At 45.3% G+C, this 57256-nt stretch carries 65 protein-coding genes, 3 tRNA genes and 1 other RNA gene; 26 read left to right on the top strand and 43 right to left on the bottom strand.

From position 1 onward, the window contains the following. Positions 1-107: 107 nt before the first annotated feature. Positions 108-1172, bottom strand: coding sequence for an XRE family transcriptional regulator (locus M0P91_RS13320; protein WP_295068380.1), 1065 nt, complete (start codon positions 1170-1172; stop codon positions 108-110). 143 nt (positions 1173-1315) lie between these two features. Here M0P91_RS13320 and M0P91_RS13315 point away from each other — a divergent pair, with 143 nt between their 5' ends. After that, on the top strand, positions 1316-1630 hold the full coding sequence (locus M0P91_RS13315; protein ID WP_013450031.1) for a hypothetical protein: 315 nt from the start codon (positions 1316-1318) through the stop codon (positions 1628-1630). Positions 1631-1662: 32 nt separating this feature from the next. Further along, positions 1663-1794: a hypothetical protein gene (locus tag M0P91_RS13310; RefSeq protein ID WP_295068375.1), complete on the top strand. Its 132-nt coding sequence runs from the start codon at positions 1663-1665 to the stop codon at positions 1792-1794. 37 nt (positions 1795-1831) lie between these two features. Here M0P91_RS13310 and M0P91_RS13305 read toward each other — a convergent pair whose 3' ends face one another. Next, on the bottom strand, positions 1832-2743 hold the full coding sequence (locus M0P91_RS13305) for a hypothetical protein (RefSeq protein WP_295068372.1): 912 nt from the start codon (positions 2741-2743) through the stop codon (positions 1832-1834). Continuing rightward, positions 2740-3312 (bottom strand): hypothetical protein, encoded by a 573-nt coding sequence (locus M0P91_RS13300; RefSeq protein ID WP_295068370.1) that lies wholly within the window; start codon positions 3310-3312, stop codon positions 2740-2742. Before M0P91_RS13300 ends, M0P91_RS13305 begins: the two co-directional genes overlap by 4 nt. Positions 3313-3911: 599 nt before the next feature. Here M0P91_RS13300 and M0P91_RS13295 point away from each other — a divergent pair. Continuing rightward, positions 3912-4652: a DUF3800 domain-containing protein gene (locus M0P91_RS13295; RefSeq protein WP_295068368.1), complete on the top strand. Its 741-nt coding sequence runs from the start codon at positions 3912-3914 to the stop codon at positions 4650-4652. 99 nt (positions 4653-4751) lie between these two features. On the opposite strand, the gene M0P91_RS13290 is transcribed toward M0P91_RS13295, so the two are convergent. The 5 genes from M0P91_RS13290 to M0P91_RS13270 all read right to left on the bottom strand — a co-directional run bounded on the left by M0P91_RS13290 (position 4752) and on the right by M0P91_RS13270 (position 7675). Then, complete coding sequence (locus M0P91_RS13290) at positions 4752-5018, bottom strand: hypothetical protein (RefSeq protein ID WP_295068366.1); 267 nt, start codon at positions 5016-5018, stop codon at positions 4752-4754. Continuing rightward, entirely contained in the window at positions 5015-6007 is a 993-nt protein-coding gene (locus M0P91_RS13285; protein WP_295068364.1) for a hypothetical protein, read from the bottom strand. The genes M0P91_RS13290 and M0P91_RS13285 overlap by 4 nt, the downstream gene beginning before the upstream one ends. A gap of 117 nt (positions 6008-6124) precedes the next feature. Next, positions 6125-6496: a transfer-messenger RNA gene (gene ssrA / locus M0P91_RS13280) on the bottom strand. Between the two features lie 37 nt (positions 6497-6533). Then, positions 6534-7274, bottom strand: a complete 741-nt coding sequence (gene trpA / locus M0P91_RS13275) for a tryptophan synthase subunit alpha (protein ID WP_295068362.1) — start codon at positions 7272-7274, stop codon at positions 6534-6536. Beyond that, on the bottom strand, positions 7271-7675 hold the full coding sequence (locus M0P91_RS13270) for an Hpt domain-containing protein (RefSeq protein ID WP_295068360.1): 405 nt from the start codon (positions 7673-7675) through the stop codon (positions 7271-7273). The genes trpA and M0P91_RS13270 overlap by 4 nt, the downstream gene beginning before the upstream one ends. A gap of 132 nt (positions 7676-7807) precedes the next feature. Between M0P91_RS13270 and panB the strand changes: the two genes are divergently transcribed. From panB to M0P91_RS13235, 7 genes are all read left to right on the top strand, one after another. Continuing rightward, a complete protein-coding gene (panB, locus tag M0P91_RS13265; RefSeq protein ID WP_295068358.1) occupies positions 7808-8596 on the top strand; it encodes a 3-methyl-2-oxobutanoate hydroxymethyltransferase in 789 nt (262 codons plus the stop codon). Then, entirely contained in the window at positions 8577-8786 is a 210-nt protein-coding gene (locus M0P91_RS13260) for a hypothetical protein (protein WP_295068356.1), read from the top strand. Before panB ends, M0P91_RS13260 begins: the two co-directional genes overlap by 20 nt. Beyond that, positions 8786-9808 (top strand): Holliday junction branch migration DNA helicase RuvB, encoded by a 1023-nt coding sequence (gene ruvB, locus M0P91_RS13255; protein ID WP_295068354.1) that lies wholly within the window; start codon positions 8786-8788, stop codon positions 9806-9808. Before M0P91_RS13260 ends, ruvB begins: the two co-directional genes overlap by 1 nt. 5 nt (positions 9809-9813) lie before the next feature. Continuing rightward, a complete protein-coding gene (locus M0P91_RS13250) occupies positions 9814-10854 on the top strand; it encodes an AI-2E family transporter (RefSeq protein WP_295068352.1) in 1041 nt (346 codons plus the stop codon). An 81-nt stretch (positions 10855-10935) separates the two neighbouring features. After that, on the top strand, positions 10936-11319 hold the full coding sequence (locus M0P91_RS13245) for a hypothetical protein (protein ID WP_295068350.1): 384 nt from the start codon (positions 10936-10938) through the stop codon (positions 11317-11319). Between the two features lie 2 nt (positions 11320-11321). Further along, positions 11322-11984, top strand: a complete 663-nt coding sequence (locus M0P91_RS13240) for a response regulator transcription factor (RefSeq protein ID WP_295068348.1) — start codon at positions 11322-11324, stop codon at positions 11982-11984. Beyond that, complete coding sequence (locus M0P91_RS13235) at positions 11981-13207, top strand: ArsS family sensor histidine kinase (protein WP_295068346.1); 1227 nt, start codon at positions 11981-11983, stop codon at positions 13205-13207. The genes M0P91_RS13240 and M0P91_RS13235 overlap by 4 nt, the downstream gene beginning before the upstream one ends. A gap of 42 nt (positions 13208-13249) precedes the next feature. On the opposite strand, the gene lgt is transcribed toward M0P91_RS13235, so the two are convergent. From lgt to hemN, 8 genes are read right to left on the bottom strand one after another with little or no spacing between them, the layout of a single operon-like run. Beyond that, on the bottom strand, positions 13250-14062 hold the full coding sequence (gene lgt, locus M0P91_RS13230; RefSeq protein ID WP_295068344.1) for a prolipoprotein diacylglyceryl transferase: 813 nt from the start codon (positions 14060-14062) through the stop codon (positions 13250-13252). Beyond that, a complete protein-coding gene (locus M0P91_RS13225) occupies positions 14062-14421 on the bottom strand; it encodes a PDDEXK nuclease domain-containing protein (RefSeq protein ID WP_295068342.1) in 360 nt (119 codons plus the stop codon). The genes lgt and M0P91_RS13225 overlap by 1 nt, the downstream gene beginning before the upstream one ends. Then, complete coding sequence (locus M0P91_RS13220; protein WP_295068340.1) at positions 14408-14731, bottom strand: HepT-like ribonuclease domain-containing protein; 324 nt, start codon at positions 14729-14731, stop codon at positions 14408-14410. Before M0P91_RS13220 ends, M0P91_RS13225 begins: the two co-directional genes overlap by 14 nt. Further along, the gene (locus M0P91_RS13215; protein ID WP_295068338.1) at positions 14724-15041 is read right to left on the bottom strand and encodes a nucleotidyltransferase family protein; all 318 of its coding nucleotides are present in this window, start codon (positions 15039-15041) and stop codon (positions 14724-14726) included. The genes M0P91_RS13220 and M0P91_RS13215 overlap by 8 nt, the downstream gene beginning before the upstream one ends. Positions 15042-15088: 47 nt before the next feature. Next, positions 15089-15424, bottom strand: coding sequence for a DsrE family protein (locus M0P91_RS13210; protein ID WP_295068335.1), 336 nt, complete (start codon positions 15422-15424; stop codon positions 15089-15091). After that, on the bottom strand, positions 15417-15914 hold the full coding sequence (locus M0P91_RS13205) for a HugZ family protein (RefSeq protein WP_295068332.1): 498 nt from the start codon (positions 15912-15914) through the stop codon (positions 15417-15419). The genes M0P91_RS13210 and M0P91_RS13205 overlap by 8 nt, the downstream gene beginning before the upstream one ends. Then, positions 15911-17191: a (Fe-S)-binding protein gene (locus M0P91_RS13200; RefSeq protein WP_295068329.1), complete on the bottom strand. Its 1281-nt coding sequence runs from the start codon at positions 17189-17191 to the stop codon at positions 15911-15913. The genes M0P91_RS13205 and M0P91_RS13200 overlap by 4 nt, the downstream gene beginning before the upstream one ends. Before the next feature lie 3 nt (positions 17192-17194). Continuing rightward, entirely contained in the window at positions 17195-18562 is a 1368-nt protein-coding gene (gene hemN, locus M0P91_RS13195; RefSeq protein WP_295068326.1) for an oxygen-independent coproporphyrinogen III oxidase, read from the bottom strand. A gap of 190 nt (positions 18563-18752) precedes the next feature. Here hemN and M0P91_RS13190 point away from each other — a divergent pair, with 190 nt between their 5' ends. Further along, positions 18753-19502: a response regulator gene (locus M0P91_RS13190; RefSeq protein ID WP_295068323.1), complete on the top strand. Its 750-nt coding sequence runs from the start codon at positions 18753-18755 to the stop codon at positions 19500-19502. A 10-nt stretch (positions 19503-19512) separates the two neighbouring features. On the opposite strand, the gene M0P91_RS13185 is transcribed toward M0P91_RS13190, so the two are convergent. Continuing rightward, complete coding sequence (locus M0P91_RS13185; RefSeq protein ID WP_295068320.1) at positions 19513-21789, bottom strand: ATP-binding protein; 2277 nt, start codon at positions 21787-21789, stop codon at positions 19513-19515. 47 nt (positions 21790-21836) lie between these two features. Between M0P91_RS13185 and M0P91_RS13180 the strand changes: the two genes are divergently transcribed. Then, a complete protein-coding gene (locus M0P91_RS13180) occupies positions 21837-22151 on the top strand; it encodes a hypothetical protein (RefSeq protein ID WP_295068318.1) in 315 nt (104 codons plus the stop codon). 145 nt (positions 22152-22296) lie between these two features. Here M0P91_RS13180 and M0P91_RS13175 read toward each other — a convergent pair whose 3' ends face one another. The 6 genes from M0P91_RS13175 to M0P91_RS13150 form a co-directional block, all read right to left on the bottom strand. Beyond that, positions 22297-22797: a peptide deformylase gene (locus M0P91_RS13175; protein ID WP_295068316.1), complete on the bottom strand. Its 501-nt coding sequence runs from the start codon at positions 22795-22797 to the stop codon at positions 22297-22299. 43 nt (positions 22798-22840) lie between these two features. Then, positions 22841-23002: a hypothetical protein gene (locus M0P91_RS13170; protein WP_295068313.1), complete on the bottom strand. Its 162-nt coding sequence runs from the start codon at positions 23000-23002 to the stop codon at positions 22841-22843. Positions 23003-23233: 231 nt separating this feature from the next. Continuing rightward, a complete protein-coding gene (locus M0P91_RS13165) occupies positions 23234-24703 on the bottom strand; it encodes an FAD-dependent oxidoreductase (RefSeq protein ID WP_295068310.1) in 1470 nt (489 codons plus the stop codon). A 149-nt stretch (positions 24704-24852) separates the two neighbouring features. Further along, entirely contained in the window at positions 24853-27486 is a 2634-nt protein-coding gene (gene pepN, locus M0P91_RS13160) for an aminopeptidase N (protein ID WP_295068307.1), read from the bottom strand. Between the two features lie 145 nt (positions 27487-27631). After that, positions 27632-28741, bottom strand: a complete 1110-nt coding sequence (locus tag M0P91_RS13155; protein ID WP_295068304.1) for a methyl-accepting chemotaxis protein — start codon at positions 28739-28741, stop codon at positions 27632-27634. A gap of 9 nt (positions 28742-28750) precedes the next feature. Beyond that, complete coding sequence (locus M0P91_RS13150) at positions 28751-29137, bottom strand: PAS domain-containing protein (RefSeq protein WP_295068301.1); 387 nt, start codon at positions 29135-29137, stop codon at positions 28751-28753. 324 nt (positions 29138-29461) lie between these two features. Between M0P91_RS13150 and M0P91_RS13145 the strand changes: the two genes are divergently transcribed. Beyond that, complete coding sequence (locus M0P91_RS13145) at positions 29462-30223, top strand: alpha/beta family hydrolase (RefSeq protein WP_295068298.1); 762 nt, start codon at positions 29462-29464, stop codon at positions 30221-30223. Between the two features lie 164 nt (positions 30224-30387). Here M0P91_RS13145 and M0P91_RS13140 read toward each other — a convergent pair whose 3' ends face one another. From M0P91_RS13140 to M0P91_RS13130, 3 genes are all read right to left on the bottom strand, one after another. Next, entirely contained in the window at positions 30388-30657 is a 270-nt protein-coding gene (locus tag M0P91_RS13140; protein ID WP_295068295.1) for a type II toxin-antitoxin system RelE/ParE family toxin, read from the bottom strand. After that, entirely contained in the window at positions 30654-30875 is a 222-nt protein-coding gene (locus tag M0P91_RS13135; protein WP_295068292.1) for an addiction module protein, read from the bottom strand. The genes M0P91_RS13140 and M0P91_RS13135 overlap by 4 nt, the downstream gene beginning before the upstream one ends. A gap of 111 nt (positions 30876-30986) precedes the next feature. Next, positions 30987-31063, bottom strand: a tRNA-Met gene (locus M0P91_RS13130). A gap of 221 nt (positions 31064-31284) precedes the next feature. Between M0P91_RS13130 and groES the strand changes: the two genes are divergently transcribed. Together groES and groL are read left to right on the top strand one after the other, a co-directional pair. After that, the gene (gene groES, locus M0P91_RS13125) at positions 31285-31545 is read left to right on the top strand and encodes a co-chaperone GroES (RefSeq protein WP_295068290.1); all 261 of its coding nucleotides are present in this window, start codon (positions 31285-31287) and stop codon (positions 31543-31545) included. Between the two features lie 118 nt (positions 31546-31663). Next, a complete protein-coding gene (gene groL / locus M0P91_RS13120; protein ID WP_295068287.1) occupies positions 31664-33292 on the top strand; it encodes a chaperonin GroEL in 1629 nt (542 codons plus the stop codon). A gap of 186 nt (positions 33293-33478) precedes the next feature. Here groL and M0P91_RS13115 read toward each other — a convergent pair whose 3' ends face one another. From M0P91_RS13115 to M0P91_RS13060, 12 genes are all read right to left on the bottom strand, one after another. Continuing rightward, positions 33479-34993 (bottom strand): diguanylate cyclase, encoded by a 1515-nt coding sequence (locus M0P91_RS13115; protein WP_295068284.1) that lies wholly within the window; start codon positions 34991-34993, stop codon positions 33479-33481. Positions 34994-35269: 276 nt separating this feature from the next. Further along, a complete protein-coding gene (locus M0P91_RS13110; RefSeq protein ID WP_295068281.1) occupies positions 35270-36244 on the bottom strand; it encodes a DUF475 domain-containing protein in 975 nt (324 codons plus the stop codon). A 35-nt stretch (positions 36245-36279) separates the two neighbouring features. Continuing rightward, on the bottom strand, positions 36280-36975 hold the full coding sequence (locus M0P91_RS13105; protein WP_295068278.1) for a 2OG-Fe(II) oxygenase: 696 nt from the start codon (positions 36973-36975) through the stop codon (positions 36280-36282). A gap of 82 nt (positions 36976-37057) precedes the next feature. Beyond that, on the bottom strand, positions 37058-37441 hold the full coding sequence (locus M0P91_RS13100; protein ID WP_295068275.1) for a biopolymer transporter ExbD: 384 nt from the start codon (positions 37439-37441) through the stop codon (positions 37058-37060). Between the two features lie 200 nt (positions 37442-37641). Beyond that, a complete protein-coding gene (gene exbB / locus M0P91_RS13095) occupies positions 37642-38091 on the bottom strand; it encodes a TonB-system energizer ExbB (RefSeq protein ID WP_295068272.1) in 450 nt (149 codons plus the stop codon). Positions 38092-38221: 130 nt separating this feature from the next. Beyond that, entirely contained in the window at positions 38222-39073 is an 852-nt protein-coding gene (locus tag M0P91_RS13090; RefSeq protein ID WP_295068269.1) for a HAMP domain-containing sensor histidine kinase, read from the bottom strand. Then, the gene (locus M0P91_RS13085) at positions 39039-39695 is read right to left on the bottom strand and encodes a response regulator transcription factor (protein WP_295068266.1); all 657 of its coding nucleotides are present in this window, start codon (positions 39693-39695) and stop codon (positions 39039-39041) included. The genes M0P91_RS13090 and M0P91_RS13085 overlap by 35 nt, the downstream gene beginning before the upstream one ends. Further along, positions 39685-40692, bottom strand: coding sequence for a dihydroorotase (gene pyrC, locus M0P91_RS13080; protein ID WP_295068263.1), 1008 nt, complete (start codon positions 40690-40692; stop codon positions 39685-39687). The genes M0P91_RS13085 and pyrC overlap by 11 nt, the downstream gene beginning before the upstream one ends. A gap of 254 nt (positions 40693-40946) precedes the next feature. Next, complete coding sequence (locus M0P91_RS13075; RefSeq protein WP_295068261.1) at positions 40947-42125, bottom strand: ammonium transporter; 1179 nt, start codon at positions 42123-42125, stop codon at positions 40947-40949. A gap of 94 nt (positions 42126-42219) precedes the next feature. Continuing rightward, the gene (locus tag M0P91_RS13070) at positions 42220-42558 is read right to left on the bottom strand and encodes a P-II family nitrogen regulator (RefSeq protein ID WP_295068258.1); all 339 of its coding nucleotides are present in this window, start codon (positions 42556-42558) and stop codon (positions 42220-42222) included. 10 nt (positions 42559-42568) lie between these two features. After that, positions 42569-43909: an ammonium transporter gene (locus M0P91_RS13065; RefSeq protein WP_295068255.1), complete on the bottom strand. Its 1341-nt coding sequence runs from the start codon at positions 43907-43909 to the stop codon at positions 42569-42571. A 368-nt stretch (positions 43910-44277) separates the two neighbouring features. Further along, positions 44278-44616 carry a P-II family nitrogen regulator gene (locus M0P91_RS13060; RefSeq protein ID WP_295068252.1) on the bottom strand — a complete coding sequence of 113 codons (339 nt, stop codon included), beginning with the start codon at positions 44614-44616 and terminating at the stop codon, positions 44278-44280. Between the two features lie 155 nt (positions 44617-44771). Between M0P91_RS13060 and gyrA the strand changes: the two genes are divergently transcribed. From gyrA to M0P91_RS13010, 10 genes are all read left to right on the top strand, one after another. Continuing rightward, entirely contained in the window at positions 44772-47252 is a 2481-nt protein-coding gene (gene gyrA, locus M0P91_RS13055; RefSeq protein WP_295068249.1) for a DNA gyrase subunit A, read from the top strand. Positions 47253-47298: 46 nt separating this feature from the next. After that, positions 47299-47757: an LPP20 family lipoprotein gene (locus M0P91_RS13050; RefSeq protein ID WP_295068246.1), complete on the top strand. Its 459-nt coding sequence runs from the start codon at positions 47299-47301 to the stop codon at positions 47755-47757. Then, positions 47706-48125, top strand: a complete 420-nt coding sequence (locus M0P91_RS13045; RefSeq protein ID WP_295068243.1) for a hypothetical protein — start codon at positions 47706-47708, stop codon at positions 48123-48125. Before M0P91_RS13050 ends, M0P91_RS13045 begins: the two co-directional genes overlap by 52 nt. A gap of 12 nt (positions 48126-48137) precedes the next feature. Then, positions 48138-49289 carry a sigma-54 dependent transcriptional regulator gene (locus tag M0P91_RS13040; protein WP_295068240.1) on the top strand — a complete coding sequence of 384 codons (1152 nt, stop codon included), beginning with the start codon at positions 48138-48140 and terminating at the stop codon, positions 49287-49289. A gap of 113 nt (positions 49290-49402) precedes the next feature. Continuing rightward, a complete protein-coding gene (locus tag M0P91_RS13035; RefSeq protein ID WP_295068235.1) occupies positions 49403-50431 on the top strand; it encodes an aspartate-semialdehyde dehydrogenase in 1029 nt (342 codons plus the stop codon). A gap of 2 nt (positions 50432-50433) precedes the next feature. Further along, the gene (locus M0P91_RS13030) at positions 50434-50961 is read left to right on the top strand and encodes a YqhA family protein (RefSeq protein ID WP_295068232.1); all 528 of its coding nucleotides are present in this window, start codon (positions 50434-50436) and stop codon (positions 50959-50961) included. A 61-nt stretch (positions 50962-51022) separates the two neighbouring features. After that, complete coding sequence (gene hemE / locus M0P91_RS13025) at positions 51023-52066, top strand: uroporphyrinogen decarboxylase (protein ID WP_295068229.1); 1044 nt, start codon at positions 51023-51025, stop codon at positions 52064-52066. A gap of 1 nt (position 52067) precedes the next feature. Continuing rightward, positions 52068-53012, top strand: coding sequence for a radical SAM protein (locus tag M0P91_RS13020; protein ID WP_295068226.1), 945 nt, complete (start codon positions 52068-52070; stop codon positions 53010-53012). Positions 53013-53063: 51 nt separating this feature from the next. Continuing rightward, positions 53064-53138 (top strand) — tRNA-Asn (locus tag M0P91_RS13015). Positions 53139-53163: 25 nt separating this feature from the next. Next, a tRNA-Asn gene (locus tag M0P91_RS13010) sits at positions 53164-53238 on the top strand. Positions 53239-53434: 196 nt separating this feature from the next. Here M0P91_RS13010 and M0P91_RS13005 read toward each other — a convergent pair. From M0P91_RS13005 to M0P91_RS12985, 5 genes are all read right to left on the bottom strand, one after another. After that, entirely contained in the window at positions 53435-54490 is a 1056-nt protein-coding gene (locus tag M0P91_RS13005) for a site-specific integrase (protein ID WP_295068223.1), read from the bottom strand. Beyond that, positions 54423-54749, bottom strand: coding sequence for a helix-turn-helix domain-containing protein (locus M0P91_RS13000; RefSeq protein ID WP_295068220.1), 327 nt, complete (start codon positions 54747-54749; stop codon positions 54423-54425). The genes M0P91_RS13005 and M0P91_RS13000 overlap by 68 nt, the downstream gene beginning before the upstream one ends. A gap of 1 nt (position 54750) precedes the next feature. Further along, on the bottom strand, positions 54751-55836 hold the full coding sequence (locus tag M0P91_RS12995; protein ID WP_295068216.1) for a replication endonuclease: 1086 nt from the start codon (positions 55834-55836) through the stop codon (positions 54751-54753). Positions 55837-55991: 155 nt separating this feature from the next. Continuing rightward, positions 55992-56258 carry a hypothetical protein gene (locus M0P91_RS12990; RefSeq protein ID WP_295068213.1) on the bottom strand — a complete coding sequence of 89 codons (267 nt, stop codon included), beginning with the start codon at positions 56256-56258 and terminating at the stop codon, positions 55992-55994. Further along, the gene (locus M0P91_RS12985) at positions 56255-56644 is read right to left on the bottom strand and encodes a hypothetical protein (RefSeq protein ID WP_295068210.1); all 390 of its coding nucleotides are present in this window, start codon (positions 56642-56644) and stop codon (positions 56255-56257) included. Before M0P91_RS12985 ends, M0P91_RS12990 begins: the two co-directional genes overlap by 4 nt. A gap of 153 nt (positions 56645-56797) precedes the next feature. Between M0P91_RS12985 and M0P91_RS12980 the strand changes: the two genes are divergently transcribed. Then, on the top strand, positions 56798-57145 hold the full coding sequence (locus tag M0P91_RS12980) for a hypothetical protein (RefSeq protein ID WP_295068207.1): 348 nt from the start codon (positions 56798-56800) through the stop codon (positions 57143-57145). The last annotated feature ends 111 nt before the right edge of the window (positions 57146-57256 follow it).

The raw sequence follows: 57256 nt of genomic DNA, 5'->3' as shown, positions 1-57256 counted from the left end.
CTCATCCCAAACCTCTCCGTTCTCTGACATATATATCTTTATTTTATCGAATTGGTGCTTATCTGCTTTTGAGGTGGGTTTTTAGAGGTGCCCTAAAGATATTCGTATCACTGATGAACAGACGCACCGTTGCTCTCTATCATTCGGAGATGGTAAAAATCCATGACGCTCATATTCATCAAATCGGCCGCTTTGGACTCTCCGATATACTCTTCCGCCAATGCATGAAAAATCAGCTGAGTGAAGTGGTGGGACTCTTCTTGCTTGGTAGGATAAGGCTCATTTTTACGCCAACCGCGCTGAGAAAAATCGATCACAACATATTTGTAATAACTCTCTTTGATAATCCCTAAATCATATGCCCGACGTAATGCCGCAGACATCGAAATACCGTACTCCTGTTTCAACAACAACAGCTCTCGATATTCCAACTTGGTTCGAAACGTCCCCAGCTCATCTTGAACTGCTACTTTAGGCACTAATAATGCTCCCGCAAATCGATGACACGCCTTTTCTTCGTTTAATCCCTCATTGAGTCGTCCGTGCATTAACAAATGTCCTAATTCATGCGCCATTGTAAATCGTTGTCGATCTCCCGACCATTTTGAGGATATCACGACTACAGGATGTTTTCCGACATGTGCCATTAGACCATCAAATTTACCATCACCATCATCTTCAACCTGAAACACACGGATTCCATGACTCTCCAGAACGTCGATCAGTTCAGGGATAGGATTCATCCCAAGTTTCCATTCATTACGCACCGCTTCAGCGATTGTTTCGATATCCTCATATGACCCAATCACAGAGGGCAATCCCTCAACCAAAGCAAAAGGGTGTACGGGGGATTTTGGAAACAATGCTTCGAGCTCTAAACGGCGTTCGATTTGATCCAAAATTTTCCCCTCGATGATATCCAACTGTTTTTGAGATATTGAGCTTTTTTTACGATACTCCGGTTTTGAAAGGGTTACACTTTGTTGACGGAAAAAATACCCGCTCTTCACTCCCAAAGCTTGAGATAATTTTAAAAGCATCTGCGAATCGGGGTGAATCTGGTTTTTTTCATATTTTGCTATGGCTGTCTGAGAGACACCCACTTGATCTGCCAATCCACGTAATGACAAGCCGGCGGTTTTACGCGCCCGCGCTATACGCTCTCCAAACATTTTATCACTCCTCCCATGGTTTACAACCATGATGACTATCTTGTAAATTGTAAATCGAAACAACTTCATATCGGCTGAATAGGTTTACATTTTATGTATTTTATTGTATATTTGTAAACCTATTTCACAAATGGAGTTTTTTAATGCTTACTATCAATACAACTGATATATTAAAAGCCATGGTTGCGCCGCTGGTTGAAAACTACTGGTGGGTACTTTTACTGATGATTGTTGGAGGGATCGTTTGGTACATACTCCGTTTTGATCTGACGGATACCTATCGACAGCGAAAACGTCATACCGCCGAAGCGATCAAATGGATCGCTATCCCTGCGATGTTTTTAGTAGGGTATCTCTTCTTGATGGAGTATTACTGGATACTTTCGTTTCTAATCGCCGGAGCAGTAGTTTATATTCTTGATCAAATCGGTTTCATCGATCTAAATTTTTCACGCTGATGACAACAACACATCTTATGAAAGGAGACACCATGGCAAATAAAAAGCAGACATCCTCTAATGTAGCTTCTACAGCATCAAAAGTGCTGAAAAGCCCTTCTGCAAGCAAAGCCTGCAAAACAGTCGCTGCTAGCGCCCTTAGTCAAACAAAAAAAGGGAAGTAATCGCATACTGAGAGGAAATTCTTCTCAGTATACAAGGTCAGTTAACTATATGAGTTAAATCATTTAGCATGTAGCGAGGATTACCTTGACCAACTTGTGTGATGCGAAGGTTGAGTGAAACTGGTTTATGCAAATACTCTCGGTTTAATACATCAGGATCTTTAATTTCCGCACCGATTTTTCCAGTAATGATCCCCTCACTCGTTTTAAATTCAAATGTTCTTCTTGAGGGTAAAATTCCTTGTAACTCTCCCTGAAAAACACCCTCTGTTTCCGTTATATTGTCTTTATCAAGCTTAGACATTGCTCTTTCTATCTGTTCTAAATCTGAAAATCGAAAAGTTTTTTCTTTAAAAGAAAGTGCGCACCAAGCTTTATTTGTTTTCATCACTTCTAAAAACTCTACCGCTTTAACAACAGCTCTCGGATGAATTTCTTCCACAAGCTCAGTCAATAAATCGTCATTTCCGGTAATCGAAGAGTTAAAGAGTTCCTGCATTTTTTCAAGAGCAACTTCAGCCTCAGATGATCCGGGGAAAAGAGAATCTTCATCTGCTTTCGGAATTTCAAATTCGAATCCAAATGATCCAATAGCCGTACCAGTAATCAGCATTTGATTACGCTCTCTATTAGGGATTGGTCCCATATATTTGAGATTATCCGATAATGACGCCGCAATAGCCGAGACAGCTTCAGAAAATGCCCCGGTAGCTTTTGCCGCAAATTCCGCTACGATACCATGGCTTCCCATCACAGGTTGACCACGAAAAGTTATTACAGCACGATGACGAATGCTCTCTTTTTCAATACTTTCGAATATTTTTTTTGCAGATTTAAGGCGCGATTCAAGCCCCATCCGCTCAATGATTCTATTGGAAGGTATATCAGCTAACAACGATTCTAATTGTTTGATTTCAGAAGAAACCATGTCGTACTCTCTATAATTCATACAACACCCCCTTCATTCGATATAGCGTGCAAAAACGCCAAAGCCTCTGCATCTTCAATTGGAGAAAGATCAATCTCTAAAAAACCTTTCCACTGTTCTTGACGAGTATGTGACCACATGCTGTACCAGTATGATATTTGTCTGACATACCAATTGTCGGTAGGATAACCAAGTTCCACTGGATATGCGTCCACCTTGAAAACATCTTTCGTATATTCAGGATTAAATAAACTCATATGATCTCTTGCAAATATTTCCTGCGTCATACCATCAGGCATCATAAAAAATGTCACAACATCAATATCATTGGGATTACGATTTTGTGTAGTTTCGACATTCTCCATAAAACTACCGTCAAGCCATTGAAATCCATCGATCATTCCAAGATTATGTAAAGCCTGACGATATCTCAAAAGACCACTTAATATATTTCTTCGTTCAGGGGTTTCAGAAAATTTATTGACAATATCCATCAACCCAACACGATAGGGAGACCTTTCTGGGCTATGTCCAGGCTGATCAGGTCGTATAGGAGGTATCAAACCTGAAATGTTCCAATCAGGTATCATTCTCTATCTCCCTCCATCTAATATTCTACTCTTAAGCAAGTAGCATACCCAAACTTCAACAATATATCTCATTATATTGCTTTTATCTTCCCCGAAATCAGCTTCGGCAAAAGCATATCTCGTTGAGTTTTGAGATTTCGATTTTTCGTGTGCAAATTATCCAACATTTTTGAAATGACTCTCACGTTATTTTCAAAAATCTTTACAATATCTGCATTTGGGACAAGTATCTTAATTTTTTGAACATCGTCTTTAGTAACAGAATTGAAAATCGATCCATTACCTATAATATCATCTTTATAAAATATGGTTTTCAATTGTAAAAATAAGAAATTTTGGTTTTCATCTGTATCCTTGCGGTTATAGTATCTCTTTGGAAATTATAGCAAACGGGCACTGTCGGGAGAGACAAGAAAAATCGGGGGAAGTATGTCGATATTTTTGTATTTTTTCGACATAGCTATAAACCTATGTCGGTTTTTTCGATTTTTACCCTATTGTATTAACCCTGATATGTATCATGACACATATACCATGATTACAAGCTCCAATAGATATAATCACCATAATAAATATCAATCAAAGGACTTACTGCCAATATGAAAATACTCTTTTTGGATGAGTCCGGTGATCATAACCTCACAAAAATTGACGATCAATATCCCGTATTTGTTTTAGGCGGGGTGATCGTAGATCGTGATAATCTCGAAAATCTCAATGAACGTATAGATCAGTTCAAAAAAGAGATGTTCGGTACAACGGATATTATTCTTCACACTGCCGACATCACACGCAATAAAAATGGCTTTGAACGACTAAAGGAAAAAGCATTTCGTGAGAATTTCTACGAGAAATTGAATCATCTTATCGCTACCCTTGATTTTAAAGTCGTTGCGTGCGTGATCAAGAAAAACGAACATGTTGCCAAATACGATTTTGCCGCTATTGATCCTTATATGCTTGGGCTAAATGTTCTTGTCGAACGGTTTTATATGGAGATTAAATCGGATGAGAAAAAAGGGCTTGTTATCGCTGAAAAGCGGGATCGTACTCTTGATCATGAACTTGAGCTATCATGGTTACAGCTTAAAATCAAAGGAACCCGTTTTCTCAAGGGTGCTGAAATCGAAGATCGCATTTCGGGTGGGCTAATTCTAAAAGATAAAAAAGAGAATCTAAACGGTCTACAACTGGCAGATTTAGTGGTTTCTCCCATCGGTCGACACATCATAGGTAAAAAGACAAACAAAGATTTTGAGATCATTGAAGAAAAATTTCGTAAAGATAAAAATGGAAAAGTTGGAGGACATGGATTAGTTGTATTACCGAAGGATAATTGACCCCCGCTACGCAGTGGTCAATTCTGAAAAGTAGTATACACGAAAATCTATAAATGATTCATAAAAATCTCTCTGTAGATTCTTTCAACTAAAAAAGTACTATGCCCATACTTGCGATTTTGGCATTTTAGAAATCATCGCTTTGGCTTGAATAAGCATCTTTTTTTGTGCTACAATGCTTGGAGCTTGGTTTTCGAGAGCAGACGTTTTTACGACACGGTTCACAATCTCTTGCGCTTTTTTCTCGATTTGCGCTTGATAAAGTGCTTTTGCCGATTGTTTCGGTTTGATAGCGATTTCGCACCCCAAAACTTTTGTCTCATAATCGCTACTTAGAGGCAAATTTTTAGGGATGAGTGGAGTCACTGTTTTATACTTTTTGTCATCATCGACACTGTTTTTTCTGCGATAGACATAGCCATGGAATCATCCTCTTCTTTGACTTTATCCTTATCTAAAGAGTTGTCTTTTTTAATCAACTGATTAATCACTTTTTTGAAAATTTCACGAGCTTCTATCATGCTTCGTGAATAATCACTCATCAACATTCCCGCTTTTAACACTCCTGAAACTTTTTCGATATACCCCGTCTCAACTAAAAGATTTTCACGTAATTTGAGAATGTTATTGATAAAACGTAAGACAATAACTAGTAAAACAATTTTTAAAATGGATGGACTGGCAAAGGCTAAATAATTCGCCATTAACCCATTTATTTTTAATGTATCAATAGATGGCGAGAAAAAAATACTATACAGCAAGCTGATTACCAATAAAGTTGCTATAACACTTGATCCGATTAAAAGTGATATGTATAAAATCATACTCACTTTTAAACTCTTCATCGAATCTGTAATCTGAAAAATTGCCTCAGTAATGGTTGCTTTTTCTTCTTCAATTTCGTCGTCTCTAAGAGATTTTATTCTTTCTATTTCATCATCACTTGCATATAACTCTTTTAATTCATCATCAGTTAACTTTCCTGATTCTTTTAAACGAATAATAATATTTTCAATTTGATCACTTTTCGATTGATAGACTAATACTTGTTCTTTTAAATCATATACATTTTTTGTAAGTTTTTCATTTTCTTCTTGCAAAATGATAAATTCTTGAAATATTTCATCATTTTCTTCTCTACCACCTCGTTTAATCAAAGAATCCATGATTTTTGACTTAGCATTTTTGATTACATCATCATCAACACCTACGACGATTTCGTAGAGAGCATTTTGTCCATGCGATTTTTTTTGAATCTCACGTGTTTCAATGAGCATTGCTTCTTCACCAACTTCAAGTTGTGCTTTTTTAAGAGCATCAGCAGGTGTCTCCCCTCTAAATGTCAATATTCTCATTTCTTCACTTTTTATAATATCTGATTTAGTTATGATAACATAGATGTCAATAAATAAACAAAAGTGTCTATTATTTCTAAAAATAATTTTATTAGGTAGGGAAATAATTTGAAGTTTTGGTGGAGGCGTCCGGGATTGAACCGGAGTCCTAAACCAAGAGAGTAAAGGCGTCTACATGCTTAGTATCGTTGTTTGTGTTTCAAACGCTCTCGCACAATCGAGCAAAGCTACTGCGTCCAATCCTCTAAATTCGTTCCCGTCCGAGGCATTCCGGGAGTATAGCTATCACAGGGGTTATACGCCAAGCCCTTCCGGTTATAGCATAGGAAGGTAGCGCAGTCCTAAATTAAATTAAACTTACGCTACAGCGTAAGCAGGACGGTAATTAGTGTTGTTTGCGTTTAAGCAAGTGTGAGCCGTGTAACGGAGCTGCTCAGTCCGGCGATGCAACCTAAACCTTCTTGATCCAGTCGAAGCCATGTCGCCCCCACGTGATAACCGAAGTCAGGGTGCAATTATAGCACTATTAACTGTTAATCAACGATTTAATATTGCGGGTAATCTCACAACATTTGGAAATTTTCTGAGTATGATTCAGTGTATCGTCCAAAAGGACGTTGACAATGGCAGAACCGACGATCACACCGTCTGCCCCCTGCACCTTTTCTTGTGCCGTTTTTTCATTGACCCCGAATCCGACGTAGACCGGAGTAGTACTGTGGCGCTTGATCATCTCCAAAACCGGAGCCAAATCTTCGCTTTTGCCGCTTCCGGTAATCCCGGCATAGGCGACAAGATAGATAAATTTACGTGCCTCCGCCGTGATCAGCGCGATCCGCTCTTCGCCGTCCGTCGGAGCGACAAAACTGATATTGGCGAGATTTCGGCTCTCAAACAAAGAGTGATACCCTTTTGCCTCTTCGTAGGGGACATCGGGGATAATGAGACCGTTTACCCCGATTTTTTGTGCACGGTCGAGAAGTTTTTCAATCCCATATTGGTAAAACGGATTGAAGTACCCCATCCATAACGTATCGATTGAGGGGGCAATCGCTTCGGAGATTGTAAGGATATCGGCAAACCGGAAACCGTTTTCGAGCGAACGTCCGTTCGCGGCTTCAATCACCGGGCCATCCGCTACCGGATCGGAAAAGGGGACCCCCAGTTCAAGGGTATCAACGCCGTTTTGCCCCAGGGCCAAAGCCAGATCAACAGTAAAATTTTTGTCGGGATATCCTGCTGTAATGTACGCTACAAGTTGCTTCACGCTATCTCCATATCGGGTAAAATTAAAAGGGAAAAATTGATTTTGGCGAGGTCGTTGTCCATCTTGAAATCTTCCTGCCACTGCATGAACATATCGGCAACGCTGATCAGCCATGTTACCGTCTCGGCATTTGCCGGACGCTCACGCTCCCGCAGCTGTTCAAGCGCATCTTCGACAAACGCCGCAAGCCGCACCATCGACTCCAGCTGAAGATAACCGGTCGCCGATTTAATGTTATGGAAAATACGGAACAGCTCTTCGACACTCCGGCGATACCGCTGTGGATGGCCCAAATCGATAATCAGCCCTTCCATAATCTCTACCATCATTGCGTAGTGGTCTAGAAACTCGTCAATAATTTCAAAGTCAAAATTGGCTTCTAACCCGCTCCGTACGCCCATAACAAATTCTCCTGATATCTCAAAATTATACCGCTTTTAATCTGACAAAATGCTCAGGATAGAGACGTACCTAAAAATTTAGGGTAATATACGAACTATAATCCAGAGTCCCCCGACGGGAGAAAAAGAAGAATGAAAAAACTGACCATCAGTACGATCAAAAAACGAAAAAACTCAGAGCCGCTGGTGATGATCACCGCCTATGATGCGCTGTTTTCCCGTTTATTGTCGGAAAGTGCCGATTTGTTATTGGTGGGAGACAGCCTTACCATGAGTTTCGGCGGCAATGGCGACACTCTCGGTGTCACGATGGATCAAATGATCTATCATACCAACGCCGTCTGCAAAGGCGCTCCCGACACGTTCGTCATCACCGACATGCCGTTTGGCACCTATATCGACACCAAAACGGCCCTCCTGAATGCGATCCGCGTCTATCAGGAGAGTCCGGCCGATGCGGTCAAAATCGAGGGGGGGGCTGATAAAGCCCCCATCGTTGAGCATCTGGTGCAAAACGGCCTTGCGGTGTGCGGCCATATCGGATTACTCCCCCAAAGCGTCCGTGCCGAGGGGGGCTACAAGATCAAAGGAAAAAATGAGGAGGAGGCCCTCTCTCTCATCGCGGATGCGCAGGCGATTGAAAAAGCCGGTGCCTTTATCCTCGTCATCGAAGGGGTAATCGCCGAGGTTGCGACCCGCGTCGCCCGAAGCGTCTCCATCCCCGTCATCGGGATCGGTGCCGGTAACGGCGTGGACGGTCAGGTATTGGTCTTCTCCGATATGTTGGGGTTCTATGAACCGTTTGTCCCCAAATTCGTCAAGCAGTATATGAACGGTGCAGCAGCGGTTAAAAATGCGGTTTTTGATTACAAAACTGACGTACAAAGCAGAGGATTTCCGAGTGACGCATACACTTATTAATCTCACGATCCTTGCTTTCCTGCTCCTTTTAACCGGATGTTCAAGTATGAATGCCACGACCTATGCAACCTTGCAGGAGATGGAAAAACAAAAATGCAATCGCATTCTAAGCCCCGATGAACGGCAGCAGTGCATCGCCAGTCACAGCCAGACATACGATCAATTTCAAGCACAAAAGATTTATCACTAATGGAACGTATCATCGAAATCGAAAAATTCACCGCCGAAGAGGTGACTGAGACCTCCCTTCGTCCCAGCGCATGGGATGAGTATATCGGGCAAGAGCAAATCAAAAAAAATCTGGGTGTTTTTATCGAAGCAAGCAGCAAGCGCCGCGAAGCGCTCGACCACGTCCTCTTTTACGGTCCCCCCGGTCTGGGAAAAACGACCCTCGCCCTGATCATCGCCAACGAGATGGGGAGCAATATCAAAGTCACCGCCGCCCCGATGATCGAAAAAAGCGGCGATCTGGCCGCCATCCTCACCAATCTCGAAGAGGGGGATATCCTCTTTATCGATGAAATTCACCGCCTCTCTCCCGCAGTCGAAGAGATTCTCTACCCCTCTATGGAAGATTTTCGTCTCGACATCATTATCGGGAGCGGTCCGGCGGCACAGACGGTGAAAATCGATCTCCCCCGCTTTACCCTAATCGGAGCGACCACCCGTGCCGGAATGCTCTCCAATCCCCTGCGCGACCGGTTCGGGATGAATTTTCGGATGCAGTTTTACACCCCCGAAGAGCTCTGCACCATTGTGACCAAAGCCGCTCTCAAATTGGGAAAAGAGATCGATCCCAAAGCGGCGCATGAAATCGCCAAACGATCCCGAGGCACCCCCCGTATCGCCCTACGGCTGCTTAAGCGGGTACGCGATTTTGCCGATGTCGCCAACGAAGCGACCATTTTGCATGAGCGTTCCCGATACGCCCTCGACCAACTGGGGATCAACGCCCACGGATTCGATGAGATGGACATCCGTCTCCTGAAACTCCTGATGGATGCAAAAGGGAGGGCCATGGGTCTATCCACCATCGCCGCAGCACTCAGCGAAGACGAGGGGACGATCGAAGATGTACTCGAACCCTATCTTCTGGCCAACGGCTATCTGGAACGGACGGCGAGAGGTCGTCTTGCAACCCCTAAAACCTATGAACTGCTCAAATTCGGCGTACCTCAGCACGGCTTATTTGAATCCTATCCCCAAGGATAACACCCATGAAACGCGAATATTTTACGATCGGTTTGCTGCTGGCCGTTTCCTTTGGCATGTACCGGTTGTATGAGCCTTTTTGGATGAGTATTATTGTAGCGTCCCTGCTCGCCGTCTCTACCCATAACATTCATACGGGGTTTTACCGTCTCACCCGCAGCCAGTTTTGGGCATCGGTCCTCTCCACTCTGGCCTTATCGGCCCTTTTCTTTGCTCCGGTCGGCTATTTTTTATTTCATCTCACCGTGATGCTCCAAAATCTTGACCCCTCTTTCTTGCAAAAATTTGAACTCTACCTTCGCGGATGGATCGGACATCTCCCCCCGGCCCTCTCCACGATCGAAGTGAGGATGGAGCACTCGCTAAGCCAGTTCGATCCGAGTGCGATTGCCCAACACTCCCTCGATTACGCCAGCCGACTCGGCGGATTTGCCATGTCTTTTCTCTCCAGTACCGTTTTTATTCTGGTTTTCTATTTTATCGCCCTCTATTACGGTAAAAATATTTTCGACTTCTTCAAAAATTCGGCCCATTTTCCGCAGCAGGAGAGTACCCTGATCCTCTTCGAGATGCGCTCTTCGATGAGCGTCGTCTTTTATTCGATCCTCGCTACGGCCGTTTTTGAAGGGGCCCTTTTTGGTATAGCGATCGAATACATGGGGTATAACGGCCTTTTATTCGGCATCATGTACGGATTTGCTTCCCTCATCCCCGTTGTCGGAGGAGTCATTATGTGGCTCCCCTTCTCCCTCTTTGAACTCTCCCAAGGCAATAGCCATGACGCCCTCTTTATCGCGCTGTATACTACCATCGTCATTTCACTGATTGCCGACACCTTTATCAAACCGGTTATTATCAAAATCATCAATCAAAAACTGATCAAGCCCGAAGAGAAAATCAACGAACTCATCATTTTCTTTGCAATTATTGCCGGGTTGAGTACCTTCGGTTTTTGGGGGATGATTATCGGTCCGGCGATCACCGTCCTTTTCTTGACCCTGATGCGCATTACCGGAAGCGTCACCCATGATCATAACGTCCGTTAATCTTGTTAACAGTCGATTGATCCGCTATTATTCGAATTTCCCTATGATACCACTATCAAAACTACAACAACGGAGAAACCGATGAAAAAATTTCTAAGTATCGCACTGATTCTGGGGGCGACTGCCCTAATGGCATGTCCAAACCAACAAGGGATGATGAACTGCGGAAACGGCCCTATGGGAAATAAAATGGCGGGAAAATGCCAATGCGACACCTCTAAACTTCCGAAACAGTTTGAAAATTTGGGGCTGAACGATGACCAAAAAGGGGAAATCCAAAAACTGCGCGAAGAGGCAAAAGCGTTCCATAACGAACATCACGAAAAAATGATGGCGGTTCTCACTCCGGAGCAACGTACAAAATTTGAAGCCTCTTTGACCAAAACCTGTAAAAAATGCAATCCGAAGGGTGCACCCCTCATGCCCAAAAACGGTATGGGATGCAAAGCGTGCGACACTAAATAAGCATGATTAAAATCCTCCTGATTGAAGACGATCTCGAGATATCGGACCTGTTAGGGCAATATCTCGGCCGCTACCAAATGGAGGTGATCGCCTACCCCCACCCCAAAGCGGCTCTCGCTTCACTGGGGATCGAATCATACGATCTGGTTTTACTCGATCTGACCCTCCCCGATATGGACGGTCTGGAGGTGTGCAAAGAGCTCCGGCAGCGAAGCGATATCCCCATCATCATCTCATCAGCCCGAAGCGATCTGGGGGACAAGGTGATCGCTCTGGAGCTGGGTGCCGACGACTATCTCCCCAAACCCTATGAGCCGCGTGAGCTCGTCGCACGGATACAGAGTCTCCTTCGCCGCACGCGCGGTAAAATGGTTCAAACCTCCGCTGAAACCTTCCGGGTAGAGGAGAACGGCATCACCAAAGAGGGTTCCCTCCTCCCCCTCACCCGCGCCGAGTTTGAACTCCTTGCACTGCTGATTAAACACCGCCGCCAGATCATATCCCGTGACTTTATCGCCAACAACGTCGAATCGATCCAGTGGGAGAGTTCGGAACGGAGCATCGATGTTCTGATCAGCCGAATCCGCCAAAAGATCGAATCCAATCCCCGACATCCGACCATCATCCGCTCCATTCGCGGCATGGGATACCAGTTTACTTTATGATTGCCCGCCGCCATTCCGTTTTTTTCAAACTGCACCTTTTCTTTTTTCTGGCACTGCTCGTTTTGATCTTGCTGTTTCTCTCGGCGTTGCATGAGCAGGAACGGCAGAAGTTCCATCTCCTGACCCACCGTTCGATGGAGCTCTCCCAGATTGTCGAAGAGAGCAAAGCCCGCACCTGTATGGATCAGAACAACGAACTCGAAGCGGCAGGATTTCAGAGTATAGAGGGGAGAACACCCCATTGTGAAGCGATCCGCCTCCCTTCGCCGTTGCGTTCCAAACTGCGTTCGCGCAATATCTCCGTCACGATTTACAAAGATGATCAGGGGTTCATCTACGAACTTGCGGGGGAACACTGCACGATGTACTATCGGGATACTGCCGAGGGGCAAAGCTACTATTTTGTCTGGTTCCTCTTTTTTGCCCTCTTCGGAGGACTGGTAAGCATGTATCTTCTCCTGTGGCAAAACCTCCGTCCCCTCAAAACCCTTTTTGAAGAGATCCGCCGCTACGGCGAAGGGGAGATCGATATCAACATCCGAAGCAAAGGGAGGGACGAAATTGCCCTCATCTCCAACGAATTTCAATCCGCCCTCGAAAAGCAGGCGAAGCTCAAAGCCTCACGAGAGCTGTTTCTTCGAAACATGATGCACGAACTCAAAACCCCCATTACCAAAGGGAAACTGATCGTCGAACTCGAAGAGCCGCGTCCCAATATCCTCCTCCTCGGAAAACTCTTTTCACGGATGGAGAGCCTAATCACGCAGATGGCGGAAATCGAAAAAATGCACGCATTTGCGCTGGAACGTGAGAATGCAAAATTGGAGACTCTCATCAATACGGCTCTGAAAAATCTTCTGATCTCCGAAGAAGCGGTACGTGTAACAGGATGCCAAAAAATGCTTTACGTCGATCCTCTTCTCTTTACCAGTGCTCTGCAAAATCTAATCGACAATGCCCATCGCCATGCATCCTCTCTGCCGATCATAATCGATTGCACCGACGAGGGGATTTGTGTCCGTAATCACGGAGAGGCACTCAATCGTCCTATTGAAGAGGCCTTTGAAGCTTTTGTCACCGAGCAAGGGAGTGGAGGATTGGGATTAGGGCTTTATATCGCCAAATCGGTGTGCGAACTGCATGATTTCAGCCTCAATTATCGGTATGACGAAGGGGTTCACCGTTTCTGTATCCGCTTTACGCAAACGTCCCTTTCACGGTGAGCCTGTCGAACCTTTTTCCTTCGACAACGCGTTTCCTTAAGCTCAGGACAAACGTCGCTTAAAATAGACCCATATCAGCGCCGAAACCGCTGCCATCGCAAAACTAAGGGCCATCCCCAGCGTCATCCATTCGCCGATGAGATACCCGATCTGCGCATCGGGGGCGCGATAAAACTCGACCACTCCCCGTCCGATGCCGTATGCCACGCCATAGAGCAAAATCAGCTCCCCCTCGAACGCTTTGCGCTTGCGGTAGAGATAGATGATGACAAAGACGACGATCCCTTCCACAAACGCTTCATACAGCTGCGAAGGGTGGCGGAGGGTATCGTAGACGAATATCCCCCACGGCACGTCGGTCGCACGACCTACGAGTTCCTGATTGAGAAAATTCCCGATCCGTCCGAAGACGTAGCCCAGCGGCACCGAAACGGCAACCAAATCCATGAGCCGTCCGAACGGAATCCCGTGACGACGGTGATAAAGATAGGATGCGGCCAAAAAGCCGATGATCGCCCCATGAAAACTCATTCCCCGAATCCCGGTAAACTCTCCGTCGACAAACGGATTGAATATCTGCCACGGATGGCTCAGGTAATAGGAGGTATGGATATCGTAAAAAAGGACATACCCCAACCGCGCCCCCAGAATGACACCGATTTCAGCATAGATAAAATAGTCGTCCAGCTCCATTCGGGTAATCGCGATATGATCTTTTTCAACGATCCATTTCGCAATCATGAGTGCAGAGAGCAGCGCCAAGACATACATTAACCCATACCAATGGACAGGAATGGAGCCGATCGTAAACGCTACCGGATTAAAATGCTCGTAAATGTGGTTCCAAAATTCCATTATTGTTCAATTCCTTTAATATCTTTTTGAAGTTCACCCAACTCCTCTTCGATAAATTCCTCTATCGCTTCTAGGGAAGGGAGATTAATTTTGTATTTTGAAACAAAAAGCTGATTACTTAGCCCCGCCGTAGCATACTCTACTTTGGTATGATTTTTCGTCGCACACAGTATCAGACCGATAGTTTGTAATTCGTCAGGCAGTGCCTGACTTTTTTGAAACGGCAATGCAAATTGGTCAGGCACTGTCTGACTTATTTGAGGATATGTCAAATAAAATTGTCTAAATAGCTTTAAATTTGTATTTGAAAGAGCTTTGATATTACTCAAATTACGTGCTAAATTTTCAAGCAAGCTCACATTCAATCGCTTCTTTAAGAGGTTTCAACATCGTCCGTACAATATTTTCAATAATAGCCATGTTCACCCCTTCATAATCGTGCGCAATAAAGTTGCGAACATTGTAAGCCCCTTTGGCATATTCAGCCAATATGTCATCCTCAAACTTCATTTTTCCCAGTGTTTCGCCTATCTGCAAAAACGACATCAGCACAGCAGGTTTAGAGATACGATGAGAGAGGGCATCGGTGACAATGCCATTGTGTTGTGCGATAATGTATTCAATATCATCGATCATTTGAAGTATAAATTCGAGTTTCGATTTAGACATTGACGACATCCGCTAAAATGTATTTTTTACCGACAGCGTTCAGGGTTTCGACATCGACGAAATCGATCTCTTTTTGAAAATCCCGCTTCAACGCTTCTTTGGTATCTACGATATGATTGATCGCATTCCAGCCATTGTATTTTTGTAAATACTGATTGATATCTTTGATTTTATACAAAATATCGATGTCGCTTTGCTCATTTGCTTCGTCACGTGCATAGCTACCAAAAAAACCGAGAAGTATAAACCCCTCCTTTTCATATTTTGGTTTGAGAAGTTTTAGTTTTTGAGATATATCCTCTTTTGTCATCGATCAATCCTTCGATAGATGGTGTGAACCATTGTACACCCTTAGGGTTAAAACGTCACCACTTTCCAATCACTTTTGAGTGCCTGCGTTAAAAACTCTCCCGTATGGGTCGGCTCGATCCCCAGTGCGCGGAGCGGTTCCGTAACCCCGTAATCGTCGCTGCAAACGACGCATACCGAAGCTTTGACACCGCTCTCTATGACGTTGGCTACCATTGCTTGCAACTCGGTGTTTTCCGCCAACAGTTTCGCCGAAGGGCCCCATACCATCAGATGCGCTTCATCCCAATAGCCGCGCGGCAAAATAACGCTTCCGTACAAAAGGACGAGTTTTTTCGCGACCTCGATTTCGCCGCTGCTCCATACAATGAGGAGCTTATCCATGTTTGTGACCTTGTTGATGCTGCCCCATGATCTGTTTCATCACCTCTAAATTTTGATCCAGACGGTACGCTTTTCCGAATCCCATCACGACACTGCCGCTTTTAGGGGAGAGTTTAAAAAGGTGAAAATCTCCCATTTGGGTCAACGACGTCACCAGTTCGGGATCAAAATGGGCTTTGAAACGCTCGATCGCAGGTAAATACAGCTCCTCTTCACGCGTGATTTCAGTGACATCCGCTTCAATCGTCACCCGCTTGCGGGCAAAGGGCTGTACACATTGGGATTCATCTTCGACAAACAGCAAAGAGACTTTGGGATGTACCAAAAGATTGCGTCCATGCTGAGCAACGGTACTGATGAGGATGTAAAAATCATCTCCTATCCGAATATAAGGAGCGGTACTGGCATACGGTTCCCCCTCAGGGGTGAGAGAAGCCATAATGAGGGTTTGAAACGTCTCTAAAAAAAGTTCTACTTCCTGGGTTGTCATTGTTTCAACGCCTCGGCAATCAGTTCAATCGGATTTTTAAAGACGACGTCAACCTCTGCCTCATGCATCGAATTATTGATCTGCATCCGGCATGCGCTGCACTCTGCCGTGACGATCTGGGCACCGCTGTTTCGGATCATCGCCGCTTTGGGTTTCCCGGCTGCCTGAGCGAAATGAAACTTCTCCGTCTGCATCGTTACTCCGCCGAAACCGCAACAGGCATTCGGATCACTCATCTCTTTAATCGTATAATTTTGAGAGACCAGACGACGCGGTTCCTGATATATCCCCTGCATTTTTCGAGCATGACAGGGATCATGATAGGTCACTACGAGATCGCTTCGCCCTTTGGACGCCAAGAGGGTTTTAAGCTCACTCTTTTGCTCCAGCCACTCGGTCGCCATAAAGATTTTGCTTTTCAGTTTTTTGGCACGCTCCAGCCATTCGGGCTGATCGTGAAAAAAATGTTCATAATCGACCTTGATCATTGCGCTACACGTTGCTTCGGGGATCAGGATCGCTTCAACCTCGTCCATAAAACTCTCAAAATAGACGATATTTTTCTTGGCATTATGGTCCACCGTCGCGAAATCCCCCGTAAAGTAGGCGGGAGCACCGCAGCAAAGCTGTTTTTTGGGGATAAACGCATCGATTTGGAGCGCTTCCAATATCTCCAAAAGCCCCTTGCCGATCTCGGTGTAATTGTAGTTGGCGAGACATCCGATGAAGATTGCAACCCGCCGTTTCCCGCCGTTGGGGATGTTTTCGGGATAGCTGTTGAGAAACGACGTTTTCCCCAGTGAGGGAAGCAGGCGGTCTTTTTTGATAATGGGGAGGGAAAATCGGGGCTCCATCGATTGCGTTTGGGCTTTTATTTTGAAGCCGCACGTCTGAAAAACGTATCCGAGCTTAAAAAGGATGTCCATCGTCGTACGGTGGCGAAGCAAAAAGAAAAATGCTTTTTTAAACCATGCGATTCCGAATTTTTCGGCCAGATCGGCACGTACCTGTTCGATAATCATATCGGTCGGAAGTGCTTTGGGACAGACATCGACACAGTTGGTACACAAAAAGCAGCTCTCGAAAATGTCTTTGGCATTTTTATCGAGTTCAAGATATCCCCGTTCATAAGCACCAAGCAAATCGATAAATCCGCGCGGACTGGTCACTTCATCGGCATTGACGTTGTGAATGGTGCAAACGGGGATACATTTTCCGCATTTGATACATGCATCCGATGTTTCCGTATAATTAAAAATCTCGTGAGGTTTTGACATACGTTATACCGTTTTACTAAACGCTTTGTCGCTCATCGCATGACGCTTCATGTAAGCGTCAAACGGCATCGCGATATTACGGATCAGCAGGGTCCCCGTAGGGGAACATTCGATCGATGTCGGTGTTATCGTAATAAGATCATCCTCTTCAAAAGGTTTCAACGCTTCGAGGGCATCGGCAAAATAGTCACCGAATTTTACGCCGTATTTTTGTTCGAATCGGGGTATGTCGAGTTTGAAGTTGCTCATCAGCTCCATAATCACATATTGGCGGATACGGTCATCCTCATTGAGGGCAACTCCCCGTTCAAACGGAAGCTTACCGGCATCGATTGCCGCTTCATACGCGTCCATCTCTTTAAAATTCTGCGCATAATAGTCAGCACCCTCGCCGATACTGGTGAGTCCGATACCGATTAAATCGGCCCCCCCTTTGGTCGTATACCCTTGGAAATTGCGGTGCAACTCCCCTTTATCGATCGCTTTAAAGAGTTCATCTTCGCTTTTGGCAAAGTGGTCCATTCCGATCATCCGGTACCCTTGAGAACTCATATAATCGACCGTGTAACGCATGATGGCCAATTTTTCCGCCGGATGGGGCAGCGTCGTCTCATCGATTTTACGCATCGTCTTTTTTAACCACGGCACGTGGGCATAATTGAACACCGCAAAACGGTCAGGATTGAGAGAGACCGATTGTTCCAACGTCTTTTTAAAGGTCTCTAAATTCTGATACGGAAGTCCGTAAATCAAGTCGACGTTGACACTTACCATATTGTATTTGCGGGCCAGTTCCATTGCCGCTTTCGTAATCTCATAGGGTTGAACACGGTGAACGGCGACCTGCACTTTTTCGTCAAAATCCTGAATGCCGAAACTAACACGATTGAATCCGGACTCACTGAGCACTTTCATCTGCGCTTCGTTAATGTGACGCGGATCGATTTCACAACTGATTTCCGCATCTGCCGTAAAGTTTTTAAAATGGTTTTTAATCGCGTCAATCGTCCGTTTCAACTGATCATCATCCAAAAAGGTAGGGGTGCCTCCGCCGAAATGGAGCTGAATCACCGGACGGTTTACATCAATATGGCGGCTCATGATTTCCAATTCACGGGTAAGATACTCGATATAACGCTCTTTTTTATCCTCTTTTGAGGTAAAAACGACGTTGCATCCGCAAAAATAACAGGCATTCTTACAAAAGGGAATATGAAAATAGAGCGATAACGGCCGTGACGGATCCTGAGTGTGAAGTTTTTCCAGATAAGCTTCATACGTAAATGCATCGCTAAACTCTAACGCTGTGGGATAACTGGTATAGCGGGGACCGGGTTTGGAGTATTTAGTAAATTTGTCAAAATCAAGCATATGTCATATCCGTTTTGTAGTATAGTTTACGATTATACCCATTTGGATTAAATATCGGCTAAAATTACCCCCTTTTAGGGTAACAAGAAGAGGCTGAATCCAAAAAATTTAGTCAGAGCATTTATTATTTTAAACTTTAATGCGATAAAATAATCACATTTAGAAATTACTTTTCGATTAAAGAGGATTCATGAGTCGTATCAAAGTACTGATTGTGGAAGATGACGAAGTCACCGCAATGAATTTAAAAATGTCATTGGAAAAGCAAGGGTATGACGTCGTATCGCTTGCAGACAACGCTACAACTGCTCGAAATAAAATAAAAATTTACAATCCGGATATTGCCCTTATCGATATCGGACTTCAAAAAAGCAGTGACGGAATTGAACTTGCCCAATACATTCGGGACAAAAATCCGCTCCCTTTTATCTATCTGACGGCGCACTCGGATAATGATATGCTTGCAAAAGCCAAAAAAACAGAACCCTACGGGTATATCGTCAAACCTTTTGATCCCGTCAACCTCCACACGACCATTCAAATGGCGCTGTACCGTTTCAAAGAGGAGAAAAAAAGAAGCGCCGATCTGGATGAGCTGAAATCGTCACAGGAACATCTCGAAAAACTGGTGTTTGCCAAAAAACTCTCCGATAAACCGATCGTCGAATTTGGTGACGGATACCGTCACGATACCGGTCTCGGAGAGACCTATTACCAAGGGAAGGTTATTAAACTGACGAAAAAAGAGAACGCGTTTATCCGCCTTCTTGTCGCTCAGCTGGGGACCGTCGTTGATTTCGAGCAGGCGATCAATTACGTCTGGGAGACCAAAGGGGCAACCGATAACAGTGTCCGTACCCTCGTATGGAGACTCCGCAATAAACTCCCTACCGATGTCATTAAAAATGCCTCCGGAGTGGGTTACTATCTCGAAGATTGATTCGGGTTTTTCACCCGAATTTGTTCTTAAATTCCCTCTCCATCACGCCATAAGCCTCGTTATAATCAAAAGTCGTATCTTCCGCCAATGCTGATTCTTCGATCAATGCCGCAAGTCGGGAGAGCTCTTCAAAGCGAAAATTTGCACTCGAGCCTTTAATGGAATGGGCGATATGGGCCAGTGTCTCATACGACCCTTCTAAAATAGCCGATTTCAGTTCCTGAAAAGAGTTTTTCATTTTCTTCCGGTAGATCTCCAAAAGCTGATTCACCTGATCCTCCTCCAGCATCAGAGCATTCATCAGTTGCTCCATATCGATATTGGAATACTTGGGAGTGACCCGGGCTTTGTTTCCCTTAACGATAAGTTCCGATGCCAGATATCGTTCAAATATCTGTTCAATCTCTTTGATTACGATCGGCTTTCCTAAAAACGCGTCATATCCGTTCTTCATCGCCTTATCGGAAGCCCCTTTAATCACATTGGCAGTCAAAGCGATAATCGGGGTACGGGAAAGGGTATTCTCGTTTTCGTAAACACGGATCGCCATAGTGGCATCATTCCCGTTCATCACCGGCATCTGCTGATCCATCAAGATCACATCAAAAGAGCCGTTGCGATACCGTTCAAGTGCTTCTAGCCCATTCGATGCAACCGTACATGAAATGCCGTAACGCTCCAAAATAATTTTAATCAGCTCCTGATTGGCAAAATTATCCTCCGCTACCAAAACCTTCCCTTTAAATCCCCTCACCGGTTTGGGAGATGCTTCAACCTCTTGGCTCTGTCTCCCCTGAATCCCCAAAACATCATTTAATACCCTTTGAAATTTGGTACAGTAGATCGGAAAGGTCAACGACACGATATTCGGAATCTTGTCATAGCGGTCATCCAGGAAATCCATAATGGCGATGGAGGGGATTTTCCGCTCAACAATCGTTTCGATCACAGCATCATCGATTGAACTCTCTAAAAAAATCACCAGATCGCATTTCTCTTCCACACTCTCAATATGTCGGATAGATAACCCGAAATAATCCCAATACCGCTGCAAGGACTCCAGTTTATAACTCTCTTTAGGGTGTACCGAAAGCAATCCGAACGAAAAAGCTTTAAAAACCGATGGATCAAATTTGACCAATTCACACTCACGATTCACCTCTACCGGAAGACTGAAGGTAAACGTACTCCCTCTCCCCAAAGATGATTCAAGCCCTATTTTTCCCCCCATATGTTCAGCCAACTGCTTACAAATCGAGAGACCAAGTCCCGTGCCACCACTTAGTTTACCGACGGCTTCCTGAGCTTGGGAAAACGGATCGAAAATACGTTCTTGATCACTTTGGGCAATCCCCACCCCTTCATCACGAACCGAAAGGGTCAAAATCCCATCGTTAAACCGTGCTTCAACATGAATCATCCCCCCCCGCTTACTAAACTTAATGGCATTGCTCAAAAAATTTCCGACAATCTGATTGATTCGAAGGGCATCGGCAATGAGCTCATAGGGGATAGAGGGGTCAATATAACTGGTAAGGGTAATACTTTTTGCATTGGCACTGGGGACGAACAGCTCCATCGTATGCGATATCTCATCATGGATGTTAAAAGGCTGCGGATCTACGGTAAATTCACCGCTGCGCAATTTTGAAAAATCGAGAATATCGCTGATGATCTGGAGAAGATTCTCGCCGCTGTTACTAATGATATCAAGATAGTTTTGATGGCGTGGGGAGGTGGCTTCATCTTTAAGAAGGGCGACAAAACCCAAAATCGCATTCAAAGGGGTCCGTATCTCATGTGACATGTTAGATAAAAAGTACTCTTTTGCTTTTCCGGCATTAATGGCCTCTTGTTCTTTACGATAAATCGTATCGGTGTAGAGTTTTAATACCGCTGCCAGATTGTAATCCAGTATATAACTGATCTCGTCAAATATCTCCTGATCGTTAATGTTCAGTCGGTAGGTTGCATTGATGGTGGCCTGTTTGAAATAGGCACAGAGGATAAAAAGCTCATCAGCCCGCAGCTCCTTATTTTTCAGGTATTCGATCAGTTCAGCCATAATGGGGCACTCCCCCATCTTGACAAATCCTGAAATCACCCCGATAAAATAATCAAAAACATTGTTTGCATACTGAGTCAGAAAAATAGTGGAATCGATCTTGTGCCGTTTTAAAATAGCCGCACACTGCGTGTCACTTACCCACTCCAGCAAAATAGACTCTTTTGCCGCTACCAGATTATTTTCGGATTTTACCAGCTTTTCAAAAACACTACTTTTCATCAATTCTCCGTACTGTTTTGCTACAATATACATTATAAAGGATTTACATGACATATTATTCGGATATGATACTCAAAATAGTTAAAATAGGGGTGTTATTACTGCTTGCAGGAGTGGTAGGATCGATCGGATTGGGGTTTGGGTGGATTGATTCGGCACGTGAAAGTGCATTACACTCTTTTTTTGCCTATACGATGATTGTAAGTACTCTTTCACTCCTGCTCTATCTGGCGGGGAGTTATATCGAATCCAAAAAGCTCATCACATGTACCGGATGCAAATTGGTCAATTACGTCGGAAATTTTATTATCTATCTCGTATTGGTTGCAGTGCTCGGTACAATCGATCTCTTTCTCTATTAAAAACTGACTTTACGCACCTTGTCTAAACAAGTGGGAAAAGGTTAGTACTCTCCCGTATCCGAAAGATACGGGAAGCTTCAGGGGGTTGTAGGGAATTTAGTCCCTGCCACTTTACGGGCTTTGCCCGGAAAGTGTGTAACATCAGTTAAAAAGGCCACCACCTTTTTTTTATCCGCTTTGAGAGGAGTTTTTCGGCCTCTTTTTGCCTTTTTTTATCCAGCTTATCCAGAAGTGTCCCGCCAAAAAGCATATCAATTTTCCGTTGAAGCGTTCGTGAAAATTCCCCATCTATATTTGCGTGACACAACTCTCCATACCGGTTTTCATACACCACCTTGATCATATCATGGCGCTTAATCGGTGCTTTAAAATCTGGATAATAGGCACTCTCCTCCTCGTGCGTAGACTCACCGCTTGTCGCGATGATGCGAGGGTTGATCAGCTCCATCACCCCCTCTTCAGAACTCACCACTACCGCACACGCGGGGATGGCAATCTGTATCGCGGCAATAGCGCTCAAACCGTGATGCGCCATCGTATCGTGCATATTTTCCAACAGTTCAAACAATTCATCATCAAATTTCCGTACATCCGCAGATACGTATTTGATCCGCTCATCCGGATAGGTGATCAACTCTTTAATCATGCTTGCTCATTCTCCAAAGGGAACCCCCCGAAGAGGGGTTTTTTTAGTGGCTTTTGCGAACCACGATCAACATTTTAATGTTAATAACAATAAAACGGATAAATTGCCAGATTTTACACGTACGCATAAAAATGACAAAACCTGTCGGAACCATTGTCGTAAAATTTGCATCGTACGGTTTGATATATTTTTCGATTTCTTTCATAATATTCTCCTTTTTTTATATTGATGTTACACACTTTTCGGGCAAAGCCCGTAAAGTGGCAGGGACGGCCCAGCCGGCACTTCGTGCATCGTCCGGGTTCCAAAGCTAAAAAAGCCAAGCAGTTGGCTTTTTTGACGCTTTTCACCCATACAACCCCCTAAAGCTACCCGCATCTTTCGGATGCGGGAGATTAACTCCTCTTGACGTACTTTTCAAAGTGCGTCAAATCCGTTATTCAGGGATCATCGTCCAGCCCGGATTGAGCTTGGCTTTGTAGATGAACATATGGTGAAGGATATGTTTGATCCAGTGTCCGGCCAAACCGATTTCACCGAAAGTATAATCCAAATCACGCCCAAGTCCCGGATAGGTTTCAAAATCCGGTACAACGGGATAAACGGTCAATGCCGCAGCAGTACCGTCAAACAACCCTTTCCCGGCAGAAGCGACACATGCCGCTCCCATATGCGCCATAGAAGCTTCATGCAGGTGTGCATCCGGCCCTTTTTTGATCAAATCACAAATACTGTGGGCAACCGCTTTACCGATAATACCGCTCGGCATACCGGTACGCGGAGGAGTTGGAGAAATCGGCGTACCGTTTGGCGAACTCATCGGTTTGGAAATCGGATGCGGCGGAGCAAACGCGATTCCCGCAGCGAAAAGATTTTTATAGGTCGGATTTTGGTACGTTTTCGGCCAATCGGATGCCTTCCAGTTGTCGTACGTTCCCGCATCGTATTTTGCATCAACTTTCATAAATCCGTTCGGGGCAAATACGGTTGCCGTGATGTCTTCTCCCGCTTTGTTATACGCCTTAAGTCCTACCCCGGCAAACGGCGGGATCAACATAGCGAAATCAAAACTCTCTTCTCCCATTGTCCCATCCAGCAGTTCATAATGAACTTTGCCCGCTTCTACTTTATTGACGCCCGCACCGATCAGCCATTTGACGCCGCGCTCCGAATAGAGCGACTCGGCAAAAAGGCGTGAAGAGGCCGCATATCCGCCGCGCTTCATGTGAAGACCGCCGATACCGAAATCCCCGAGGAATGATTCATTCGAAATCCATTGGATATCCGCCAATTCACGGACCCCGGCTTTACGCAGTTCATGTTCGATATTAAAGATATATTCGAATGCTGCCCCTTGACACGTACACAGTCCGTGCCCCGTACCGATAAGGAACTTTTGACGCTCCCCTTTTTTCATTTTGGCGATGCATTTTGAAAACTCTTCGGATGCGTGCGCCGCATGGTCCGCCGTACAGACGGAAACGGTATGCTCTCCCAACGTAGAGCCTTCACCCAAGCCCGGTGTTGCACCGAAGTTAAGTTTCGGTCCCGTAGCGTTGATCAGATAATCATACTGAACCTCTTCGCTTTGACCCGCCTTCCCCTGTCCGGTATATTCAACGGTCACAAACGGCTTGGTACTGCTTGCGCTCCCCTCCGGATTAATACTGACTGCTTTTGCTTGTTTATAAGTGATACCCGCTTTTGCGTATACGGGAGCAAGGTCAAAAGTAACTTCCTCTTTGGCCATCTGACCGACACCCACCCAAATATTCGATGGAATCCAGTTCCATTTTGCATTGGGGGTTACTACGACCACCTCATGCTCTTTGCCAAGCCAATCGGCTGCAAACGTCGCAGCCGTATGCCCTGAGACTCCGCCGCCTAGAACAACTACTCTTGCCATTGCTTCTCCTTCAATTTATCAATTTATCTGGGAATGATTATATTACCATTACATCACATTTATATCACATTCTTAAATTAACCATTGTTAATTTGAGTAAAAAATTTCTACAAGCAATTGCTGTTACTTTTCTTCTCAGTCATCAAATATTATAAAATTTTGATAACTATTTCATACACATTATTCGACAGATTTGGATGGTTTTTAATCCGTTCCAACGCATTTTTCATGGCCGGCTTATCTTCGGAGGAGAGTTTCTGATAATTTTTAAATGCCCCTGCCAACCCCGAGGCAATCTGGGGATTAATGGTATCGAGTTCGATAATTTTATCGGCAACAAAATCGTACCCTTCTCCGGAGCGGCTGTAAAAGGCGATCGGATTGCGGGCAAAACTGCCGATCAGAGCACGGACCAGATTCGGAACTTTCAAATCAAATGCCGGATCGTTCAAAAGTTCAACCACCCGTTCCAATGTCCCTGAGCGCCGTGAAGAGGCACGAATTGCAAAATATTTGTTCATTAAAAGCTGTTCGTGCGCATGACGCGCGTAGAAATCCTCAAATGCCCCCTCTGCCAGTGCCGGGGCATAGTTCTCGAGCAAATCAAGAGCCCCCAAACGGTCGCTCATCGAAAGCGACCTATCGTAATGCATTTTGCACATCTCGCCGAGCCCCTCCTCTTCCAAACACATCAAGAAACCCAAAAGGCGATTTTTAAGGGCCCTGTTCCCCATACTTTTACCGTCAATCGCACAATTATCGGGCGCATACAGCCGATTGATCTGATCTTCAAGTACGCTTCGGTATCGAAGGGCAACTATTTTTTTAAGTTTTTCCGTCGCACGGTTGATCGCGGCGACGTCAATGACCGCCTGACGCTGCATCAATGCCGTAATCGTCGGAAGCTCCAGCAATTGTGCTTTAAACATCGGATCCAGTGAGGCATCGCTTAAAATAACGCCGAAACTCTCAATGAAACGCTCATCCGCCTCTGCAGAGTCCATCATGGATTCAAGCGTTTCCAGCGCAAAACGTTGTGATGCTTCATACCGGACGTATCCGTCCGAATCGTATGCCATTAAGAAGGGGTAATCCACCTCATCGCATTCAATTGTGACAGGAGCGCTGAAATGACGGTTCAACGAAAGGCGCGGAGGCGTTTTGATCGACGAGAAAATAATTTCGCTCACCGCTTGATCGATCCACATCACATCATTATGGAAAAGGGGAACATCGGAGGTGATCAGCGGATAACAAGAACCGTCTTCCGCGAGTAGCGCCAATTTCAACGGCATCGCATACGGCAGCTGCTCGCAGTTTTGAGTATTTTTCGGTATTTTTTGGATGATTTTTAATCGCAACTCTTCGGCCGATCCATCGTATGTACTGCTGACCTGCAACACCGGAGTCCGTTCTTGAGAATACCACCGCTTAAACTGTGTCAGATCAATCGGGCTCTCCTGCTCCATCGCCCATAAAAACTCTTCGGTTCCCACCGCTTGGCCGTCAAAATTTTCGAAATAGCGCTCCATCGCACGACGGAATCCCTCTCTCCCCAAAAGCGTATGGAGCATCCGAATCACTTCGGCCCCTTTCTCGTAGACGGTCGCCGTATAAAAATTGTTGATCTCCATGTAATGATCCGGCTTGATCGGATGGGCGGTCGGGCCGGCGTCTTCGACGAACTGACGTTCCCGCAATGCGCGGACATCATCGATCCGCTGGGTCAATTCTGAGTTCATATCGGCACTGAAACACTGATCCCTAAATACCGTCAGTCCCTCTTTGAGCGTCAGTTCAAACCAGTTACGGCACGTGATGCGGTTGCCCGTCCAGTTGTGAAAATATTCATGGGCAATGACACTCTCAATCCCCATAAAATCTCCGTCGGTAGCACTCTGTTCATCGGCCAGAACGTACGAAGAGTTAAAAATATTGAGCCCCTTGTTCTCCATCGCCCCCATATTGAAACTGTCGACTGCAACGATATTGTAAACCTCCAGATCGTATTCGCGCCCATACTCCAACTCATCCCACTCCATCGACTTTTTGAGTGAGCGCATCGCATGACGGCACTTCTCCTCATTTCCCAGATCGCAGTAGATCGCCAAAGCGACCGATTTGCCGCTCATCGTCGTGTAGCTATCGTGAATACTCCCCAAATCACCCGCCACAAGGGCAAACAGATAGGAAGGTTTCGGAATCGGATCTTCCCAGACGGCCAAATGTCTTCCGTTGTCCAAAGTTGCCGTTCCCCGTAAATTGCCGTTGCTGAGCAAAATCGGACACGTTGCCTTGTCGGCAATAATCTTCGTCGTAAATCGGGTCATCACATCGGGGCGGTCAATACAGTAGGTAATCCGGCGAAACCCCTCGGGCTCATTTTGGGTGCACCAGATGCCTCCGGAACGGTACAACCCCTCCAACGCCGTATTTTCATCCGGATAGATGCGGGTAATAACCCTTATGGTCGCCGTATCACGATCCAAAGGGAGAAGAATCGCATCTTCCTCTTTTGTGTACATCCCCTCCTCAACCAAAACATCATCCACCCACAAAAGCTCAAGGTCCATCATCTCGCCGTCCAGTCTGAGTTCCTTGGCCTCGGAGTTTTGGCGTTTGATCTCCATCACATTGTCGACACGCGTTGAAGTGGAATCAATGATAAATTCTAACGTACAGGTTAAAACGGTATAGGGACTCGGCTGATAATCTTTTAAAAAAATGGTAGTATGCGTTTGCTGCGTTTGCATCGTTCTCTCTTGCTGTTTTTTTGAAATCATACTCAAATTACACCACACTTAAGGCATAAAAATTCAAAAACAAACAGCACGCACGACGTCACCCGCTACCCGATTCTAACCCGCATTCGAAGAGATCATCGGAGCTTCCGTTGCGCTGCACCCTCAACCCTTCTGCGAGAATCGTTCAGCTCATCGCGTCCATGCTCAAAAGCAGCTCATCCATTTTTTGATCAACCATGCCGACATACTGCGTCAGGTCCATCATCTCCCCCATGTTTTGATTCAACGCTTCGCTATTGTCGCTGATGGCCTGAATTAAAATATTAATAGTGGCCGAAATTTCCGCCAAACTTCTCTGAGTCCGCTCCGCCAGTTTACGAACCTCATCGGCGACCACGGCAAAACCCCGCCCGTGATCACCCGCCCGTGCCGCTTCGATCGCGGCATTGAGGGCCAAAAGATTGGTCTGATCGGCGATATCCCCGATCGTCGTCAAAATTTCTTTGGTCTCTCGAGCATTGCCGGCGAGAGATTGAAGATTGTCGGCAAGATCGTGCTCTTTTCTTGCAACACTCTGAATACGCTCTACGGTCGTATTGATCATTCCGTTAAGTTCCACAAACTGGGTAGAACGGAGCGCTTCAATCGTTGCTTTAAGCTGCTTTGTATTGTTATTCAGTACCTCTTTGGCCTCGATATTCAGATGTTCCATCGATTCCAAAGCGAATCCAAGATCATTAATCTTTGCCAGCATCCCCCCCATTTTGGCCTCGACATTGACATTGGCACGGGTTGAAAACTTCCCCTCTCCCAACTCCGAGAGGACATGGATCGCATTATCCAGATTCCCTTCAATCGCGTTAATCATATTATTCATCGTTTTGCGGAGCAAATGGACATGCGGCGTTTTAGAATCGCTCTCCACACGGCATTGATAATGCCCCTGCCCCACTTTATCGGAAAGCAAAACCATCTCACCCGCTACCAATGTATCCTGACACAGCATCTCTTCATAGGCGATTACCAGCGTATTGATCTTCTCTTCCACACTCCCGGGAGCTGCTTCCAACAGTGGCATCCGATTCCGTTTGAACTGCATCAATTCCAAAAAATCATCCAGATATTTTTTGATCCCCTCAGCCGATTCGCAACGCCCAAGAAGCATCCCGATTGAAACCAATAGCAAAACAAACAACAGTGCGATCAGAAGTACCACACTCTGGGTCACCGCCCCGATCACACCTCCAAGAAGTGCCAACAGTGTCAAAATAGAAATTTTTACCGAATTTTTCATCTCGCCCCCTTATCGCATCGGCTTATAGAGCTTTTCCGCTTCGGCGATCTCTTTTGCCGATGGCTTACGTCGGCATGATAAAAATCCGCATCTTCCGGTATTGCAGGCTACATTCGGATAAACGGTCGCATAAACCCAATAATATCCGCCGTTTTTGGTCGAATTTTTCACATATCCGGACCAAATCTCTCCACGCTTCACCGTCTCCCACAAATCTTTGAAAGCTGCTTTCGGCATATCTGGATGGCGAACGATACTGTGCGGTTTTCCGATCAATTCATCAATTCTGTACCCTGCAATTTTGCAAAAATCATCATTTGCAAAAAGAATTATCCCCTTCTCATCCGTTTGCGATACCAAAAAATCGGTATCTTTCAAGACATATTCCCCACCCATAGTCAATACCTTGCCATAACATTGTGATAACCAAGATTATAATCTAAAGCAATTAAGCAGAGACATCATAACTACTTATAAATCACGATAAGTATTAATAGAACACAATTGGTGTAGAATGGTAACAATAAATCAATCACAGAAACCGCATTCAGGAAAATACTGTTATTGAAGAGATAGGGGTCACACTTGCCGATGATGCCAAAAGCAGTGCGACTCTTTCAGCATCATCCCTTCACAATATCTTATTGAGTCGGTATTATGGTATACTCGACTCGATTTATACGATAAAAATAGATTCAGAAAATCTTGCGGTTGACGAAAATGAAAATCAAAAATACCTTGCTGTACGGTAGAAGCATAAGCCATATCGGTTCCCTCGAAGATAGAAAGATTCTATTGATGATCGGACGTAGTGATTTTACGAAAGGGTCTGTTCCTCTCCAAACCATAAGTCTCCTCTTGTCTCTTCAAGACCATACTTTACTCTGGTACGGAACAGAAATACCCTCGAAAAGCAGCTATTTTAAAAAAATCGTTAAGTTTTTAATACCCGGTCTCTATCTTCAAAAAATTATCCGAAATCTCCTATCTGCAGTACTTCTCATCCCCTACCCCTCTCGATGGAACTACATCTGGGCGAATACGTATCCAATCGTGCAGAATAACGGCTTGAATACCTTGTATCACGCCCTCAATGAAACTAAAAAATTACGTCAATTCATCCAATGTCTGGGACAGGACAAAGAGATCATTATCGTATCCCATTCATCTGGAGGCCGAATTTCATCCTCTATCGCAAATCTCCCAACCATTAAAAAACTGGTATGCTTTGGCTATCCGTTCAAACATCCGACCGAGCCGGAAGACGTAACGCGCACCCTACATTTGGAAGAGATACAAACACCCTTTTTAATCATTCAGGGAAAAGAAGATGAATATGGCGGAACAGATATCGACAAACATTATAACCTCTCATCCTCCGTCACATTACTCTATGTAAATACAGACCATGATTTTAATCATATAACCGATGAAGAGTGGATGCGAATAGCAACCCGAATCAACAAGTTTTTAGTAGAATGAAAGGGAGTGTATTATGCGTGTCTAGTGGAAAGGATTGGCTATTCAATTTCAAAATCAATGTTGAGCAGAAATTACAGTATGGAACGTTCTAGTGTTAATTTTTGAATAGGTGAGAATTTGAATGGAATTTACTAAAAAGTTATCTCTAAAAATGCTTGCTGCCCCTATTCGTTACTCCACTGATTCTGATTGAAGATACCCAAAATCACTATATTATCCCCATCGATCAAATAAGGTACGGTGTAACCTTTATGGACTAATTCGCGATAGCCATCATCATTTGGCCGACCTTTATTTGGATGATCGGTTAATGTTTCAATAGCGGATTGCAAACTGCGGTTAAATGCCTTGGCGGCACTCTTTTTGTCTTTGGCGATATAATCGATAACCTCGCCTAGCTCATTCTCAAAGCGTCCGCTTCGTCTAATCCTCAATGGCTGTCCATTTCATCGATACGCTTATCCATTCTATCCCAAAAATCTTGGTCGAGTGGATAGGTCTCCATCTTCCCGCTTTTGTACTCTTCTACACGGCGTTTCATCTCATCGGCATACCACGGGCGTGACGGTTCAATCTTTGCCGCCTCTTTTGGAAGCGTTTTTAAAAAGGCGATTACTTGATCGGCGAAACTGTCGTTAATGGTGATCGTCATAATATCCCCCTTTTGTTTCATTGGGAAAATTATAGCACTTTTGAGAGTAATGTATTGTTTTAGATAAAAGGATGTTTTATGAAGTTTTGAATGGGTGATTTAAAAAAAAGATGGTGGCGGGGGGGGGACTCGAACCCCCGACCTCCGGCTTATGAGACCAGCGCTCTAACCAGCTGAGCTACCCAGCCATCTTGTGACGTGTGTAATCGAATGAGGGTGGAATTATAATGTCTCATACCTTATTTAAAACTAAAAGTTACCACAAATTTTGAACACCGCAGGTATACTCACCCTATTATATGTTATTCAACTCATACATATTGAGTCATAGTGACTAAGATGATTGACAATTTACCCAAACTCCTGTACAATCCCGCACACAAATCAATCTAACCATAAAGGAAATGCTATGAACTTCCAACCGCTGGGAAAACGTGTCTTGGTACAACGTCTCGAAGAGGCGACCAAAACTGCTTCGGGTATTATTATCCCCGACAACGCTAAAGAGAAACCTTCGCAGGGTACCGTCGTTGCCGTAAGTAACGAAGTAGAAAACGTAGCTGCAGGGGATACCGTTGTTTTCGGTAAATATGCCGGAAATGAGTTAACACTCGACGGCAAAGCCTTTTTGGTCATCGAAACAGATGACTTACTCGGAATTATTAAATAATAAAATTTCAAAGCGCACAAATGTGCACGGGCTTTCTGCCAAAGAAAACCCAGTGTTAACGTAGTCAATCGGGACGCGTTCCGATTGCGTATAAATTAAAATAATTAAGGAGAATACTATGGCAAAAGAGATCCATTTTTCAGACGACGCACGCAATAAACTCGCTGCAGGGGTACAAAAACTTACCGATGCGGTCAAAGTAACCATGGGGCCGCGCGGTCGTAACGTCCTTATCCAAAAAAGCTACGGCGCACCCTTGATCACCAAAGACGGTGTATCGGTTGCCAAAGAGGTCGAGCTCAAAGATACTCTTGAAAATATGGGAGCACAGCTTGTCAAAGAGGTCGCCTCCAATACCGCTGATGAAGCGGGTGACGGTACGACTACCGCAACGATCCTAGCTAACGCGATCTTCCAAGAGGGGCTTCGCAACATCACCGCAGGGGCCAATCCGATCGAAGTCAAACGGGGAATGGACAAAGCGACCGAAGCAATTTTGGCAGAGCTCAAAGCCGCATCACGCCTGATCAATGATAAAAAAGAGATCGCACAAGTGGCTACCATCTCCGCAAACTCGGATGAGCGTATCGGCGCAATGATCGCCGAAGCGATGGACAAAGTGGGCCGTGACGGTGTCATCACTGTCGAAGAGGCAAAAGGGATCAATGATGAGCTCGACGTTGTCGAGGGGATGCAGTTTGACCGAGGCTACCTTAGCCCGTACTTCATCACCAACTCTGAGAAAATGACCGTGGAACTTGACCATCCGTTCATTTTGCTGTTCGACCAAAAAATCTCAAACCTAAAAGACCTTCTTCCGGTATTGGAGCAAGTCCAAAAAAGTTCACGCCCCCTTCTTATCATCGCCGAAGACGTCGAGGGTGAAGCGTTGGCAACCTTGGTCGTCAACAAACTGCGCGGTATTTTGAACATCACTGCGGTCAAAGCTCCGGGCTTCGGTGACCGCCGCAAAGCGATGCTCCAAGACATCGCGGTCCTTACCCGTGCACAATTGATCAGCGAAGAGATCGGCCGTACATTGGAGAGCGCTACCGTAGCCGACCTCGGTCAGGCTGCGCGTGTCGTGATCACCAAAGACAACACAACAATCGTTGACGGAGCGGGCGATAAAGATACAGTCAACTCACGTATCAAAGAGATCCGTACCCAAATCGAAAGCACGACCAGCGAATACGACAAAGAGAAACTCCAAGAGCGTCTTGCAAAACTCTCCGGCGGTGTTGCGGTTATCAAAGTCGGTGCCGCGACCGAAACCGAAATGAAAGAGAAGAAAGACCGCGTCGATGACGCCCTCTCCGCTACCAAAGCGGCAGTCGAAGAGGGGATTGTTATCGGAGGCGGTGCGGCATTGATCCGTGCGGCGGCAAAAGTATCCCATGATCTGAGCGGCGATCAAAAAATCGGATGGGAAATCATCCTCCGCGCCATCAAAGCACCGGTCAAACAGATCGCTGAAAATGCGGGATACGATGCGGGCGTCGTCGTCAATACGATCGTCATGTCCACCAATGAAAACCTCGGTTTCAATGCGGCTACCGGTGAGTACGTCGATATGTACGAAGCGGGGATCATCGATCCTCTCAAAGTTGAGCGTGTAGCCCTGACCAACGCAACGTCGGTATCAAGCCTTCTCCTCACCACCGAAGCAACGATCCACGAGATCAAAGAAGAGAAACCTGCAATGCCGGACATGGGCGGAATGGGCGGAATGCCGGGGATGATGTAAGGACGCTACGAAAACGATAAACACTTATCGTTTTCGTGTCCGAAAACAAAGATAGACTGCCTCAACTCTCATCTACCGCTACCCTCTTCCCTTCCAAATGCCTCAAATAATCCGAATCAAATTCCCATCAATCATTGTTCCAATAATAAATTTTGATGATTAGACCTATTGAATACCACGAAACCTTTATTGCTCAAAGGGGTAGGCCATCACCTTGTTTTTTCCGGTTTTTTTTGCTTTGTAGAGAGCACTGTCAGCTTTGGCAACCAAATCTTCGAGATTCACTTCGCCGGAAAACTCCGCTATTCCGATACTACACGTGACATTATGCGGTTCTGAAAAATCGTATGCATCCAAAGTTTTTCGAATCTGTTCCGCCATGATCGCAACATTTTCAAGAGATGTCTCGGTAGCCAGGATTAAAAATTCTTCTCCCCCCCAGCGGCCGAAATGGTCCGTCTCCCGAATCATTCCTGTAATAATTTTTGCGACATTTTTCAGAACTTTGTCTCCGCTATTGTGTCCATAGATATCGTTTATTTTTTTGAAATTATCGATGTCCAAAATAATAACACTCAGGGGTTTGAAATAGCGGGCAGCCCGCCGCAACTCTTTTCTAAAGACATTTTCGATGCATCTTCGGTTGTACGCTTTTGTCAGATGATCAATGTTACTGATTTTCGTGAGTGACCGATTCTTGATTTCCAACTGGCTTTGATAGGTATGAATCACATGGGCATACCGATTTAGAATTTTTCGAAGGAGGTAAAACGAGAACAGAATCAAGATGATGCCGAGTGCGATCGAGATACCTCGGATGATCGCAATTTGTTTTGCATAGCCGTCCATATTTTTGACAAAAACGATCTTTCCGATATCTTCCCCCAAGACACTTTTCATGTCGGTCACGAGAAATACCATATTTTCTATCCCGTTGCAATTGACCAATACATATTTGTCCGATAATACCGATGCCGGAACCATTGAATTTAGACAGATTTCTTGTGGATTAATAATATAATAGTGATCATTAAAGGAGATGTATTTTAATTTTTTGTTATTTTTATGGATAATTTTGAAAATATCTTTATTCACAAAAACAATGCTTTCAATGCCATAATTTTTACTAAAAATATCAAAAACATAGTTCATATCAATACCGAACTCAAACGACCCGATATGCTCCCCCTTTTTATTAAAAACCGGCAATGCAACCCGGTAATTGATGCCGTACCGTCCCACTTCCATCCCGATTTGTTTTTTCTTTTCATGATTGACCCGGTTGATCATGTATCTAAAATCGCTCAGATCATCCCCAAACTTTTCCGGTTCATGAAGGCGCAAAAAACTTCTGCTCTCTTTGGTATGAAAATGCATAATCTTCAAATGGGGATTTTGGGCTACCAATTCTTTGTAAATCGGTGCGGTCAACTTTAATAATTGCTTCCGGTCCCCCCTCTCGAAAGCATCAATAACAGCATCATTCATTAAAATACTATTGGCGACCGATTCATAATGCTCACTCACTAATTGAAACGTATTGGTATAGATTTTCGACGCGACATCGCGTTCTTCGTCAACGATTGTCTCCAAAACAAACAGATAATGGAGGTGTCCCATGTATAAAAAAATGATGGTGATAAAACCGATAAGGGACATTAAAACATATATCATCCGCTTCGACGTTTGAACAATTCTCAAAATATCTATCCTCTCAATCAAAGCAATAACGATGATCCATGCACAATTAAATAGAGTAATTTATCACAAAATAATCTTATTCTACCATTTTTTATTCTTAATTAAACTTATTTATTTTCCAATACTATATTTTTAGACGTTTTTTAATGTTTTTGCATACGTTTCGGTATTGGTGCAGCTGCCGGATAGAAATCGTGATGATTTGAAAAAGAGGATGGTGAGAGAAACTGCCCTTCCCAAAGGAGAGCAATGTGCCGTATCAGGAAAGGGCTAAAATCAGCGGTTCCGGGTTTTGTTTTCCCATACCGAATGCAAAAATGCAATGGCAATCAGGGCGATCCCGATTGTCCCGGTCACCGCTTCGCTGATGTGGGTCGTAATCTTCATCAGCATGATACAGGCTAAAATCCCGATCGCATAGTGGGCACCGTGTTCGAGGTACTGAAACTGCGACAGTGTCTTATGCTCTACGAAATAGAGGGTGATACTTCGTACAAACATCGCCCCGACCCCAAGACCGATCATGATAATAAAAATATTGCTGGTCAGGGCAAATGCTCCGATAACGCCGTCAAAACTGAAACTCGCATCCAATACTTCCAGATAGATAAATCCGGCGATACCGCTGCGGACCGTATCGGTTGAGAGGAAATCATCGACCGTATTGAGAAGAGAGTGGAGCAAAACACCGTACATATAGGCCATCATCACCCCGAAACTCCCGGTAATATGCCCCAGTGTAATACCGATCATGATCGCCAAAATCAGCTCGATATTTGCAACACTTGAAAATTTTTCCACAATTTTCGAATTCTCGACCAGCTTGACCCATTTAATCTCCCGCTCTTCAAAGAAAAAATCCAAAAAGACCATCAATAAAAAGGCTCCACCGAAAGCAAAAATAGTCGTTTCGGTACTTTTGAGAACCGCTTCGTAACGCTCCGGTTCATTCATCGCGACCTGAAGAGTCTCCATCAGCCCCATCCCCGTCACAATCGCAACGATCGCCAACGGAAACAGCAGCCGCATTCCGAAAACCGCGATAGGGATACCGAAAACGATAAACCGCTTCTGCCATACCGGGTCCATTGTTTCAAGCACTTTTGCATTAACCACCGCATTATCAAAAGAGAGAGAAACTTCCAATAAAATCAGAAGAAGCGTAATGTAGATAGCGGTAAACCCGCCAAGATAAAAAGAGGCGATCAATCCCATCGCCATAATGACGAATGAACTGTAAAAATAGCGCATGAGTGCCCTTTAGATTAAAGATGGGGAATTATAACCTATATGTGGGCATTGTGCCACTGTACGAGGCTTAGGCGATACCCCTCGCGGACCGGCAGCACTTCATGAGAAAAATAGGGATTACTTAAAAAAACGACCATATCTCCCGCCTCGGGGCGCAGGGTAATCGTATGGCCCGAAGCATCGCAGAGGTAGTTAAACAGAAGCTCTCCTCCGCTGAAATGGTCGCTATCGGTCGGATGGGGAGTATAAGAGGTGGTAAACAAAACGGTGGTGAGCTTGCGCGTCGGAGCAACGGGGAGAAAACCGACCGTATGGCCTTCCCGGTCACGCAGTTCGCTGGAATCGTCACTGTGTTTGACGTAAAACGACCCCTTCTCGTATCCCAGCACCTGCACATCGGTCGATTCGGTAAGAGAGAGGGAAAAAAACGTTTCGATCTCCCGGCGAACTGCGGCAAAACGCTCCTCATAGCTTGCACGGTGCCCAAAGCTCAGCGTATGAATATCGGTTTTACGGATTGCCGTATCGATGTCGCGGCCTCTCAAAGCCGCTTGGACCGCTTCGCGATCGGCCAGTGCCGCTTCGGTAATGGCGCGGCATTCGGACGGACGCAACACCCCTTCAAGAACCATGTAGGGGAAATCGTGATAGGGGTTAGGGAGCCGCTTGGTCGGGATATCCCACTCCCGCAACGCATCGCGGGCATAAACATAATTGCTGATCTGATGCATGATCCATCCTTTTCGAAGGGATAAAATCCCTTCGACTGCGCTAGCCGCTATGGCGCTAAAGCTTGCCCCGTTGGAGCGGAATTTATTGTTTATCGGTCACAATGTAAAGCTGTTCGTGCCCCAAACGTTTCAGAACATCCATCACACCGACAAAATTTTGAAACGCCGCCTCTTTGTCGCTGTAGAGTACCACCGTCATCTCTTTCCCCCCTGCCGTCACTTTTTGTTCAAACTGCTCCACACTCACCTGCTCTTTATCGCCGAGCCAAAGAGTACCGTCTTTTTTAATCGTCAGCTTGAGTTCGCTGGGCTTGTGCTCTGTCGCCGTCCCCTTGGCTTCGGGGAGATCGACGGGAATCAGCCCGGTTTTTATAAAGGTTGCCGTCGTCAATACCATGACCAGCAGCACCAGCATGATATCGATAAAGGGGATTACATTGATCGTATCGATCCGTTTCATTCTCATTTTTTCTCCTTAACTGATGTTATGCACTTTCTGGGCAAAGCCCATAAAGTGGCGGGGGCAATTTTTCCCCTGCACCCCCCTGAAGCTACCCGCATCTGTCGGATGCGCGAGAAATACTTCCCTTTGAAGCACTTGTCAGGGGGAGGTAACGCTATGTTTACTTCAGCAATAGGTTCACGTACCCTTGCGTACTTTACTATTCACCCCTGTTTTTTATGGATGTCGATTTCCCACAGCGTCAGGATACGCTCCATTTTCCGGAGAAGAATATTATAAAATACAATGGCGGGGATCGCAACAACCAGTCCCATCGCAGTCGCTTTCAATGCCAACGCCAGCCCCGTCATAATTTTTTTCGGATCGACCGCACCGACATCGCCAAGAGTGTAAAACGTGATCATAATTCCCAGTACCGTCCCCAGCAGTCCGACATAGGGAGCATTTGAACCGATCGTTGCGATGGTCGAGACATTATTCCCCAAATCGAGTTCAAGCTCCTCTTTGGTCTCATACTCGTTTGTACGAACAGCACCGAAAAACATCAACCGTTCAATAAACATCCACAACGATACGACGCTCATCAACACCAAAATACCGATGATGCCGTAATCCACACTATTGTGCGCCCAAACCAACCAACTGTTTTCCATTCTTATTCTCCCTTTTGTACTCTGCCTATTTTAAAACGCTTATTATACTATCCCGCTCTTGATTCAGAGTAAAAGAGGCTCTTCCTCCGAAACCGTTTTCCCCTTTTTCGCTTTAAGCGCTAAAGGATACCTATTTTTTAAATTCCAATGTGACGCAGGTCCCTTCCGAGGGTTTGGAATAGACGTGCAACACTATCCCATAGCGGTCACAATAGCGTTTTACAAGTCCCAAACCGATCCCGTACCCGGGCATCGTGTCGTCGTTTTGATAATAGCGTTCATAAATTCGCATCAAGGTGATCTCATCCATCCCAACTCCATGATCACAAATGCGTAAAATATTCTCTTCCAATGCAATATGGATATAAGCCGGAGGGGGGGAGTATTTCACCCCGTTTTCGACCAAATTATCGATCACTTTCCCCATACCGATCCGATCAAGCCGAACGTCACGCGAAGAGGTAGAGATCTCCCACGTCACGCTGGGGTACAAAGCGCGCAAAAATGCAAGCCGTTCGTGAAGCAGCTCGTTTAAATCAAACGTATCGACACTCTCCCTCTCCATCTGCTTTTTGATCAGATAATCAAGTTCGTTGTAGCGCTCTTTGAGCATCCCCACCGCTTGGGCGATCCTCTCAAGCCGTTTCCGGCTTTTTTCATCCGTATGAGTCTTGCGGAGCATCTCGACATTGGCCGTAATGGTGTTGATCGGTAAATTAAGTTCGTGCAGGGTCTCTTTGGAAAAAATCTCCAAATGGTCAAAATGCTCTTTGAGCGGTGTAATCGCTATTTTGGCCAAAATTGCCCCTGCGATCAGCGAAAAGGCTAAAGAGACAAAGAAGATAATCCCCCATCCCTCGATTTTTACAATTTGATGAACATAGTAGATACCGCTGACCAAAATTGCCGTTGCAATGATGTACAACGAGGTTAAAGCAATTTGGACACTACGGAACAAGTCGGTATCCCAGGGCGCGGACATTGACGATCCGTTCGCTTCCGATCTCTTGTTTGAGACGGTTAATGTAGACCCGAACCGCCCCCTCACTGACACTCTCCGATGCGCTCCAGAGTTCGTCCATAATCATCTCTTTGGTAACGACTTCACCTGCATTCCGGATAAAAAGGGCCATCAGCTGATACTCTTTTGGCGATAATGCGATTTCACTCCCTTCCAGAAAAACACTTTTATGCACCTCATCCAAGGATAAATTTCCGACGTTTTTTCGGCTTTTCCCCTTGCTGCGGCGCATTAAAGCCTGAATCCGTACCAACAGTTCATCCGTATCGAACGGTTTTTTGAGATAATCGTCCCCGCCGCATTCAAATGCCTTGGAGAGTATTTGCGTCTCTTGATGGGAGGTTAAAAAAATTGCGGGAGTCTCATCCGATGAGTCTCGAAGTTCTCGAAGCAGTGAGAGGCCGTCGATAAGGGGGACATTAATGTCAAGAAGATACAGGTCGAAGTTGTGTTTGAACGTCGCGTCAAGCGCTTCTTGACCGTTACGACACAGTGTGAGGGCATACCCTTCCTCTTCAAGCAGATCCTGGATCGATTCGCCAAAGAGCAAATCGTCTTCCAACAGCAGGATATTAATCGACACGCTCTAGATGCCATTTGAGAGTTTCACCCGCCTTCATCGGTACGACAGTACCGTAAATTTCAGGGACAATAAAATCCTCTTTGGTGAGGACAACTTCTTTGTACTCGGCACAAATACCGTAAATCCGCTGTGCATTATCACTGACGAAAGATTGAAGGTTGTCCAGCTTGTCGTGTTCTTCGAAAATCTCACACAAAAGCTGCAATGCGATCGGGGCGGTAAAAACCCCTGCTCCACATCCGCACGACTCTTTTGTATGTTTCGGATGAGGGGCGGAATCGGAACCGAACATCACTTTCGGATGGGCTTCCAAAGCAATTTTCAGTAAAGCGTCACGGTCATGAGGACGCTTAGCGATCGGTTTGCAAAACAGATGGGGACGCAACATCCCCCCTGCCACGTCGTCAAGGGTAATCATCAGATGGTGCACCGTGATCGTCGCATAAAGATTTTCATAACGGTCCAACATCGCTACGGCCTCGGCAGTCGTAATATGTTCCATAACAATCTTGAGTTTTGGAAAATTGGATGCCAGCATCTCATAAACGCTCATAAACTCCGTTTCGCGGTCCATCACAAATCCGTTCGTCTCTCCGTGTACTGAGAGGACGATCCCCAGATCGCTCATCGCTTCGAGCGTTTCGCGCATCGACTCGATGTCGAACGAGGCCACCCCCCCTTCCGAATTGGTCGTTACACCGCTGGGATAGAGTTTGATCGCAATAATCTCGTCTTGAATCTCTTCGAGAAACGCCCGCGTGTAGTTTTGGTAAAAAAGGGTCATATAGGGTTCGAAATCATCCCGTCCGATTGCATGTTTGATCCGTTTTTTATACGCTTTGACCATCTCCCCGGTCGTTACCGGAGGGACAAGATTCGGCATCACCAGCGCTCCGCTGAAGCTGTACGAAGTGAGCGGAGCCACGGTTTCAAGCATATCTCCGTCACGCAGGTGCAAATGCATATCAAGCGGCATTGTCAAAGTAACTGTTTTCATAAATTAAACCTTTTGCAATTGTATGTGCGCGTCAAGAATCAAAGGGGCAATCCCCTCCGGCGTACCGTTTCGAGCGGTCCATCGCCTCTCCCTCAGCTCATCTTCATCCGTTCCGTGATGACCGTTATGGGTACAGACCCATAAAATCCTTCAGGAGGAGAAAAAAAGATTATACAATGAGGTTGGTAAAAGTGTCTTTTTAGACGGGGGCAAAAAGCCCCGAAGAAGAGTAACGCAAAAGTGTTACAAGAGTGTTAAATCGCCCGTTTGAACTCCGGATAGGCTTCCAACCCGCATTCGCTGACATCCAGCCCCTGTTGCTGTTCTTCATCCGTTGCGCGGAATGCAATGACCTTATTAATGGCGTAGATAACGGCAAAAGAGACCGTAAATACAAATACCGCGATCTCGACAACCCCTTTGAGCTGATTGAAAAACGTTATCCCCTCCGCCGCATTCGCGGCAAAAATACCGACAGCCAGTGTCCCCCAGATACCGTTAATCAAATGAACCGACAGCGCCCCTACCGGATCGTCAATTCGAAAACGGTCAAACAGCGGTACCGCCACCATCACCAATACCCCGCCGATCAGACCGATCAGCAAAGAGTCGTAGAGAGTATACAGATGAGGACCCGCCGTAATGGCTACCAGTCCGCCGAGCGCACCGTTGAGAATCATCGTGATATCAAAAAGTTTGTAACGGGTATAGGTCACGATTCCGGCGGAAATTGCACCCGCAAGCCCCGCTATATTCGTATTGAAAATGGTCAGTGCAACCGAATCGGCTCCCTCTTTCGTCGAAATGGACCCTACCGAACCGCCGTTGAATCCAAACCATCCGATCCATAGCAGCATTGCCCCCAAAACAACCAACGGGATATTGGATGCCGGAATAACACGGATTTGATTGTTGACATAACGCCCCTTACGCGAACCGATCACCAAAATGGCTGCGAGCAATGCCCAACCGCCGGTTGAGTGGATGACGGTAGATCCGGCCAAATCGACCATATTCAAATCAAAAACCGTATCTTTAATCCAATCCATTCCCCAGCTGATATTGACGACGAGCGGATAAATAATCCCCCCCATGATGAGGGTAAATAGGGCTAACGGCAACAATTTTGCCCGCTCACCGACACCGCCGCTCATAATATTGATCGCTTTTCCGACAAACGCCATTTGAAACATAAAAAATGCCCATTTGCTCATCGTGGCACTTTGGAGCTCCCCGAATGCGAGAGAATAGCCGATTAAGATAAATGCCATGGATGCCACCGCATAAATCATAATATTGACCGTCAATACACTCGAAACGTTCTTGGTCCGGACCAATCCCGCTTCAAGCATCGCGAAACCGGGAACCATTAAAATAATCAGGGTAATCGAGAAAAGGGTAAAAAGGGTATCGATAACGTAAGCAGTATCCAATGCAGCACCTTTAATACGTAAGATAAAGGTGTGCATTATATATTCAAATTCTAGAAATTTAGAAGAAGTATTGATTATTTTTTAATCAATAGGATTAAATCGCCTCAATGTCCGTTTCACCCGTACGGATACGGACGATTTTAGCAATATCGCTGACAAAAATTTTGCCGTCACCGATTTTTCCGGTACGGGCCGATTCAACAACGGTATTGACCACTTGATCGACCATCGCGTCATCCACCACCATCTCCATTTTGATCTTCGGAAGAAAATCGACGACGTACTCAGCACCGCGATACAACTCGCTGTGCCCTTTTTGACGTCCGTACCCTTTTACTTCGCTTACCGTCATTCCGGTAATCCCGATCTCCGCCAATGCGTCTTTTACGTCTTCGAGTTTAAATGGTTTGATAACCGCTTCAATTTTTTTCATTATTTACTCCTTATAGGTTAAAGCCACGTTCACCGTGTACCGACTCATCAAGCCCTTGGCTCTCTTGCTCTTCGTTAACACGTGCACCGCCGGTGATTGCCATCGCAACATAGTAGACCACAACCGTACCGACCAAAGTAAAGAGGCCGACTACCAAAACCGATTCCAACTGAACCATGATTTGTCCCATACGGTCATCCGCATCTTTAAGCGGTCCTGACCACAACAACGCTTTGTCGTTCAGAGCAAAGATACCGGTAGCAACCGCACCCCAAAGACCTGCAAGGAAGTGAACCCCAAATGCATCCAAAGAGTCGTCGTACCCCAATTTTTTCTTGAGAACCGTGACTCCGAAGAAAGCGATCAACGCTCCGACGATACCGATGATAAAAGCACCTGAAACCCCTACGAAACCGGCTGCCGGAGTAATCGCTACCAATCCGGCAATCGCACCGGTTGCCGCACCGAGCAACGTCGCTTTCTTAAACACCATACTCTCAAGAATAATCCATGTAACCGTGGCTACCGCAGCCGCAATCGTTGTTGTCAAATACGCAACTCCGGCAATGGCGTTTGCACCGAATGCCGATCCGCCGTTAAATCCGTACCAGCCGAACCATAGCAATCCTGCACCCACTGCCGTCAAGACAACACTTGCCGGTTTCATAGCCGTTTTCGGATATCCCGCACGTTTGCCGATCAAAACAGCCAGTACCAAACCGGCCAAACCGCCGTTCATGTGAACAACCGTACCGCCGGCGAAGTCAAGGGCACCTTCGTTAAAGAGGTAACCGCCGCCCCATACCATGTGCGTAATCGGAGCATACACCACGATGGTCCAAATCGCCGCAAACACCATCCACGTCGAAAACTTCATACGCTCAATGACCGAACCGGCAACAATCGCAACCGTAATGGCAGCAAAAGTCCCCTGGAACACGACAAAAACAAATTTAGGATAGAGCTGACCCAGATCAACACTGGCAAATTCCGTCCAACTGATACCGCCGAGCATAAGATGACCGAAACCGCCGATCACTTGATTCATCGGACCTTCCATCGTTCCAAACGCGATAGAAAAACCGGCAATAACCCATGCGATAAAACCGACCGCAAAAGCGCCGAATACCATTGCATAGGTATTTAATACGTTTTTAGAACGGGTCATCCCGCCGTAAAACAACGCCAAACCGATCGGCGTCATTAACATGACCAACGCCGTCGACATCATCATCCAAGCCGTATCACCCGAATTCAGTACGGGTTCAGCCACAGCAGCAACGGCAGCAACAGCGTCATCTGCAAATGCCGCAAGGGGCAAAAGCAATAATGGTAAAATGAATCTCTTCATCTTCTTCTCCTTATTGTGTGTGATCAAAATCTCAACTACAATTCTACACGGAGATGAAAACGATTTTAGCCAACAATGTGATTAATTTTTAATCAGCACAAGAGATCAATAAAAATACTGCTGGATTTGAAGAGTTTTATATGCGGCAATAAAAAATCTATATAACTGATGTTACGCACTTTTCGGGTAAAACCCGTAAAGTGGCAGGGACCGGGGTCCCTACAACCCCCTAAAGCTACCCGCATCTTCCGGATGCGGGAGAAAATTCCCCTTGACGCGCTTACTAAAGCAAGGCGCGTAAGGTCAGTATATAACAAAGAAGAAAAAACATGCCCGAGCCCTTAGCTCCTGACACGCTAACACCCAGCTTAAATGGCTTCGCTATCGGTTTCGCCCGTACGGATACGGATAATCTGGTTGATATCGCTGACAAAAATTTTACCATCGCCGATTTTTCCGGTACGGGCCGCTTCAACGACCGTGCTAATAACCTGATCCATCATCGCATCGTCGACAACCATCTCCAGTTTAATTTTCGGAAGAAAATCAACGACGTACTCCGCGCCGCGATACAATTCGCTGTGCCCCTTTTGACGCCCGTACCCTTTTACCTCACTGACCGTCATCCCGGTAATCCCGATTTCAGCCAGTGCATCTTTTACGTCTTCCAGCTTAAATGGTTTGATAACCGCTTCAATTTTTTTCATAAATAGGAACTCCACATAGATGTTTAGGGTAATTGTAACTATATTTAATAATTTTAGCAACCGACAGGTTAGAAAAGCGGTTTTAAGGGGCGCTCATAATCTTTAAGGGGCAATCGGATATAATCAGCAACCTTATCTTCACTTTTGGGGACTGTATGAACGATCTGCTAGACAACAGCGAAATAAATGATATTAATATAGAAGACACCCTCAAGAGCAGTTATCTTGACTACTCGATGAGCGTTATTATCGGGCGCGCACTTCCTGACGTCCGTGACGGTCTTAAGCCGGTTCACCGCCGGATTCTGTACGCAATGGACAAGCTCAATCTTTCCGCCGGTGCAAAATACAAAAAATCGGCCCGTATCGTCGGGGACGTCATCGGACAGTATCACCCGCACGGCGACACCTCCGTGTACGACGCACTGGTCCGTATGGCCCAGCCGTTTGCTATGCGTATGCCTCTTGTCGACGGTCAGGGGAACTTCGGTTCCGTGGATGGTGATAACGCGGCTGCTATGCGTTATACCGAAGCCCGCATGACCCGCTATGCCGGAGAACTGCTCAAAGACCTCGACAAAGATACCGTCAACATGGTCGAAAACTATGACGGCACAACGTATGAGCCTGACGTTCTCCCTGCCCGGGTCCCGAATCTTTTGATCAACGGTTCTAGCGGTATCGCTGTCGGTATGGCTACCAATATCCCGCCGCATAATCCAAATGAAGTTCTCAATGCACTGATTTATCTTATGGATAACCCGAACGCATCACTTATCGACATCATGCAATTTATCAAAGCTCCCGATTTTCCTACGGGGGGGACCATCTACGGCAAAAAAGGGATTCTCGACGCTTACGAGAGCGGCCGCGGCCGTATCCGGGTCCGTGCCAAAACTCACATTGAGAAAAAAGCGAACAAAGACGTTATCGTTATTGATGAGCTTCCCTATCAGGTCAATAAAGCGCGCTTGATCGAAACCATTGCCGATTTGGTCAAAGACAAGTTCATTGAAGGGATCAGCGAGATTCGCGACGAATCCGACCGTGAGGGGATTCGTGTCGTTATCGAGCTCAAACGCGATGCGATGAGTGAAATCGTCCTCAACAATCTCTATAAATCGACCAATATGGAGACCACCTTCGGGATCATTATGCTCTCAGTATACAATCAGGAGCCGCGTATTTTTGCCCTCCTTGAGATGCTGAACCACTTTATCAATCACCGGAAAACCGTTATTATCCGCCGTACGATCTTTGACCTTGAAAAAGCCAAAGCACGCGCCCATATCTTGGAAGGGTTGAAAAAAGCGCTGGATCATATCGATGCGATCATCAAGCTGATCCGCGCTAGCAACGATACCGAAACCGCGAAAAACGGTCTGATTGAACAATTTGGATTTTCTCCGATTCAGGCACAGGCAATCTTGGACATGCGTCTTCAGCGCTTAACCGGCCTTGAGCGTGAAAAAATTGAAAACGAACTCAGAGAGATTTTGGCTCTTGTCGACTACCTAGAGTCCATCCTCCGCAGCGAAGAGGTCCTCAAAGAGATCATCAAAGGGGAGTTTATCGAGCTTGCAGAGCAGTTCACCGTTTCGAGAGCAACCGATATCGAAGACAATTACGACGATATCAATATCGAAGACTTGATTCCGAATGAGCCGATGATCGTTACGATAAGTCATCGCGGATACATCAAACGGGTTCCGTCCGCTGCGTATGAGAAGCAGCGGCGCGGCGGCAAAGGGAAAATTGCCGTTACCACCTATGAGGATGATTTTATCGAACGGTTCTATACGTGCAATACCCACGATACCCTGATGTTTGTCACCGATCGCGGTCAGCTGCACTGGCTCAAAGTCTACAAAATTCCGGAAGGGTCCCGTACGGCCAAAGGGAAAGCGGTCGTCAACCTGATCAACCTCGAAGCCGATGAGAAAATCCGTTCCATTATCCCGACAACCGATTTCGACGAAAACAAATCACTCGTTTTCTTTACCCAAAACGGAATCGTCAAGCGGACCGCACTCAGCGAATTTTCCAACGTCCGCAGCAACGGGGTTCGAGCAATCGTCCTTGACGATGATGACGCTCTAATCACCGCCCATATCGCGACCGAAGAGACCAAATATCTCTTCATCGTCACCAAATACGCACAATGTATCAAATTCGAAATTGACAAAACTCGCGATCAGGGGCGCAGTACCCGTGGGGTACGCGGTATCAAATTCAAAATCGAAGGGGACGTTGTCGTCGATGCCAATATCATAAAAAGCGACGAAGAAGAGATTTTGATGGTCAGCGAAAAAGGGATCGGGAAACGGACCACGGCCGAAGAATACCGCCTCACCAACCGTGCAGGTTCGGGGGTCATCGCGATGAAACTCAACGGCAAAACCGGTTCAACCGTTGTCGGATGTGTCATGGTCGATGAGACGATGGATCTTATGGCGCTGACCAAAGCGGGGAAAATGATCCGTGTCGACATGCAAACCATTGCCAAATCGGGGCGCAACACGAGCGGCGTCTATATTATCAAAGGGGATGACGTGAAGAGTATTTCCCGTTGTCCTAAAAATGAGGAAGAGGAGGAGGAAGGTGAAAATGAAGAGGGTATCCTTGTACTGGAATAATATTTGCTTAAATAAATCATTATTCCAAGAATTTCAAGGAAACCGAATGAGATTTTCTGCTTCACTCGCCCTATTACTGAGCCTCTCTGCCCTCCATGCAGAAGTCGCGATGACGACTGAGGCCCCCGCTTCGACGGTACGATGTGTCTACAGCGGCACCGACGGTCACTGTGTCGAACCGGTTTTAAAATCAGGCAGAGAGCTTGTTATCACTGTTCTGGGACAAGGGGTCGCCCCCTCGGTTACCGCTTCTCCGGCACAAGCCTACGCATTGGCCAAACGTTCGGCAATCGCCGATGGATATCGCCAAATTGCCGAACGGGTGCGCGGAGTGCAGGTGGAGGGGCAAGACAGTGTTAAAAACATGATGCTGGTCCAATCCAGTACCCGAACGTCCGTTGAGGCAACCGTCCGAGGCGCCAATATTTTAAATACAACCTTTAAAGAGGGGCTATGCGAAGTAGAAATGGAAATTGCCCTTTCGTATACGCAATTTTCTCGCTAGCTGCCGCTCTCTCTCTTTTGGCCGATGATTATCTCATCGGCTATCGGCTCACAACGCGCAACGCCCAAATAATCGACGAATCGCTAACCGTTTCCAAAGCGATGCTCCCCTGTCCCCGCGATCAAAAAACACCTCTTCTTCTCCGACGCGAAAACAATGAAACCATTGAAAGGCTACTCAAACGGGAGCAAACCCTTTTTTTAGAATACGCTTCCGTTCAGCCGATACGGCTGAAAAGCAACGAAACGCTTAACGGTACCGATATCAAAAGTCTCCAGACCCTCACCCTCCCGACGCAGTGCTATGCAGTCGAGTTTAATGATCGCTTGGTTACAATCACCCTACTGCAACACAATAATGAGAAATGAATAAGGAGAGATATGAAGATTGCCATCGTTGAAGATGACATCAATATGCGCAAATCGCTCGAAATTGCGATGGCCGAGTTCGATGCGTATGAAGTTCATACCTTTAAAAATGCCCGTGACGCCCTCAAAAAACTGGATGAAACGTTCGATCTCGTGATCAGCGATATCAATATGCCCGGGATGGACGGAATCGAATTTGTCAAAATTTTGGACGGGCGCTACGACGTCATTATTATCACCGGAAACGCCACCCTTACGCGTGCTATCGAATCCATCCAACTCGGAGTTAAGGATTTTCTCCTCAAGCCGTTTGAAATTGAAACCCTGATCGCCGCCATAGAACGGAGTGCCAAAATACGGGACAAGACCAAAAAAACCGTTCCGGCACCTAAACAAAACTCTATTTTCGAAGCCACCTCCGAACCCCTGGAGAAACTCTTAAAACGGACCTCCAAAGCGGCCATGACCGATGCGAGTATTATGCTCCTCGGAGAGAGCGGCGTCGGTAAAGAGGTTTTTGCCCGTTATATCCACGATCACTCCACCCGAATCTCCAAGCCCTTCGTCGCGATCAATATGGCGGCCATTCCGGACAATCTGATCGAAAGCGAACTCTTTGGCTTTGAAAAGGGTTCCTTCACCGATGCAACGGAGTCGAAAACCGGACAATTTGAACTGGCTGAGGGGGGGACGCTGTTTCTCGATGAAATCGCCGAAATGCCCTATCACCTTCAGGCAAAACTGCTCCGTGTCCTACAGGAGAGAGAGGTGCGGCGACTCGGTGCTTCCAAAAGCACAAAAATAGATGTCCGCATTGTCTGCGCAACCAATGCCGATCTCCATCAGAAAATCAGCGACGGAAATTTTCGCGAAGATCTCTATTACCGTCTCAATACCATCCCCCTCTCGATCCCGCCGCTTCGGGAACGGCGTGCCGAAATTCTCCCCATTGCCGAAGCGGTACTGAAACAGAATTGTTTTCAATACGGATTTGAGCCGAAACATTTCAGCGATGAGGCACGCGAAGCACTCCTTCACTACACATGGCCGGGAAATATCCGGGAACTCATCTCCGTCGTCGAACGCTCAGCCATCTTAAGCGACGGGGAAGAGATCGGCGTGGAAGACCTCTTTTTGGAAGCGAGAGGGTTCAAAAGGGGCTAAGCGTCACATTTACGTCACTGTTTTTTATTTTCGGTACAAAATAGAACTCCAATAGTTTTTTACAAGTCCGCTTTGGCTATAATCACCTTTCCAAAATGTCAAGGAAGATTGAAATGAAACGTTACAACGTCGCGATCGTCGGTGCCAGCGGTGCCGTCGGAGAAGAAATTTTACGTATTTTTGAGGAGATCGACTTTCCTCTCGCCAAACTCGTCCCCCTCGCAAGTGCCCGAAGTGCCGGTAATACCGTAACATTTAATAATCAAGATCTTATGATCCAAGAGCTCACACCGACTATATTTGACGAAGAACAGATCGAGATCGCCCTCTTCAGCGCAGGCGGAAGCGTATCCGCAGAATTTGCCCCCTACGCGGCAGCGGCAGGAGCGGTGGTCATCGACAATACGAGCCATTTTCGAATGGTTGAAGATATCCCCCTCGTCGTCCCCGAAGTGAACCCCGAAGATATCGCCCAATGGCGCAATCGCGGTATTATTGCCAATCCGAACTGTTCGACGATTCAAATGGTTCAAGCCCTTAAACCGCTGGATGATGCTTACGACCTTCAACGTATCGATGTCAGTACCTATCAGGCAACCTCCGGTGCGGGAAAATCGGCGATGGAAGAACTCGTTGAACAAATGCAGGCCTTTTTTGCGTTTAAACTCGATGATACCGAACCTAAAAAATTTCCTCACCGCATTGCTCTTAATGCCATACCGCAAATCGATTCGTTTACCGATAGCGGCTACACCAAAGAAGAGCTCAAAATGGTGAACGAAACACAAAAAATCATGCACAAAGATATCGAAGTGAGTGCGACCTGTGTCCGCATTCCGACATTGCGCGGCCATGCCGAAACACTGACTCTGACGTTTGACGGCGCGGTGGATGCCGAAGAGGCGCGCGAACTTTTGCGCAAAGCCCCCAATATCATCGTCCTCGATGAGCCGGAACAGAGTATCTATCCGATGCCTTCGCTTTGCATGGACCAGAACGAAACCTTTGTCGGACGTATCCGAAACGATCTCTACCGGGAAAATGTCCTTCATATGTGGGTTGTTGCCGATAACCTGCGTGTCGGTGCCGCCACCAATGCCGTCCGTATCGCCCAAAAATGGGTTGAGATGCAGGGGGTATAGAGATGAATTTTATTGAAAATATCTTTGAACACGGCCTTTGGAGCTCACGATTTATCATTATTTTAGCCGTAGTCTTTGGATTGCTGGGGGCAATCGTCCTCTTTGCTATCGCTAGTTTTGATATTTTTTACACAGCTTCGTATGTCATTGACACCTATCTTACCCATGCTCATCCGGAGGGCTTCCACGAAATAGTAGTCGGCGGTATTATCGGCGCGGTTGACTTGTACCTGATCGGTGTCGTTATGATCATTTTCTCGTTCGGTTTGTATGAGCTTTTTATCTCCGATCTTGATCCGGCAAAAGATGAAGACGGAAGTGAAAATCAGCTGCTGGCGGTCCATTCGCTCGATCAGCTCAAAGATAAAATCTCGAAAGTCATTGTTATGGTTCTCGTCGTCGGGTTTTTTCAAAAAGTCGGGCGTACCGAGTTTAGCAGTGCCCTTGAGCTTCTGTATCTGGCACTCTCAATCACGGCGGTTGCGGTAGGTCTTTACTTTCTCAGCAAAGTCGGTCATCACGACCATTGAACTCTGCCCTTCTGAGGCAGGAAATTATTTTTAACACCCACTTAATCTTTAAGGAGCACTAATGAGTAAAATTTTTGTTGATGCATGTTTTGGAAAAGAGACCCCCTACACACCGGTATGGATGATGCGTCAGGCTGGACGTTATCTTCCCGAGTATATGGAAGTACGTCGTCGTGCCGGAAACTTTTTAAATCTATGCCATGCCCCGGACATGGCCGCTGAAGTAACAATCCAGCCCGTTGATCTCGTCGGTGTTGATGCTGCGATCCTTTTCAGTGACATTTTGGTTGTCCCCAATGAGATGGGGATGAAACTCGATTTTCTAGCAGGAGAGGGGCCGGTTTTTGAAAAACCGATCGTGAATGAAGAAGATTTAAACGCCCTGGCCGGCGGAGACGAAGCCGCATCCAAATTGTCCTATGTCTATGAAACGATCAAAATATTGCGGGCGCAGCTTGATGCGCGTGACGATGAAAAAGCGCTGATCGGTTTTACCGGAGCCCCCTGGACCCTCGCTACCTACATGATCGAGGGGCAAGGGACCAAAACCTATAATATCTGCAAAAAGATGATGTACTCCAATCCGGCACTTCTCCATAAAATACTCAAAAAAGTGACCGAAGTGGTCAAACTCTACATGGAAAAACAGATCGAATCCGGTATCGACGTCGTCCAGATCTTCGACAGCTGGGCCGCAGCGATTGAGCCGAGCAAATACGATGAGTTTTCATGGAGCTACATGGTGGAGATCGCCGAGTATTTAAAAGAAAAATACCCGCATATCCCCGTTATCATGTTCCCCAAAGGGATCCCCGCATTTTTGGATAAAGTGTACGGAAACTTCGATGTATTCGGAGTAGACTGGAGCACCCCGATGGCTCTGGCCAAAGAAAAACTGGGCGATCGTTATGTCCTTCAAGGGAATATGGAACCGTGCCGTTTGTACTCCAAAGAGGAGACAACCGCATCGGTCGAAGAGCTTCAGGCGATTATGGGGGGCAAACGTCATATTTTCAACCTGGGTCACGGAATCCTCCCCGATGTACCGGTTGAACATGCCAGACACTTTGTTGCCGAGTGCCAAAGAGTGAGTAAAAACGCCTAATATGAGTACGATTTTCGGTCCCATCCACTCACGCCGCTTCGGCGTCTCTTTGGGGATCGACCTCTCCTCCTCTGCCAAACAATGCAATTTTGACTGCCTTTACTGTGAGTTGGCGCCCGCCCGCCCTCTTACCCGGCAACACACGGTTACGCCGGTCGAATCCATTTTACAGGAGCTTACGGACGCCCTGTCGCAGCATCCAAACATCGATGTCATCACCCTGACCGCTAACGGTGAACCGACCATGTATCCCCATCTCCCAGAGCTTATAGCGCACCTCAATGCAATCAAGGGGGAGAAAGAGCTTCTCATCCTCTCCAACAGCGCCTGCCTGAACGATGAAGCAGTTTTCAACACCCTTCTCCGAATCGATCAGGTAAAACTCTCCCTCGACGCCGCGACACCCGAAATTTTTAAAAAAATCGACCGTCCCGCCGAAGGGATCACGATCGAAGCGATTATTGAGAACATCCGACGTTTTTCGAAACGTTTTAACGGCAAACTCTTTATCGAGATTCTCTTTGTCCGAGGGGTCAATGATACCGCTGAAGAGGTCGCTTCGCTGAATAAAGCGCTGCAAACCATACAATGTACCCGTATCGATATCGGAACCGTTGATCGTCCCCCCGCATACGGCGTTCAAGGACTTGAATTCAACGAGCTCTATGCTCTTTCTCAGCAGTTTGATCCTGCACTCCCGATCCATATCGTCTCACGTACCCACGCTTCGTGTACACCGAGCCGTTACAGCCGCCAGGAGATCCTCTCAACTTTGGACAAACGTCCTCTAACACAAGAGGATATTAACGCCCTCTTCGATGACGAATCCAAAAACCTCCTTCAAACGCTTATTCAGGAAGACGAAATTGCCCCTTTGGAACGCTCAAATATCATTTTTTACGTTCCGGTAAAGAATATTCACCGAAAATCCCCGAAAAGAGGCTAATTTTCTTGACATTACACTCTTCATACCGTATAATTACGCCCTCATAAACATTCCGGATTAGCTCAGCGGTAGAGTAGGTGACTGTTAATCACTTGGTCACTGGTTCGAATCCAGTATCCGGAGCCACTTTATGATTTTCTTTCTTTTTTATTCCGGATTAGCTCAGCGGTAGAGTAGGTGACTGTTAATCACTTGGTCACTGGTTCGAATCCAGTATCCGGAGCCACCCCTTATAAACCCAAAAAATAGCCACTTTCAAAAGTAAAACTTTCAAAATTGTGCCCACTGTGCCCATTTTTCATTGCAAAAATAAAATCCAAAGCTATAATATTTTTATATACTAAAATTTTTACTCTTTTAACGAAAAACAGGACTAAAAAGCTTACTGTGCCCAAATCGTGCCCAAACGTGTCAAAAGGTAACTATAGAAAAGTCGCTCTCTTCTTCTGATCTTGCTTTCGATACTTCGCATACATCTGTAAAGTCATAGAAGTATCCGTATGCCCAAGCATGTGAGAAACCCATAAAATATCTTCCCCATGTTCGATCATAACCGTCGCAAAAGTGTGACGCATTTGGTAAATTGTTCGATACTCGATCTCTACTTTTTGCAGTAGATTTTTCCAATGTGTATTTCGAATCCGTTTAATGTCATAGTAATGCGTAAGCTCACGATTCAAAAAAACATAACTCTCATACTGACCAGTTCTTTTATATTGATCTTCCAAATATGGAAATAATTGATCGAGTATTTCTATCGTCCTAACACTGCTTTGAGTTTTTGGTGTAGACGTTTTCCCCATTTTTATCGTTCGCTTAATCGAAATTTCACGACGATCAAAATCAATATCCTCCCAACGCAAACCGATCATTTCACCACTACGCATACCCGTTAAGAATCCAAGGGCAACAAATGCTTGTATATCACCCTCGCCGCTTTTGATAATTTTCATCATTTCATCCAAAGTAAAGGGCTTAACCTCTACCTTTTCAATTTTAGGCACATTTACCATAGTCAACGGATTTTTATCAATAATCTCATCTCGTAAGGCATCTTGAAAAAACATATTGAAAACGGCTCTAATACTTCGGACACGCCTTGGCGACAATTTATCCAAAAGTGTATTTTGCCACAATGCAACATCTGATGGTTTAATACGATCTATCCGCTTATCCGCAAAATATGGATTAATGTGCAATCTCAATGATGATTCATAATCATACGAAGTCGTTAACTTACGATGATGACTATGAAGTTCAAAACTAATCTTTGCGTACTCTTCTACGGTCGGAATATCGGACTTTTTATTTTCAAAGAATGTTCCCGAATTCAACTTGCATTGAATCTCAGGGAGTATGACATTTTCGGCTAATTTACGATTAGCTTTTGTATCATCAAGATTAAGGCTTCTACGATACCTTTCTGACTGATAATAAAATGTTATCCACAACTTGCCGTCGCGACTGGTGAGTTTCATCGGTTTCCTTTCCGACCACCCAAGAGTCAATCGCAACTCTATCAAAAAGAATTTTACCTGTTTGATTATGAAAATGAATCCCCTCAATCAAGTATTGATCTTTGATTTTGTAAATACGATCTTTTGAGTAACCTAAATATTCTGCAACTTCTTTGACATTTAGCCAACGTTTTGCATTTGAATCACTAAGTGATCTTTTGAGCAATGCGATATCTTCTGCAATCTGTTTGATCAGATTAATATTTTCCATTTCAATCATACTATGCCGCCTTTCCGTTGTAGGTTCCATGCTTTTGTAAGTTGCGTTGAATATCTTGCACGGTGTACAAAGTAATGTTTTCCGATCTCATAAACAAAAGTTCATCACCATCCCATATCTCCATGATCTTGTCATCATCAAGACGTGCCAATACTTGGAGGCTGTCCCCTTTGCGAACTTGGGTTAAACCGTAGAGGCTGAAACGATGGCTTAACAATCGGTAGAGATACATAGGAGCCATTGAGCGACTGGAGCAAAAGCGATTTACACGGTGTTTGACATACCATGCATTAATGTATTGATCGGTTTCGCTAATTTGCTCTTTAGACATCGGTAATGTCTTGTTGATGTACTTCATGATGTAGCTTGATGCACTTTTGATGTTCTTCTCAAACTTGTTACCGACTTGAAGAAATAAGCGGTTAAAAGCGACTTCCACACGATCAATCCGATCTTTAGGAATGAATAACAGAATATGCGTGTGCGGTGTACCGTCTTTGTGCGGTTCATTGACACGGTAATACATTCTCTGAGCCTTTGTAAGTTCTTTAAGCGAACGGTCTTGGCGGAGCTTGGCAAATTGCTTTGTGAGAATTTTAACGGCCTCTTTAGGTGTTGTCCCGTTGTATTTTGGATTCGGTACGAGTTTTCCGTTGTGTTGCTTCATTTCATGAAACTCGCTTGGTAGTGTCATTGTTAAGAAAATAGGGGTTAAACCTGCATTGGTCGCTTCACGCTCTAGCGTGTTAATACGGTTTTGAATTTCACCGTAATAGCGTTGGGGGTTATGGTTTGATGAGACAATACAATCTTTGAGAGAGAATGTTTGTCCCGTCTGCTTATTCGAAACATAACTGAATTCTAAGAAGTTTCTTTGACGTTGAAGTTTCTCACGAACTGTCACTAAATCATTCTCGTTCAGACCGTATGTTTTGACAATGTCCACAACTTTTTTATAAGTAGTCAAGGAAGAAGAGCCGAATACGTCGGAAGAACCCTTACGGGGGCAAAGCCCCAGACTGGTTCTCACCGACAGATCGGCAACATGATTTACAGACTCTTTTAGGGATAATTGAGTATTATCCATTTTGTTTCCTTTCTAGTAAACTGGAGACGCCGTAGGGGGTTCTTATCTTGGCGGATTGACCCTCTATGCGCTCAAATAAATATCTAACGCCTTCTCTTCGTTCAGTTGTTACCCCGTTACGTTCTTCGCTTTGCTCAGACTTTCGCAACGTGGCTTTATTTCACGTAGAAACTTACCTGACTTTTTGACACAACATCACATTTGACCTGTATTTTTTGACCGATCTGCGTTTCATACTCTTTTACTCGTGTATCCGGTATCGAAATATCTTGCATATCATTTTTAACAGAACCGTTCTGTAATTCGCTCTCGATGAGCAACTGCAACTTGTGTTTACCTTGGGATACTTCTCCCGTCTCTTTGTCTTTAAAATCGTTGCTTTTGTAAATTGACAACAACATGCCTTCGATAATTACTTTCATTCTGATCTCCGTTTTAGTTCTTTTTCCAATGCAGAAACCGCAATTACAAGCGATTCAACCTCATTTTTAGTCGCATGATTTTTAGGTGTATTCATAAATGCCCCATTTTCATCATATTGTAAACTCGATTCAAGGTCTGAAAGTTTCCAACTCAGATTCTCCAATTTTTCACTTATCTGCAATGTGCTTTCTTGGTAGTAAGGGTTTCGTTTCACTTCCTCCATTGCAGCTTGAAGCAATCCATTTATAAAAGCTGTCATACTCACACCATTGTATTTACAGAATTCTTCTACTTCTTCTTTACGTGAAGATGGTATTTGTAGATTGAATCCAACTTTTTTCTCTTCAGAACCCTTTGCAATGTCAAGCGCTCTAAACACATCCATTGTATTTCCTTTGTGTATATTTATAAGGCACATAGTAATTGTACATATTTTATGTATAGCTTGTCAATAGTATTTATTTATTTCTAAATAAAAAACAGCAAATATTATTTTTTACACTATAATATTTTTACTTTTTTTATATCAGGTAAATAGATGGGTATATACGATCGAGACCATAGGCAAAATGACCCTTGGAAGAAAAAGAATGATTCTTTTGAATTTAATGAATCAAAAGGTGAAATAGAAATAGACCAAAATAGTTCAACTCAAACATCTTTTAAAAATCATAAAACTACTAAAATAAGCGAAGAAGCAAAAGCATTTAATACAGCAAATAAACATAGAAGAATGCAAAAACAATTTGATGACCAACAAAAAATCAAACTTCAACAATTTAAGCAAACATGGAAATTAGAAGAACCAAAAGTAAAAGGCTTTTCCTTTCTTTCATGGATATTGGCCCTTTTGGTTATACTTGTAATATTTAAAGGGCACCTCTAAGAACCTCTTCTAGAGATTCCCAAATGTACCCAGTTGATTTTTTTGACTTTCTTTCGTTTTGAGTCCGAGGAAAGTTGGATGAAATTACTGATATTGAGTATGAAATCTCAG

This window comes from Sulfuricurvum sp., assembly GCF_023229695.1.
Lineage (GTDB): Bacteria > Campylobacterota > Campylobacteria > Campylobacterales > Sulfurimonadaceae > Sulfuricurvum.
This window is presented reverse-complemented; position numbering and strand designations above follow the sequence as displayed.

Coding starts and splice junctions, on each gene's coding strand:
- M0P91_RS13320 (WP_295068380.1), bottom strand. CDS start 1,172: ATGTTTGGAGAGCGTATAGCGCGGGCGCGTAAAACCGCCGGCTTGTCA.
- M0P91_RS13315 (WP_013450031.1), top strand. CDS start 1,316: ATGCTTACTATCAATACAACTGATATATTAAAAGCCATGGTTGCGCCG.
- M0P91_RS13310 (WP_295068375.1), top strand. CDS start 1,663: ATGGCAAATAAAAAGCAGACATCCTCTAATGTAGCTTCTACAGCATCA.
- M0P91_RS13305 (WP_295068372.1), bottom strand. CDS start 2,743: ATGAATTATAGAGAGTACGACATGGTTTCTTCTGAAATCAAACAATTA.
- M0P91_RS13300 (WP_295068370.1), bottom strand. CDS start 3,312: ATGATACCTGATTGGAACATTTCAGGTTTGATACCTCCTATACGACCT.
- M0P91_RS13295 (WP_295068368.1), top strand. CDS start 3,912: ATGAAAATACTCTTTTTGGATGAGTCCGGTGATCATAACCTCACAAAA.
- M0P91_RS13285 (WP_295068364.1), bottom strand. CDS start 6,007: ATGAGAATATTGACATTTAGAGGGGAGACACCTGCTGATGCTCTTAAA.
- M0P91_RS13270 (WP_295068360.1), bottom strand. CDS start 7,675: ATGGGCGTACGGAGCGGGTTAGAAGCCAATTTTGACTTTGAAATTATT.
- panB (WP_295068358.1), top strand. CDS start 7,808: ATGAAAAAACTGACCATCAGTACGATCAAAAAACGAAAAAACTCAGAG.
- ruvB (WP_295068354.1), top strand. CDS start 8,786: ATGGAACGTATCATCGAAATCGAAAAATTCACCGCCGAAGAGGTGACT.
- M0P91_RS13250 (WP_295068352.1), top strand. CDS start 9,814: ATGAAACGCGAATATTTTACGATCGGTTTGCTGCTGGCCGTTTCCTTT.
- M0P91_RS13245 (WP_295068350.1), top strand. CDS start 10,936: ATGAAAAAATTTCTAAGTATCGCACTGATTCTGGGGGCGACTGCCCTA.
- M0P91_RS13240 (WP_295068348.1), top strand. CDS start 11,322: ATGATTAAAATCCTCCTGATTGAAGACGATCTCGAGATATCGGACCTG.
- M0P91_RS13235 (WP_295068346.1), top strand. CDS start 11,981: ATGATTGCCCGCCGCCATTCCGTTTTTTTCAAACTGCACCTTTTCTTT.
- lgt (WP_295068344.1), bottom strand. CDS start 14,062: ATGGAATTTTGGAACCACATTTACGAGCATTTTAATCCGGTAGCGTTT.
- M0P91_RS13220 (WP_295068340.1), bottom strand. CDS start 14,731: ATGTCTAAATCGAAACTCGAATTTATACTTCAAATGATCGATGATATT.
- M0P91_RS13215 (WP_295068338.1), bottom strand. CDS start 15,041: ATGACAAAAGAGGATATATCTCAAAAACTAAAACTTCTCAAACCAAAA.
- M0P91_RS13210 (WP_295068335.1), bottom strand. CDS start 15,424: ATGGATAAGCTCCTCATTGTATGGAGCAGCGGCGAAATCGAGGTCGCG.
- M0P91_RS13205 (WP_295068332.1), bottom strand. CDS start 15,914: ATGACAACCCAGGAAGTAGAACTTTTTTTAGAGACGTTTCAAACCCTC.
- M0P91_RS13200 (WP_295068329.1), bottom strand. CDS start 17,191: ATGTCAAAACCTCACGAGATTTTTAATTATACGGAAACATCGGATGCA.
- hemN (WP_295068326.1), bottom strand. CDS start 18,562: ATGCTTGATTTTGACAAATTTACTAAATACTCCAAACCCGGTCCCCGC.
- M0P91_RS13190 (WP_295068323.1), top strand. CDS start 18,753: ATGAGTCGTATCAAAGTACTGATTGTGGAAGATGACGAAGTCACCGCA.
- M0P91_RS13185 (WP_295068320.1), bottom strand. CDS start 21,789: ATGAAAAGTAGTGTTTTTGAAAAGCTGGTAAAATCCGAAAATAATCTG.
- M0P91_RS13180 (WP_295068318.1), top strand. CDS start 21,837: ATGACATATTATTCGGATATGATACTCAAAATAGTTAAAATAGGGGTG.
- M0P91_RS13175 (WP_295068316.1), bottom strand. CDS start 22,797: ATGATTAAAGAGTTGATCACCTATCCGGATGAGCGGATCAAATACGTA.
- M0P91_RS13170 (WP_295068313.1), bottom strand. CDS start 23,002: ATGAAAGAAATCGAAAAATATATCAAACCGTACGATGCAAATTTTACG.
- M0P91_RS13165 (WP_295068310.1), bottom strand. CDS start 24,703: ATGGCAAGAGTAGTTGTTCTAGGCGGCGGAGTCTCAGGGCATACGGCT.
- pepN (WP_295068307.1), bottom strand. CDS start 27,486: ATGATTTCAAAAAAACAGCAAGAGAGAACGATGCAAACGCAGCAAACG.
- M0P91_RS13155 (WP_295068304.1), bottom strand. CDS start 28,741: ATGAAAAATTCGGTAAAAATTTCTATTTTGACACTGTTGGCACTTCTT.
- M0P91_RS13150 (WP_295068301.1), bottom strand. CDS start 29,137: ATGGGTGGGGAATATGTCTTGAAAGATACCGATTTTTTGGTATCGCAA.
- M0P91_RS13145 (WP_295068298.1), top strand. CDS start 29,462: ATGAAAATCAAAAATACCTTGCTGTACGGTAGAAGCATAAGCCATATC.
- M0P91_RS13135 (WP_295068292.1), bottom strand. CDS start 30,875: ATGACGATCACCATTAACGACAGTTTCGCCGATCAAGTAATCGCCTTT.
- groES (WP_295068290.1), top strand. CDS start 31,285: ATGAACTTCCAACCGCTGGGAAAACGTGTCTTGGTACAACGTCTCGAA.
- groL (WP_295068287.1), top strand. CDS start 31,664: ATGGCAAAAGAGATCCATTTTTCAGACGACGCACGCAATAAACTCGCT.
- M0P91_RS13110 (WP_295068281.1), bottom strand. CDS start 36,244: ATGCGCTATTTTTACAGTTCATTCGTCATTATGGCGATGGGATTGATC.
- M0P91_RS13105 (WP_295068278.1), bottom strand. CDS start 36,975: ATGCATCAGATCAGCAATTATGTTTATGCCCGCGATGCGTTGCGGGAG.
- M0P91_RS13100 (WP_295068275.1), bottom strand. CDS start 37,441: ATGAGAATGAAACGGATCGATACGATCAATGTAATCCCCTTTATCGAT.
- exbB (WP_295068272.1), bottom strand. CDS start 38,091: ATGGAAAACAGTTGGTTGGTTTGGGCGCACAATAGTGTGGATTACGGC.
- M0P91_RS13090 (WP_295068269.1), bottom strand. CDS start 39,073: ATGTCCGCGCCCTGGGATACCGACTTGTTCCGTAGTGTCCAAATTGCT.
- pyrC (WP_295068263.1), bottom strand. CDS start 40,692: ATGAAAACAGTTACTTTGACAATGCCGCTTGATATGCATTTGCACCTG.
- M0P91_RS13070 (WP_295068258.1), bottom strand. CDS start 42,558: ATGAAAAAAATTGAAGCGGTTATCAAACCATTTAAACTCGAAGACGTA.
- M0P91_RS13065 (WP_295068255.1), bottom strand. CDS start 43,909: ATGAAGAGATTCATTTTACCATTATTGCTTTTGCCCCTTGCGGCATTT.
- M0P91_RS13060 (WP_295068252.1), bottom strand. CDS start 44,616: ATGAAAAAAATTGAAGCGGTTATCAAACCATTTAAGCTGGAAGACGTA.
- gyrA (WP_295068249.1), top strand. CDS start 44,772: ATGAACGATCTGCTAGACAACAGCGAAATAAATGATATTAATATAGAA.
- M0P91_RS13050 (WP_295068246.1), top strand. CDS start 47,299: ATGAGATTTTCTGCTTCACTCGCCCTATTACTGAGCCTCTCTGCCCTC.
- M0P91_RS13045 (WP_295068243.1), top strand. CDS start 47,706: ATGCGAAGTAGAAATGGAAATTGCCCTTTCGTATACGCAATTTTCTCG.
- M0P91_RS13040 (WP_295068240.1), top strand. CDS start 48,138: ATGAAGATTGCCATCGTTGAAGATGACATCAATATGCGCAAATCGCTC.
- M0P91_RS13035 (WP_295068235.1), top strand. CDS start 49,403: ATGAAACGTTACAACGTCGCGATCGTCGGTGCCAGCGGTGCCGTCGGA.
- M0P91_RS13030 (WP_295068232.1), top strand. CDS start 50,434: ATGAATTTTATTGAAAATATCTTTGAACACGGCCTTTGGAGCTCACGA.
- hemE (WP_295068229.1), top strand. CDS start 51,023: ATGAGTAAAATTTTTGTTGATGCATGTTTTGGAAAAGAGACCCCCTAC.
- M0P91_RS13020 (WP_295068226.1), top strand. CDS start 52,068: ATGAGTACGATTTTCGGTCCCATCCACTCACGCCGCTTCGGCGTCTCT.
- M0P91_RS13005 (WP_295068223.1), bottom strand. CDS start 54,490: ATGAAACTCACCAGTCGCGACGGCAAGTTGTGGATAACATTTTATTAT.
- M0P91_RS13000 (WP_295068220.1), bottom strand. CDS start 54,749: ATGATTGAAATGGAAAATATTAATCTGATCAAACAGATTGCAGAAGAT.
- M0P91_RS12995 (WP_295068216.1), bottom strand. CDS start 55,836: ATGGATAATACTCAATTATCCCTAAAAGAGTCTGTAAATCATGTTGCC.
- M0P91_RS12990 (WP_295068213.1), bottom strand. CDS start 56,258: ATGAAAGTAATTATCGAAGGCATGTTGTTGTCAATTTACAAAAGCAAC.
- M0P91_RS12985 (WP_295068210.1), bottom strand. CDS start 56,644: ATGGATGTGTTTAGAGCGCTTGACATTGCAAAGGGTTCTGAAGAGAAA.
- M0P91_RS12980 (WP_295068207.1), top strand. CDS start 56,798: ATGGGTATATACGATCGAGACCATAGGCAAAATGACCCTTGGAAGAAA.